Source organism: Paracoccus sp. MC1862 (genome assembly GCF_016617715.1).
Lineage (GTDB): Bacteria > Pseudomonadota > Alphaproteobacteria > Rhodobacterales > Rhodobacteraceae > Paracoccus.
Genome location: NZ_CP067225.1, coordinates 1 through 56,365, shown reverse-complemented (window position 1 = coordinate 56,365; position 56,365 = coordinate 1). Strand labels below are relative to the sequence as shown.

At 68.3% G+C, this 56,365-nt stretch carries 53 protein-coding genes and 1 tRNA gene (1 of these 54 cut by a window edge); 22 read left to right on the top strand and 32 right to left on the bottom strand.

What is annotated here, in order from left to right; all coding sequences use genetic code 11:
- The 4 genes from JGR78_RS00270 to JGR78_RS00255 form a co-directional block, all read left to right on the top strand.
- Positions 1–1,646: the 3' end of a chromosome segregation SMC family protein gene (locus JGR78_RS00270; protein WP_182804449.1), read on the top strand. It extends 1,807 nt beyond the left edge of the window; the window shows 1,646 of its 3,453 coding nt (coding positions 1,808–3,453); its start codon lies off the left edge, out of view; it ends in the stop codon at positions 1,644–1,646.
- A gap of 123 nt (positions 1,647–1,769) precedes the next feature.
- The gene (locus JGR78_RS00265; protein WP_182792223.1) at positions 1,770–2,225 is read left to right on the top strand and encodes a RidA family protein; all 456 of its coding nucleotides are present in this window, start codon (positions 1,770–1,772) and stop codon (positions 2,223–2,225) included.
- A 95-nt stretch (positions 2,226–2,320) separates the two neighbouring features.
- On the top strand, positions 2,321–3,073 hold the full coding sequence (locus tag JGR78_RS00260; RefSeq protein WP_182792224.1) for a glycerophosphodiester phosphodiesterase family protein: 753 nt from the start codon (positions 2,321–2,323) through the stop codon (positions 3,071–3,073).
- A complete protein-coding gene (locus JGR78_RS00255) occupies positions 3,070–3,795 on the top strand; it encodes an SDR family oxidoreductase (RefSeq protein ID WP_182804451.1) in 726 nt (241 codons plus the stop codon). The genes JGR78_RS00260 and JGR78_RS00255 overlap by 4 nt, the downstream gene beginning before the upstream one ends.
- Here the strand turns inward: JGR78_RS00255 and JGR78_RS00250 are convergent.
- The 9 genes from JGR78_RS00250 to JGR78_RS00210 form a co-directional block, all read right to left on the bottom strand.
- A complete protein-coding gene (locus JGR78_RS00250; protein WP_182792225.1) occupies positions 3,792–4,256 on the bottom strand; it encodes a PTS sugar transporter subunit IIA in 465 nt (154 codons plus the stop codon). The two genes, JGR78_RS00255 and JGR78_RS00250, sit on opposite strands and share 4 nt — an antisense overlap.
- Before the next feature lie 86 nt (positions 4,257–4,342).
- Entirely contained in the window at positions 4,343–4,924 is a 582-nt protein-coding gene (hpf, locus tag JGR78_RS00245; protein WP_182792226.1) for a ribosome hibernation-promoting factor, HPF/YfiA family, read from the bottom strand.
- A 178-nt stretch (positions 4,925–5,102) separates the two neighbouring features.
- On the bottom strand, positions 5,103–5,846 hold the full coding sequence (gene lptB / locus JGR78_RS00240; protein ID WP_182792227.1) for an LPS export ABC transporter ATP-binding protein: 744 nt from the start codon (positions 5,844–5,846) through the stop codon (positions 5,103–5,105).
- Complete coding sequence (gene lptA, locus JGR78_RS00235; protein ID WP_182792228.1) at positions 5,846–6,331, bottom strand: lipopolysaccharide transport periplasmic protein LptA; 486 nt, start codon at positions 6,329–6,331, stop codon at positions 5,846–5,848. Before lptA ends, lptB begins: the two co-directional genes overlap by 1 nt.
- A gap of 25 nt (positions 6,332–6,356) precedes the next feature.
- A complete protein-coding gene (locus JGR78_RS00230; protein ID WP_182792229.1) occupies positions 6,357–6,926 on the bottom strand; it encodes a hypothetical protein in 570 nt (189 codons plus the stop codon).
- Between the two features lies 1 nt (position 6,927).
- Positions 6,928–7,884, bottom strand: coding sequence for an SIS domain-containing protein (locus tag JGR78_RS00225; RefSeq protein WP_182792230.1), 957 nt, complete (start codon positions 7,882–7,884; stop codon positions 6,928–6,930).
- A 9-nt stretch (positions 7,885–7,893) separates the two neighbouring features.
- Entirely contained in the window at positions 7,894–8,508 is a 615-nt protein-coding gene (locus JGR78_RS00220; RefSeq protein WP_182792231.1) for a ribonuclease D, read from the bottom strand.
- Between the two features lie 93 nt (positions 8,509–8,601).
- Positions 8,602–9,333 (bottom strand): aquaporin Z, encoded by a 732-nt coding sequence (gene aqpZ / locus JGR78_RS00215; protein ID WP_182804454.1) that lies wholly within the window; start codon positions 9,331–9,333, stop codon positions 8,602–8,604.
- Between the two features lie 87 nt (positions 9,334–9,420).
- Positions 9,421–10,344 (bottom strand): SDR family oxidoreductase, encoded by a 924-nt coding sequence (locus JGR78_RS00210; protein ID WP_182804456.1) that lies wholly within the window; start codon positions 10,342–10,344, stop codon positions 9,421–9,423.
- Positions 10,345–10,482: 138 nt separating this feature from the next.
- On the opposite strand from JGR78_RS00210, the gene JGR78_RS00205 reads away from it, so the two are divergent.
- The 6 genes from JGR78_RS00205 (at position 10,483) to ggt (ending at position 16,664) form a co-directional block, all read left to right on the top strand.
- Positions 10,483–11,382 (top strand): LysR family transcriptional regulator, encoded by a 900-nt coding sequence (locus tag JGR78_RS00205; RefSeq protein ID WP_182804458.1) that lies wholly within the window; start codon positions 10,483–10,485, stop codon positions 11,380–11,382.
- Between the two features lie 103 nt (positions 11,383–11,485).
- On the top strand, positions 11,486–12,280 hold the full coding sequence (locus tag JGR78_RS00200) for an SDR family NAD(P)-dependent oxidoreductase (RefSeq protein ID WP_182804460.1): 795 nt from the start codon (positions 11,486–11,488) through the stop codon (positions 12,278–12,280).
- Positions 12,281–12,302: 22 nt separating this feature from the next.
- Entirely contained in the window at positions 12,303–12,824 is a 522-nt protein-coding gene (locus JGR78_RS00195) for a cytochrome b (protein WP_182804462.1), read from the top strand.
- Between the two features lie 45 nt (positions 12,825–12,869).
- Positions 12,870–13,811: an aldo/keto reductase gene (locus JGR78_RS00190; protein WP_182804464.1), complete on the top strand. Its 942-nt coding sequence runs from the start codon at positions 12,870–12,872 to the stop codon at positions 13,809–13,811.
- Between the two features lie 52 nt (positions 13,812–13,863).
- Positions 13,864–14,814 (top strand): glutathione S-transferase family protein, encoded by a 951-nt coding sequence (locus JGR78_RS00185; RefSeq protein WP_182792238.1) that lies wholly within the window; start codon positions 13,864–13,866, stop codon positions 14,812–14,814.
- Between the two features lie 116 nt (positions 14,815–14,930).
- Positions 14,931–16,664, top strand: coding sequence for a gamma-glutamyltransferase (ggt, locus tag JGR78_RS00180; protein ID WP_182804466.1), 1,734 nt, complete (start codon positions 14,931–14,933; stop codon positions 16,662–16,664).
- Between the two features lie 204 nt (positions 16,665–16,868).
- Here the strand turns inward: ggt and JGR78_RS00175 are convergent, their stop codons facing one another.
- Both JGR78_RS00175 and JGR78_RS00170 read right to left on the bottom strand, forming a co-directional pair.
- The gene (locus JGR78_RS00175; RefSeq protein WP_200559375.1) at positions 16,869–17,351 is read right to left on the bottom strand and encodes a pyridoxamine 5'-phosphate oxidase family protein; all 483 of its coding nucleotides are present in this window, start codon (positions 17,349–17,351) and stop codon (positions 16,869–16,871) included.
- The gene (locus JGR78_RS00170) at positions 17,348–17,710 is read right to left on the bottom strand and encodes a DUF4440 domain-containing protein (RefSeq protein WP_182804468.1); all 363 of its coding nucleotides are present in this window, start codon (positions 17,708–17,710) and stop codon (positions 17,348–17,350) included. The genes JGR78_RS00175 and JGR78_RS00170 overlap by 4 nt, the downstream gene beginning before the upstream one ends.
- A gap of 114 nt (positions 17,711–17,824) precedes the next feature.
- Between JGR78_RS00170 and otsB the strand changes: the two genes are divergently transcribed.
- The 3 genes from otsB to otsA are packed head-to-tail and all read left to right on the top strand — an operon-like array spanning position 17,825 to position 21,821.
- Positions 17,825–18,601, top strand: a complete 777-nt coding sequence (otsB, locus tag JGR78_RS00165; protein WP_200559374.1) for a trehalose-phosphatase — start codon at positions 17,825–17,827, stop codon at positions 18,599–18,601.
- Positions 18,598–20,430: a glycoside hydrolase family 15 protein gene (locus tag JGR78_RS00160; protein WP_182804473.1), complete on the top strand. Its 1,833-nt coding sequence runs from the start codon at positions 18,598–18,600 to the stop codon at positions 20,428–20,430. Before otsB ends, JGR78_RS00160 begins: the two co-directional genes overlap by 4 nt.
- Positions 20,427–21,821, top strand: coding sequence for an alpha,alpha-trehalose-phosphate synthase (UDP-forming) (gene otsA / locus JGR78_RS00155; protein ID WP_182792243.1), 1,395 nt, complete (start codon positions 20,427–20,429; stop codon positions 21,819–21,821). The genes JGR78_RS00160 and otsA overlap by 4 nt, the downstream gene beginning before the upstream one ends.
- Here otsA and JGR78_RS00150 read toward each other — a convergent pair.
- From JGR78_RS00150 to JGR78_RS00135, 4 genes are all read right to left on the bottom strand, one after another.
- Entirely contained in the window at positions 21,818–23,044 is a 1,227-nt protein-coding gene (locus tag JGR78_RS00150; RefSeq protein WP_182804475.1) for a hypothetical protein, read from the bottom strand. The two genes, otsA and JGR78_RS00150, sit on opposite strands and share 4 nt — an antisense overlap.
- A 22-nt stretch (positions 23,045–23,066) precedes the next feature.
- Positions 23,067–23,936 (bottom strand): SMP-30/gluconolactonase/LRE family protein, encoded by an 870-nt coding sequence (locus JGR78_RS00145; RefSeq protein ID WP_182804477.1) that lies wholly within the window; start codon positions 23,934–23,936, stop codon positions 23,067–23,069.
- An 8-nt stretch (positions 23,937–23,944) separates the two neighbouring features.
- Complete coding sequence (locus JGR78_RS00140) at positions 23,945–24,715, bottom strand: SDR family NAD(P)-dependent oxidoreductase (RefSeq protein WP_182804480.1); 771 nt, start codon at positions 24,713–24,715, stop codon at positions 23,945–23,947.
- 138 nt (positions 24,716–24,853) lie between these two features.
- Positions 24,854–27,400: a glycosyltransferase family 2 protein gene (locus JGR78_RS00135; protein ID WP_182804482.1), complete on the bottom strand. Its 2,547-nt coding sequence runs from the start codon at positions 27,398–27,400 to the stop codon at positions 24,854–24,856.
- Between the two features lie 169 nt (positions 27,401–27,569).
- Here JGR78_RS00135 and JGR78_RS00130 point away from each other — a divergent pair, with 169 nt between their 5' ends.
- Together JGR78_RS00130 and JGR78_RS00125 are read left to right on the top strand one after the other, a co-directional pair.
- Positions 27,570–29,036 carry a hypothetical protein gene (locus JGR78_RS00130; protein ID WP_200559369.1) on the top strand — a complete coding sequence of 489 codons (1,467 nt, stop codon included), beginning with the start codon at positions 27,570–27,572 and terminating at the stop codon, positions 29,034–29,036.
- 102 nt (positions 29,037–29,138) lie between these two features.
- Complete coding sequence (locus JGR78_RS00125; RefSeq protein WP_182804487.1) at positions 29,139–29,729, top strand: hypothetical protein; 591 nt, start codon at positions 29,139–29,141, stop codon at positions 29,727–29,729.
- 50 nt (positions 29,730–29,779) lie between these two features.
- Here the strand turns inward: JGR78_RS00125 and istB are convergent, their stop codons facing one another.
- On the bottom strand, positions 29,780–30,574 hold the full coding sequence (gene istB / locus JGR78_RS00120; RefSeq protein ID WP_200559304.1) for an IS21-like element helper ATPase IstB: 795 nt from the start codon (positions 30,572–30,574) through the stop codon (positions 29,780–29,782).
- Positions 30,564–32,093, bottom strand: coding sequence for an IS21 family transposase (istA, locus tag JGR78_RS00115; RefSeq protein ID WP_200559303.1), 1,530 nt, complete (start codon positions 32,091–32,093; stop codon positions 30,564–30,566). The genes istB and istA overlap by 11 nt, the downstream gene beginning before the upstream one ends.
- Before the next feature lie 119 nt (positions 32,094–32,212).
- On the opposite strand from istA, the gene JGR78_RS00110 reads away from it, so the two are divergent.
- Entirely contained in the window at positions 32,213–32,833 is a 621-nt protein-coding gene (locus JGR78_RS00110; protein WP_234450793.1) for an aldehyde dehydrogenase family protein, read from the top strand.
- A gap of 253 nt (positions 32,834–33,086) precedes the next feature.
- On the opposite strand, the gene JGR78_RS00105 is transcribed toward JGR78_RS00110, so the two are convergent.
- The gene (locus JGR78_RS00105; RefSeq protein WP_182805563.1) at positions 33,087–33,554 is read right to left on the bottom strand and encodes an Lrp/AsnC family transcriptional regulator; all 468 of its coding nucleotides are present in this window, start codon (positions 33,552–33,554) and stop codon (positions 33,087–33,089) included.
- 113 nt (positions 33,555–33,667) lie between these two features.
- Here JGR78_RS00105 and JGR78_RS00100 point away from each other — a divergent pair, with 113 nt between their 5' ends.
- Positions 33,668–36,040: a transketolase gene (locus JGR78_RS00100; protein ID WP_182805560.1), complete on the top strand. Its 2,373-nt coding sequence runs from the start codon at positions 33,668–33,670 to the stop codon at positions 36,038–36,040.
- Between the two features lie 336 nt (positions 36,041–36,376).
- Entirely contained in the window at positions 36,377–38,374 is a 1,998-nt protein-coding gene (locus JGR78_RS18485) for a calcium-binding protein (protein ID WP_182792257.1), read from the top strand.
- Positions 38,375–39,222: 848 nt separating this feature from the next.
- Here the strand turns inward: JGR78_RS18485 and JGR78_RS00090 are convergent.
- The 5 genes from JGR78_RS00090 to infA form a co-directional block, all read right to left on the bottom strand.
- Positions 39,223–39,298, bottom strand: a tRNA-Phe gene (locus JGR78_RS00090).
- 70 nt (positions 39,299–39,368) lie between these two features.
- Positions 39,369–39,527 carry a DNA gyrase inhibitor YacG gene (locus JGR78_RS00085; RefSeq protein ID WP_182792258.1) on the bottom strand — a complete coding sequence of 53 codons (159 nt, stop codon included), beginning with the start codon at positions 39,525–39,527 and terminating at the stop codon, positions 39,369–39,371.
- Positions 39,524–40,585 carry a ribonuclease E/G gene (locus JGR78_RS00080; RefSeq protein WP_182792259.1) on the bottom strand — a complete coding sequence of 354 codons (1,062 nt, stop codon included), beginning with the start codon at positions 40,583–40,585 and terminating at the stop codon, positions 39,524–39,526. Before JGR78_RS00080 ends, JGR78_RS00085 begins: the two co-directional genes overlap by 4 nt.
- Positions 40,582–41,196, bottom strand: coding sequence for a nucleoside triphosphate pyrophosphatase (locus JGR78_RS00075; RefSeq protein ID WP_182792299.1), 615 nt, complete (start codon positions 41,194–41,196; stop codon positions 40,582–40,584). Before JGR78_RS00075 ends, JGR78_RS00080 begins: the two co-directional genes overlap by 4 nt.
- Positions 41,180–41,398, bottom strand: coding sequence for a translation initiation factor IF-1 (gene infA, locus JGR78_RS00070; RefSeq protein ID WP_036716789.1), 219 nt, complete (start codon positions 41,396–41,398; stop codon positions 41,180–41,182). Before infA ends, JGR78_RS00075 begins: the two co-directional genes overlap by 17 nt.
- 264 nt (positions 41,399–41,662) lie before the next feature.
- Between infA and JGR78_RS00065 the strand changes: the two genes are divergently transcribed.
- Complete coding sequence (locus JGR78_RS00065) at positions 41,663–43,774, top strand: OmpA family protein (RefSeq protein WP_182805558.1); 2,112 nt, start codon at positions 41,663–41,665, stop codon at positions 43,772–43,774.
- A gap of 71 nt (positions 43,775–43,845) precedes the next feature.
- On the opposite strand, the gene JGR78_RS00060 is transcribed toward JGR78_RS00065, so the two are convergent.
- From JGR78_RS00060 to JGR78_RS00045, 4 genes are read right to left on the bottom strand one after another with little or no spacing between them, the layout of a single operon-like run.
- Positions 43,846–44,340: a hypothetical protein gene (locus tag JGR78_RS00060; protein WP_182805555.1), complete on the bottom strand. Its 495-nt coding sequence runs from the start codon at positions 44,338–44,340 to the stop codon at positions 43,846–43,848.
- Positions 44,337–44,750 carry a GNAT family N-acetyltransferase gene (locus JGR78_RS00055; protein ID WP_182792262.1) on the bottom strand — a complete coding sequence of 138 codons (414 nt, stop codon included), beginning with the start codon at positions 44,748–44,750 and terminating at the stop codon, positions 44,337–44,339. Before JGR78_RS00055 ends, JGR78_RS00060 begins: the two co-directional genes overlap by 4 nt.
- Complete coding sequence (gene dapE / locus JGR78_RS00050) at positions 44,747–45,883, bottom strand: succinyl-diaminopimelate desuccinylase (RefSeq protein WP_182805553.1); 1,137 nt, start codon at positions 45,881–45,883, stop codon at positions 44,747–44,749. The genes JGR78_RS00055 and dapE overlap by 4 nt, the downstream gene beginning before the upstream one ends.
- On the bottom strand, positions 45,880–46,710 hold the full coding sequence (locus tag JGR78_RS00045; RefSeq protein ID WP_370576420.1) for a sulfite exporter TauE/SafE family protein: 831 nt from the start codon (positions 46,708–46,710) through the stop codon (positions 45,880–45,882). The genes dapE and JGR78_RS00045 overlap by 4 nt, the downstream gene beginning before the upstream one ends.
- A gap of 123 nt (positions 46,711–46,833) precedes the next feature.
- On the opposite strand from JGR78_RS00045, the gene JGR78_RS00040 reads away from it, so the two are divergent.
- The gene (locus tag JGR78_RS00040) at positions 46,834–48,462 is read left to right on the top strand and encodes an acyl-CoA dehydrogenase family protein (protein WP_182792264.1); all 1,629 of its coding nucleotides are present in this window, start codon (positions 46,834–46,836) and stop codon (positions 48,460–48,462) included.
- A 129-nt stretch (positions 48,463–48,591) separates the two neighbouring features.
- Positions 48,592–49,011, top strand: a complete 420-nt coding sequence (locus tag JGR78_RS00035; RefSeq protein ID WP_182792265.1) for an META domain-containing protein — start codon at positions 48,592–48,594, stop codon at positions 49,009–49,011.
- Between the two features lie 121 nt (positions 49,012–49,132).
- On the opposite strand, the gene JGR78_RS00030 is transcribed toward JGR78_RS00035, so the two are convergent.
- A complete protein-coding gene (locus JGR78_RS00030) occupies positions 49,133–49,963 on the bottom strand; it encodes a DNA repair protein RecO (RefSeq protein ID WP_182792266.1) in 831 nt (276 codons plus the stop codon).
- A 65-nt stretch (positions 49,964–50,028) separates the two neighbouring features.
- Here JGR78_RS00030 and JGR78_RS00025 point away from each other — a divergent pair, with 65 nt between their 5' ends.
- Positions 50,029–51,810: an adenine deaminase gene (locus JGR78_RS00025; protein ID WP_182805550.1), complete on the top strand. Its 1,782-nt coding sequence runs from the start codon at positions 50,029–50,031 to the stop codon at positions 51,808–51,810.
- 27 nt (positions 51,811–51,837) lie between these two features.
- On the opposite strand, the gene JGR78_RS00020 is transcribed toward JGR78_RS00025, so the two are convergent.
- The 4 genes from JGR78_RS00020 to dnaA form a co-directional block, all read right to left on the bottom strand.
- The gene (locus tag JGR78_RS00020; RefSeq protein WP_182792301.1) at positions 51,838–52,263 is read right to left on the bottom strand and encodes a VOC family protein; all 426 of its coding nucleotides are present in this window, start codon (positions 52,261–52,263) and stop codon (positions 51,838–51,840) included.
- Between the two features lie 170 nt (positions 52,264–52,433).
- Positions 52,434–53,513, bottom strand: a complete 1,080-nt coding sequence (recF, locus tag JGR78_RS00015; RefSeq protein ID WP_182792268.1) for a DNA replication/repair protein RecF — start codon at positions 53,511–53,513, stop codon at positions 52,434–52,436.
- Complete coding sequence (dnaN, locus tag JGR78_RS00010) at positions 53,510–54,628, bottom strand: DNA polymerase III subunit beta (protein WP_182792269.1); 1,119 nt, start codon at positions 54,626–54,628, stop codon at positions 53,510–53,512. Before dnaN ends, recF begins: the two co-directional genes overlap by 4 nt.
- Positions 54,629–54,722: 94 nt before the next feature.
- The gene (dnaA, locus tag JGR78_RS00005; RefSeq protein WP_182792270.1) at positions 54,723–56,111 is read right to left on the bottom strand and encodes a chromosomal replication initiator protein DnaA; all 1,389 of its coding nucleotides are present in this window, start codon (positions 56,109–56,111) and stop codon (positions 54,723–54,725) included.
- Positions 56,112–56,365 lie beyond the last annotated feature (254 nt).

Below are 56,365 nucleotides of genomic sequence, written 5' to 3'. Positions count from 1 at the left end.
GGCTTGTCACACGCGCGGGCGACCTCTTCCGCTGGGACGGGCTGGCGCTGCCGGCAGGAGAGGCGACATCCGCCGCCGCCCTGCATCTGCAGCAGGTGAACCGGCTGAAGGACACCATCGCGCAGGCTGAATCCGCGCGCACCCGCGCCGATGCCGCCATCGCCATCCATGAAACCGCCCGCGCCGCGTTGAAGGACGCAACGGGTGCCGAAACCTCGGCCCGCGAGGCCAGCCGGGCCGCCGAGCGGGCGCTTTCGGACAGCCTTCGCGCCGCCACCCGCGCCGATTCGGACCTGTCGCTTGCCCAGGGCCGCGCCGAGGCCGCGCGGGCCGAGCGCGCCCGTCATGCAGGCGATGCCGCCGACGCCGCCCGCAGGCTGGCCGAGGCGCGGGCCGCCCTGTCGGCCCTGCCCGACCGCAGCGCAGCGGCGACAGCTGTCGATCAGGCAAAAACCGCCGTCGAGGCCGCGCGCATCGCCACCCTTTCCCGGCACGGCGCGCTGGACGAGTTGCGGCGCGAGGGCGAGGGGCGGCTGAAGCGGCTGGAGGCGATCGCCAAGGACGCCTCCGGCTGGCGCCAGCGGCTCGATCAGGCCGGAACCCGCGCGGCCGAACTGCAGGCGCGGCGGGATGTCACGGCGGCGGAACTGGCGGGAGCCGAGGTCCAGCCCGCCATTCTTGCCCAGCGCCGCGCCGCGCTGTCGCAGCGCGTGGCGGAGGCCGAAGTCCGCCTGGCCCGTGCCCGCGCGGCCCTTGCGGCGGGGGATGCCGCCCTGCTGGCCGCCGCCGGTGCCGAGCGGGACGCCGAGCGCGCTGCGAGCGCCGGGCGCGAGGCCCGCGCGACCCGCGAAGCACGCGCGGATGCCGCCCGCGAGGCCGAAGCTCAGGCCCGCGCCCGCATCGCCGAGGACACGGACGGCACCCCCCCCGAGGCGCTGGCGCAAACCCTGGGCGATACCGACGCGCCCCCGCCCTCCGCCCAGCTTGAATCCGACATTTCGCGGCTGCGGACCCAGCGGGACGTCCTCGGCCCCGTGAACCTCCGCGCCGAGGAGGACAAGCGCGTGCTGGAGGAGGAGCGTGCCCGGCTTGCCGCCGAGAAGGACGACCTGACCGCGGCCATCGCCCGGCTGCGCGCCGGCATCGGCAGCCTGAACCGCGAAGGGCGCGAGCGGCTGCTGGCCGCCTTCGACACGGTGAACGCCAGCTTCGGGGCGCTGTTCACCCATCTCTTCGGCGGCGGCGAGGCCCGGCTGGTGCTGGTCGAATCCGACGACCCGCTGGAGGCCGGGCTGGAGATCCTCGCCCAGCCACCGGGCAAGAAGCTTGCGACCCTCAGCCTGCTGTCGGGGGGCGAGCAGACGTTGACGGCGCTGGCGCTGATCTTCGCGGTCTTCCTGGCCACCCCCGCCCCGATCTGCGTGCTGGACGAGGTGGACGCGCCGCTGGACGATGCCAATGTCACCCGCTTCTGCGACCTGCTGGACGAGATGACGCGGCGCACCGACACGCGCTTCCTGATCATCACCCATCATGCGGTGACGATGGCCCGCATGGACCGGCTGTTCGGCGTCACGATGGTGGAACCGGGGGTGAGCCAGCTTGTCAGCGTGGACCTGCGGCTGGCCGAGGCGCTGGTGGCATGAAGATGGGGGGCTGCCCCCGCTTTCGGCTCCCCCGGGATATTTGGGTCCGGCCCGACGGGCGCGGGGTGGCGCAGCCGAGCGGGGACGGATAGCCTCGGCGCGACCACATGACCGGAGGTTTCCATGTCCCACGACGCTCGCCTGCGCCAGTTGAACATCATCCTGCCCGACGCGCCGATGCCGGCGGCGAACTACGTGCCCTTCGTGCAAAGCGGCAAGCTGCTGTTCGTCTCGGGCCAGATCGCCGCCGGCTCCGAGGGGTTGATCCGCGGCAGGCTGGGCGAGGACATGGATGTCGCGCAGGGTGCCGCCGCCGCGCGGGCCTGCGGCCTTGCACTGATCGCGCAGGCGCGGGCGGCGCTGGGCTCGCTCGACGGGATCGCGCGGGTGGTGAAGCTGACGGGCTTCGTCAACTCGACGCCCGAGTTCACCGACCAGCCCGAGGTCATCAACGGCTGCTCGGACCTGATGGTCGAGGTCTTCGGCGAGGCCGGCCGCCACGCCCGGGCCGCCGTCAGCGCCGCGGCCCTGCCTCGTGGCGTCGCGGTGGAAATCGAGGCCATCTTCGAACTCGCCTGAAGCCGTTCTTCTTCGTGGAAATATCCCGGGATCGCGTTGTATACGACGATGGGGGCTGGCCCCCGGTCCTGCGCCATCCGCCAGAGCATCCCTCCATGCTGCATCCCGATTTCCTGTCTCGCCCCCTTGCCCATCGCGGGTTGCACGGGCCGGGTGTCCCCGAGAACTCGATGGCCGCCTTCCGCGCGGCGATGGAGCGCGGCTATGGCATCGAGCTTGACGTGCAGCCCGCAGCGGACGGAACGCCGCTGGTGTTCCATGACGAGGAGTTGTTCCGGTTGACCGGAACAGACGGGCGAGTGGCCGCGCTGTCCGTGGCCGAGGCGGCGGCACGGCGACTTCTGGGGACGGATCAGACGATCTCGACGCTCGCGCAGGTGCTGGAGATCGTCGCGGGCCGGGTGCCGGTGCTGATCGAGATCAAGGATCAGGACGGCGCCCTCGGTCCGGGAATGGGCGACCTGCCGGCGCGGGTGGCGGAGGCCGTTTGCCCCCATGCCGCCAAGGGGCATCCGGTCGCGGTCATGTCCTTCAATCCCTGCGCCGTCCGTGCGCTGCGCGAGGGCGACCCGGCCCTGACCGTCGGGCTGACCAGTTGCGCCTTTCCCAAGCGCTCTTGGCCAGGCGTCCCGCAGAAGCGCCGGGCCGCCCTGGCGCGGCTGGAGGACTTCGAGGAGATCGGCGCAACCTTCGTCTCGCACGATCACCGGGATCTCGGGAATCCGGCCGTTGGGCGGTTGGCGGCGCGGGGCGTGCCGGTGCTCTGCTGGACGATCCGCTCGCCGCTGGAAGAAGCCGCCGCCCGACGCGTCGCCCGCAACATCACATTCGAGGGATACCTGCCATGAGAACGCTCATTACCGGCGGCACCCGCGGCATCGGTCGGGCGACGGCGACTGGCTGCGCCGAGCGCGGCTGGCCCACCATGATGGGCTACAGCCGCAACGAGGCCGCCGCGCGGGAAACGCTGGCCGCCATCCGCGCCGCCGGAGGGACGGCGAGCGCCCATGCCGCCGACGTGGGCGATCCTGCGCAGGTAGCAGGGCTGTTCGACGCGGCAGAGGCGGCGATGGGCGGGCTGGACGCGGTGGTGATCAACGCAGGCATCGTGGCGCCGGTGATGCCGCTGGCTGAGATGACGCCCGAAAGGCTTGACCGCATGGTGCGGATCAACCTGACCGGGACGCTTTACTGCGCGCGCGAGGTGGCGCGGCGGCTGGGGGACGGCGGCGCGATCGTGCTGGTCTCCTCGGTCGCCGCCAGGCTGGGCTCGCCCGGCAAATACGTCGATTACGCGGCGACCAAGGGCGGGATCGACACGCTGGTGATCGGGCTTGCGGCGGAACTCGCCCCGCGCCGGGTCCGCGTCAACGGCGTGCGCCCGGGAATCATCGCGACCGACATCCACGCGGACGGGGGAGAGCCGGATCGCATCGCGACCGTCGGCCCGCAGCTTCCCTGGGGGCGCGTTGGCCGCCCCGAGGAAGTCGCGGCGGCGATCCTGTGGCTGATCTCGGACGCCGCGAGCTATACCTCGGGCGCCATCATCGACGTGGCAGGCGCACGCTAGACCGTCGAGAGGTCCTGCGCCGCAGCCAGCACCGCGTGCAGCGCCACCGGGTCGTCGTTGGCGCGCAGCTTCGTGCGCATGTCGCCGTCGCGCAGGGTGCGGCTGACCAGCGCCAGCGCCTTCAGATGCTCGACGCCCGGCGTGTCGGGCGCCAGCAGGGCGAAGACCAGGTCCACCGGCTGGCGATCCACGGCGTCGAAGTCCATCGGCTTTTCCAGCCGCAGGAACAGCCCCGCCACGCGGTCGAGGCCGGGAATGCGGGCGTGGGGCAGCGCGACCCCGTGGCCCACGCCGGTCGCGCCCAGGCTTTCGCGTTCCTGCAGCGCGTCCAGCGTCGCCGCGGGGTCCAGCTTGTAGGCCTGCGCGGCCATTTCCGCGATGTCGTGGAAAAGCCGCTTCTTGGAACTGACCTGCGCCTGCGAGCGGACCGCCGCAGGGGAAAGAATGTCGCTGATGCGCATGTGCTGCTGTCCTGCCCGTCCTTGGTCCGCGGCGTAAGAGCCGGACAGGCGCGAACCTGCCCGGCTTTCATGCTAACGCTGCGGCGTCAGCTCAGGTTGCGGGGGTCGATCCAGCCCACGTTGCCGTCCTCGCGGCGGTGGACCACATTGACCCCTCCGTGTTTCTCGTTGCGGAAGACCAGCATCGGCGCGCCCGCAAGCTCCATCTGCATGACCGCGTCGCCGACCGACAGGGTCGGCACCCGGGTCTCCATCTCTGCGACGATGATGGGCTGCAGGCCCGTATCGTCCTGCGATTCCCATTCATCCTCGTTGGCGGCCAGCACATAGCTTGCGGCGGTGCCGTATACAACCGGCTCGCTACGGTCCTTGTGATGGTCCTTCAGGCGACGCTTGTAGCGGCGCACCTGCTTGTCCATCTTCTCGCGGCACTTCTCGAAGGCGGCGTAGATGTTGTCGGGGTCCTGCCCCTTGGCCTGAACCGTCAGGCCGGTGGACAGATGGACCACCGCGTCGCAGGTCAGGTTGTGGGCATCGCGCGAAAAGATCACCGTGGAGTCGGTCGGACGCTGGGCGTATTTGCCGAAGGTCGCGTCCAGTTCGGTCTCGACATGGGTGGACAGCGCCTCGCCGATATCGATCTGTCGTCCACTGATCTGATAGCGCATGATTTTTTCCTTTCCGTGAGCCGAGCCGGTGGTTGCGCCGCTGCCGGCGCAAACCGACCGGTGACAAGAGCCCGCGACCGGGCTCCTTTCTTTATTTGGGAACAGCGTGCCCCCGGTGTCAATCGGCGCAGGCCCGCAGCGACGCCGCGCCTGCATTTATGGTAAAGATCGCCGGTGCTCAGCCCAGGGTAAAGCCTTCGCCCAGGTAGACCTCGCGCACGCGCGGGTCCTCGACGATGGCGGCGGTGGTGCCCGACATCAGCACCCGGCCGTCGTGCAGGATATAGGCGCGATCCACGATCCCCAGCGTCTCGCGCACGTTGTGGTCGGTGATGAGGACGCCGATGCCCCGCGTCTTCAGATCATGGACGAGGCCCCGGATCTCGCCCACGGCGATGGGGTCGACGCCCGCGAAGGGTTCGTCCAGCAAAAGGAAGGCGGGGTCCGAGGCGAGGCAGCGGGCGATTTCCACCCGCCGCCGCTCGCCCCCCGACAGCGCCAGCGCGGGGGCGTGGCGCAGGTGGCCAATGGAAAAATCGCCCAGCAGCTCCTCCAGCCGCTCGCGGCTCTGGCGGCGCTCGCGGCCGGCGACTTCGAGGACAGCCATGATGTTCTGCTCGACCGAAAGGCCGCGGAAGATCGACATCTCCTGCGGCAGGTAGCCGATGCCCATGCGGGCGCGGCGGAACATCGGCAAGGCGCTGACATCGCGCCCGTCGATGACGATGCGGCCCGCGTCTGGCATGACCAGCCCCGCGATGCAGTAGAAGCAGGTGGTCTTGCCCGAGCCGTTCGGCCCCAGAAGCGCCACGACCTCGCCCCGGTTCAGCCGTATCGAGACGTCGCGGATCACCGGGCGGTTGCGATAGGATTTCCGCAGTCCATCGACCTGCAGGCCCGATGAGGCAGAGGCAGGCGGCATCAGTTCTGGCCCGGCTGCAGCACCGTCCGCACCCGGCCGGAAACCGAGGCGGTGCCGTCGTTCAGATCGACCTCGATCCGGTCGCCGGCCAGCACGCTTTCCCCGCGGGTGACGATGGCATCGCCGGTCAGGACCACGGTCCCGGCCTCGACGTCATAGACGGCCCCGGCGGCCTCGGCCGCGTCGGGGCCGCTGACCAGCGTGACGCCGCCTGTGGCATTGAGGGACCGGATGCGATTCTGCCCGCCCTCGGCATAAACCACGGTCACGGACTGGGCCGAGAGCCGCATCTGCCCCTGCCCGATCAGCACGTTGCCGGTGAAGACGGCCTCGCCCGTGTCCTGGTTCACCCGCAGGGCATCGGAGGTCACCTCGACCGGGGCATCGGCATCGGCCCGCATGGCGCCGAAGCCCACGGTCTGGGCGGCGGCGGCAAGCGGCAGGGCCAGCGCAAGGAGGCCGGGCAGGATCAGGGAACGCAGCATGGTCGGCTCCTTCCAGCGGCGGGGGTCAGGGGCGGTATAGCAGCCGCACGTTCCCGTTCAATTCAAGAACCGTGGTCCCGGCCGCATCGGGACCGAGCCGCATGGCGTCCCCCTGAAGTTCGCCGAAGGGCGCGGTCACGTCCACCGTCTGCGCGGCGCTGACCACGCCCGCGTCAAGCTGCGCCTGCATCTGCGGGGCGGTCAGTTCCCAGCCGGTGGACAAGGCCATGCGGGTACCCCCGTCCAGCGTCAGCAATTCGCCCTCCTTGGCGGCCTGCGGGGCGGTGACCACCATCAGCAACCCGCTGCGGGACCGCCAGTCCAGCGTCAGGTCGCGCGCCGTCCCGTCCTCGGCCTCGCCCGGCACGGCGCGGGTGGCGCGCAGGGTGACGGTGGCGCCGTCATCGGTGACGGTGGTGAATTCGGGCGCGCCGATGCCTTCGGCGCGGGACAGTTCCTCGAAGCGGCCTTGGGCATAGGGGATCGCCGCCTGGGGGTCAGGCTTGCGCGCGAGCAGGAACAGCACCGACAGCAGCGCCAGCGCCGCCAGCGGCAGGACCACCTGCAGAAGCCGGACGATGCGGGTCCGCAGCACCCTAGACCATCCCGGCCCGCAGGCAGTCGTGGATATGGAGGATGCCTTCCGGCCGGTCGTTCGTGACGGCGAAAAGGCTGGTGATCTTGCTGTCCTGCATCTGCGCCAGCGCGGCCTCGGCCAGCGCGTCAGGGGCGATGGTGCGGGGGTTCTTCGTCATCACCTCGCCCGCCGTGTGGTCCAGCAGGCCGTCCATGTGACGGCGAAGGTCGCCGTCGGTGATGATGCCGACCAGCCCGCCTTTGTTGTTCGTCACGCCGGTCACGCCGAAGCCCTTGCGGCTGATGGTCAGCAGCGCCTCGGCCATCGGCGCGTCCTCGGGGACCAGCGGCATATCCGTATGCATCAGGTCGCCCACGCGGGCCAGCCGCGCGCCCAGCTTGCCGCCGGGATGGAAGGTGCGGAAATGCTCGGGGGTGAACTTGCGATGTTCCATCAGCGCCACCGCCAGTGCATCGCCCAGCGCCAGAGTCATCGTGGTCGAGGTCGTGGGCACGATCCCCGTCCCGCAGGCTTCCGCCGCCTGCGGCAGCAGCAGCGCCACGTCGGACTGGCGCAGCAGGGTGGACCGTTCGCGACCCGCCACCCCGATCAGCGGTATGGAAAAACGCCGCGTATGGGCCACGATATCCGCAATCTCGGGCGTCTCGCCGCTGTTCGACAGCACCAGCGCCACGTCGCCTTTCGTCACCATGCCGAGGTCGCCGTGGCTGGCCTCTGCCGGGTGGACGAACTGCGCGGGCGTGCCGGTCGAGGCGAAGGTTGCCGCGATCTTGCGGCCGACATGGCCCGACTTGCCCATGCCGGACACGATCACCCGGCCCGTTGCCTCAAGGATCAGCCGCACGGCGGCATCGAAGGGTTGGGCCAGGGGGCCGTCCAGCGCGGCTTCGATCTCGGACAACCCTTGCGCCTCGCAGCGGATCACGCGACGGGCGGTCTCGACATATTCACTCATCTCCCCGACCTAGTGATGGAAGATGTCGTTGTCATCGCCCCAGCCCATCAGGTCCAGCGTCGCCCGCGCCGGCAGGAAGTCGAAGCAGGCCTGCGCCAGCGCCATCCGCCCCTCGCGTTCCAGCCGCTTTTCCAGTTCGGCCTTCAGCGCATGAAGATGCAGCACGTCTGACGCGGCATAATCCAGTTGCGCCTGCGTCAGTTCCTCGGCGCCCCAGTCGCTGGTCTGCTGCTGCTTGGACACGTCCACGCCGACGAGGTCGCTCAGCAGGTATTTCAGTCCGTGCCGGTCGGTGAAGGTCCGCACCATCTTGGACGCGATCTTGGTGCACCAGACCGGGCGCGTGACCACGCCGAAGGCGTTTTCCAGCATCGCGATGTCGAAGCGGCCGAAGTGGAACAGCTTCAGCGTGCCCTCGTCGGCCAGCATCCGGGTCAGGTTAGGCGCCTCGTGCTGGCCGCGGGCGATCTGCACCAGATGCGCGTCGCCGTCGCCCGCGCTCATCTGCACCAGGCACAGCCGGTCGCGGCGGGGGTCGAGCCCCATGGTCTCGGTGTCGATGGCCACGACCGGCCCGAGGTCCAGCCCGTCCGGCAGGTCGTGGCGGTGAAGATGGATGGTCATGCGCGGGTCCCTTCGGCTTTGGGGGCGGATGTGCCCGCCCCGCAGGATCGCGTCAATGAAAAGGCACCGTGCTTTCCGGCAAAGGCCCGCCACCTAGCCGGGGCTGCGGACGCCGCCGACGACAGGTTCCTCGGGCTGCGGGCTGAGCCAGCGATAGAGGACGCCGCCCAGTGCGCCCCCGATCAGCGGCGCCACCCAGAACAGCCATAACTGGCTCAGCGCCCAGCCGCCCACGAACAATGCGGGTCCGGTGGATCGCGCGGGATTGACCGAGGTGTTGGTGACGGGGATCGAGATCAAGTGGACCAGCGTCAGCCCCAGCCCGATGGCGATGGGGGCAAAGCCCACCGGCGCCCGCCCATGCGTGGCCCCCATGATGATGAACAGGAACATGGCCGTCAGCACCACCTCGGCCAGAAAGCCCGCGCCCATCGAATAGCCGCCCGGCGAATGTTCGCCATAGCCGTTCGCCGCAAAGCCCGAGGCCGAGGCGTCGAAGCCCGGCGCGCCATTGGCGATCAGGTAAAGCACCAGCGCGCCCAGGATCGCACCCAGGACCTGCGCCACCACATAGGGCAGGATCTGCGAGGACGGGAAACGCCCGCCCGCCGCAAGCCCGACTGTCACCGCAGGGTTCAGGTGGCAGCCCGACACATGCCCGATGGCATAGGCCATGGTCAGCACGGTCAGCCCGAAGGCCAGCGACACGCCCAGAAGGCCGATGCCCACCTCGGGGAAGGCGGCCGCCAGCACGGCCGACCCGCAGCCGCCGAAGGTCAGCCAGAATGTTCCTATAAATTCCGCCGCGTATTTCTGAGAACTCATCACCAACACCCTTGAAGGAGGCGGCCGTATGCCAACTCGTTCAAGGTCTCACATAAGCGTGAGTGCACAAAGCGGAATAAGAAGCGGTCAGCCCGTCCCGCTGCCGCCGGTCGCGCCGTAAACCTCGCCGGTGATGTAGCTGGCCTCGTCGCTGGCAAGCAGGACGTAGATCGGCGCGATCTCTACCGGCTGGCCGGCGCGGCCGAGCGGGCTGTCAGCGCCGAACTCGGGCAGGTCTTCCCTGGGCTGGCCGCCCGAGACCTGCAGCGCGGTCCAGAACGGCCCCGGCGCCACCGCATTCACGCGGATGCCCTTGGGCGCAAGCTGCTTGGCCAGCCCCTGGGCAAAGACCTTCCCGGCGCCCTTGGTCATCGCATAGTCCAGCATGTCGGGCGAGGGCGAGAAGGCGTTGATCGACGAGGTCACGATGATCGAGGCCCCCTTCTTCAGATACGGCAGCGCCTGCTGCGCCATCCAGAAGGGCGCGTAGATGTTGGTCTTGATCGTCGCGTCGAAGGCGTCCGAGGTGATGTCGGCGATGGACTTCTGCGCCTGCTGGCGGCCCGCGTTCAGCACCAGCACCTCAAGCCCGCCCAAGCCCTTCACGGCATCGTCGATGACCTTGCGGGCGGCCTGCTCGTCGCGGATGTCGGCGGGCAGCGCGACCGCGCGGCGACCCTCGGCCTCGATCAACTTCACGACAGTCTGCGCGTCGCTTTCCTCGTCCGGGTGATAGTTGATCGCGACATCCGCGCCCTCGCGCGCATAGGCGATGGCGGCGGCGCGGCCGATGCCGCTGTCGCCCCCGGTGATCAGCGCGCGCTTGCCCTTCAGCCGGTCATGGCCCTTGTAGCTTTCCTCGCCATGGTCGGGCTGCGGGTCCATCTTCTCGGCCAGCCCCGGCCAGGGCTGCTGGTCGTCGGAATAGGGATTGAGCGGCAGGCGCGGGTCCTCGATCGCGCCCGAGCGGTAGGGAGGGAGAACGGGGTCGGAGCCTTCCTTGCCGGACATGGATCATCCTTTCACAGCACGAGTTGCGAGGAGCAACGCCCCCGCGCCGCGGCCGTTCCCCTGCCCTGACGCGGACCGCTGGCGCCCGGCAGGTCCGCCGTGGTGGAATGCGGCAAGCCGCGGATAAAGAGGAAAGCGATGAACCGACTGGAATGCGACCGGATGTTCATGGCGGTGATGGAGGCGGGCAGCTTCATAGGCGGCGCCAGGCAGCTTGGCACCAGTTCGGGGCAGGCCTCGAAGCTGGTCTCGCGGCTGGAATCGGAACTGGGGGTGCGGCTGCTGAACCGCACCACCCGCTCGGTATCCCCGACCGAGGCGGGCCAAGCCTATCACGACCGTCTGCGGGTGCTGATCGAGGAACTGGACAGGCTGGACAGCGAGATCCGCAACATCTCGCAGACCCCGCGCGGGCGGCTGCGGGTGGCCGCGCCCCTGACCTTCGGCATCCGCGAGCTTGCCCCGGCGCTGAACGACTTCGCCGCCCGCTACCCCGAGATCGAGCTGGACGTGAGCTTTTCGGACCGGGCCGTGAACCTCGTGGACGACGGCTTCGACCTTGCCGTGCGGGTCGGGCAGCCGGACGATTCCAGCCTCATCATCCGCAAGCTCTGCGCGGTCCGCATCGTCGTGGTGGGGGCGCAGGCCTACCTGGACCGCAACCCCGCGCCCGAAACTCCCGCTGACCTGACGCGGCACGACTGCATCATCGACACGAACTTCCGCGATCCCAGCCGCTGGCCCTCCGGCGATCCGCCGGGGGTGGCGGTCAGCGGGCGGCTGCGCTTTTCCAATGCCGAGGCCTGCCTGCAGGCCGCCGAGGCCGGGCTGGGCCTTGCCTGCGTCCCCGCCTTTGTCGCGGGCGATGCGATCCGCGGGGGCCGGGTGGTGCCGCTGCTGCAGGAGTTCGAATCCGCGCCCTATGACATCTTCCTGCTTTATCCCCATAGCCGCCATCTTGCGGCCAAGGTGCGGCTGCTGGTGGACGCGCTGGTGGAACGCTATCGCGACACCCCGCACTGGGAACGAGGCTGGTAACGATAATTTCCTTATAGGAAGCAATCATCTTCCCTGCAAGCTGATTATTTCCTTCGCAGATCGGCACTATCTTGGTGTCAACGCAAACGAGGAGAGACCGCCCATGCATATCGACCTGACCGACAAGACCGCCATCGTCACCGGCTCGACCGGCGGCATCGGCATGGCCATTGCTAAGGGGCTGGCCCAGGCCGGTGCCCGCGTCGTGGTCGTCGGCCGCCGCGAGGACAGCACGAATGCCGCGCGCGACGCCGTGAACAAGGCTTCGGGGCGGGATGACGCCCGCGCGGTGGTGGCCGATGCCGGCACGGCCGAGGGTTGCGCCACGCTGATCGCGGCCGAGCCGCAGGCCGACATCCTGGTCAACAACCTCGGCATCTACGGCGCCCGCCCGTTCTTCGACATCACCGACGCCGATTGGGACGAAAGCCTGCGCGTCAACGTGATGAGCGGCGTGCGGCTGGCCCGCCATTACGCGCAGGGAATGCGCGACCGGGGCTGGGGCCGCATCCAGTTCATTTCCAGCGAATCGGCGCTGAACATCCCGGCCGAGATGGTCCATTACGGCGCCAGCAAGGCCGCCGTGCAGGGCGTGGCCCGCGGGCTGGCCAAGGTGCTGGCAGGCAGCGGCGTCACCGTCAACTCGATCCTGCCGGGACCGACGCGCACCGAAGGCTCGGTCGAGATGATGCACGACCTCGCCCGCGAGCGAGGCGTTTCCCCCGAGGAAATGGAGGCGCTGTTCCTGCGCGAAAACCGCCCCTCGAACCTGCTCGGCCGCTTCGCCACCCCCGGGGAGGTCGCGGCGATGAGCGTCTACGTCGCTTCGCCCCAAGCCAGCGCCACGACCGGGGCCGCGCTGCGGGTGGACGGCGGCACCGTCGAAAGCATCGCCTGAGATCAGAGGAGGAGAGACCGACATGGCTACCGACACGCAAGACGGCTACGGCCTTGTCAGCAAGACCTTTCACTGGGTGATGGCGCTGCTGGTGGGCTGGCAGTTCCTGAAGTTCTTCGACCGCATCGACGAGGGCGAGCATTGGGTCGGCCAGACGCTGGTCTCGTGGCACATCTCGATCGGCGTGCTGCTGCTGGTGATGGCCGTCACCCGCTTCGGCTGGGCGCTCAATCAGCGGGGGCAGCGTCCCCTGAACGATCCGGCAATGGATTTCTACATCAAGGCCGGGCATGGCCTCATCTACGCCACGCTGATCCTGTTGCCGCTGACCGGCATCATGCTGATGGTCGGCGCAGGCTTCGGCGTGACCGCCTTCGGCGTCGAACTGATCGCCAAGGGCGAGAAGATCGGCTGGGCGCAAAGTCTCGGCAGCCTGCACTCGCCTCTGGCCTGGATTCTGGCGGCACTGGTCATCGGCCATATCGCGATGGCGCTGTTCCACCAGTTCGTCAGGCGCGACGGGACGCTGGACCGGATGCTGTGACGCACCGGCCGTCCCCTTCCCTTTCACAAGACAGGAGATTTCTTCATGGAAAAGCGTGAACTCGGCAAATCGGGCATCGCCATTGCCCCCCTTGTTTTCGGCGGCAACGTCTTCGGCTGGACCACCGACCGGCAGCAGTCCTTCACCCTGCTGGATCGCTTCACCGGGCAAGGCTTCAACGCCATCGACACCGCGGATGTCTATTCCAGCTGGGCGCCCGGCCTGTCGGGCGGGGAATCGGAAACCGTCATCGGCGAATGGCTGGCCCAGGGGGGCCGCCGCGACGACGTGGTGCTGATGACCAAGGTCGGCATGTGGGAGAGCCGCAAGGGCCTCTCTGCCGCCAATATCGAGGCCGCGCTGGACGATTCGCTGCGTCGCCTGCAGACCGACCATGTGGACGTCTATTTCGCCCATGTGGACGACGAGAGCGTGCCTTTCGAGGAAACGCTGGGCGCCTTTTCCCGGCTGATCGAGGCCGGCAAGGTCCGCGCCATCGGCGCCTCGAACCACTCGGCCGACCGCCTGCAGGCCGCGCTGGATGCGGCAAAAGCCGCCGGGCTGCCGCGCTACGAGATGGTCCAGCCCGCCTACAACCTTCATGACCGCAAGGACTTCGAGCAGTCGCTGCTGCCGGTCATCCAGTCCGAAAGGCTTGGCGCGGTCAGCTATTTCTCGCTGGCGAGCGGCTTCCTGTCCGGGAAATACCGCACGAAGGCCGATCTTGAGGGCAGCAGCCGCAAGGGCTTCCTCGAAGGCTATTTCGACGACCGCGGCGCGCGTATCCTGACCGCGCTGCGCGAGGTGGCCGAAGGTGTAGGCGCCCCGCAGGCGCAGGTCGCGCTGGCCTGGCTGATGTCGCGCCCCGGCCTGACCGCGCCCATCGCCAGCGCCACCAGCGTTCAGCAACTGGACGAGATCATGGGCGCCGTGGCCCTCGACCTGCCCACTGAGGCCCGCGAGCGGCTGGACGCGGCGAGCCGCTGAACGAACGCCCGGCGCGGGTCGCGCGCCGGGACCAGCCCGAAAGGAGACACCGATGCTTGTGCAAGGAAAATGGGTGGCCGACTGGCAGCCGGTGCAGGCCAAGGACGAAAAGGGCGGCTTCGTCCGCCAGACATCGGGCTTCCGCAACTGGATCACCCCCGACGGCAGCCCCGGCCCGAGTGGCGAGGGCGGCTTTGCCGCCGAACCCGGCCGCTATCATCTTTACGTCGCGCTGATCTGCCCCTGGGCCTCGCGCACGCTGATCGGGCGCAGGCTGAAGAAGCTGGAGGACGTGATCTCGGTTTCGGTAGTCGAGCCGGAACTGGGCGACCAGGGCTGGCGCTTTGCCGTGCCCGACCCGCTGACCGGCGCCGACCACCTGCACCAGATCTACAGCGGGGCCGATCCGCAGGTCTCGGGCCGGGCCACGGTGCCGGTCCTCTGGGACAAGCGGCAGCGCACCATCGTCAACAACGAATCCGCCGAGATCCTGCGGATGATGACCACCGGCTTCGGCGATCTGGCCGACCCGACCTTCGACCTCTACCCCGCCGATCTGCAGGACGAGATCGAGGCGCTGAACGCCCGCATCTATCCACGCCTGAACAACGGAGTCTATCGCGCAGGCTTCGCCACCACGCAGGAAGCCTATGACGAGGCCTTCCACGATGTCTTCGCCATGCTGGACGAACTGGAAGGGCGCTTCTCGGATGGACGCGCCTTCCTGTCGGGCGATCGGGTGACGGAAGCCGACATCCGCCTGTTCGTGACGCTGGTGCGCTTCGACGCGGCCTATCACGGACTGTTCAAGTGCAACCTGCGCCGGCTGGCCGACTATCCGGCGCTCAGCGCCTATCTAGAACGCTTCCTCGCCCTGCCAGGCGTGCGCGACACGGTCAGCATCGACCACATCAAGCGCGGCTATTATTCCATAAAGGCGCTGAACCCGACCGGCATCGTGCCGCTGGGTCCCAGGCTGGAATGGGACCGCCAGCCGCTCTGACCCGCGGCGCGGGGAAGACGGCGGCAGGTCTGGACGCAAGCCCCGGATCGCCTCATCCTCAACTCCGGGCGCCGGGGGTATCCAGTGCGCGGCAATCGACTGCGAGGGAGGGGATCATGGGGCAACTGGGATCAAGGCGGCTTTGTTTCGTGGGGGCACTATGGCTTGGGACAGGCGCGGCCTTTGCCGCATCCCCTGTCCCGGTCGAAGGGCAAAACGGCATGGTGGTGACGGCGCAGCATCTTGCCTCGCAGGTCGGCGTCGATATGCTGAAGGCCGGCGGCAATGCGGTCGATGCCGCCGTGGCGGTCGGCTATGCGCTGGCGGTGGTTTATCCGACCGCGGGCAACCTCGGCGGCGGCGGCTTCATGACGATCCGGCTTGCTGATGGGACCACGACATTCCTCGACTTCCGCGAGCGCGCGCCCTTGGCCGCGACCAGCACCATGTATCTGGACCCCGAGGGCAACCCGATCCCCGGCGCCAGCACCGACGGCTATCTGGCCGTGGGCACGCCGGGGTCCGTCGCGGGCTTCGAGATGGCGCGTGAGACATACGGCACCCGGCCGCGCGAGGAGCTGCTGGCCCCTGCGATCCGGCTGGCAACGGAAGGCTTTGTGCTGGAACAGGGCGACATCGCCTCGTTCGCGGATGGCAATGACCGGCTGGCCCAGGACCCTGCGGCCGCAAGGATCTTCCTGAAGGACGGCCAGCCCTATCGGATCGGGGACCGGCTGGTGCAGGCGGACCTTGCCGGGTCGCTGCGGCAGATTTCCGACGGCGGGGCGGAGGCCTTCTACAACGGCGGCATCGCCGACCTGATCGTGCAGGCGAGCGAGGCCAATGGCGGCATCCTCGCGAAAGAGGATTTCCAGCAATACCGGGTCCGCGAGATGGCGCCCGTGACCTGCAGCTATCGCGGCTACGACATCGCCTCGGCGCCGCCGCCCTCGTCCGGCGGGCTGATCATCTGCGAGATCCTGAACGTGCTGGAAGGCTATCCGATTTCCTATCTGGGCCATGGCTCGGCGGAAACCACGCGGCTGATGGTCGAGGCGATGCGCCACGCCTATGTGGACCGCAACACCGCGCTGGGCGATCCCGATTTCGTGCAGAACCCGGTCGAAAGGCTGACCAGCAAGGCCTATGCCGACGAGATCCGGTCGCGCATCGACGCCTTCCGCGCCGGCGTCAGCGCCGAGTTGAAGATCGATGTCGCGCCCGAGTCCCCGGAAACGACGCATTATTCGATCATCGACAAGGACGGGAACGCCGTCGCCGTCACCTATACGCTGAACGGCTCGTTCGGGACGGCCAAGGTGGCCGAGGGCACCGGTATCCTTCTGAACAACGAGATGGACGACTTCACCGTCAAGCCGGGGGTGCCCAACCTTTACGGGCTGGTGCAGGGCGAGGCCAACGCCATCGAACCGCGCAAGTCGCCCCTGTCCTCGATGAGCCCGACCATCGTTTCCAGGGACGGCGAGCCCTTCATGGTGATCGGCAGCCCCGGCGGGGCGCGCATCATCACCATCACCCTGCAGGCGATCATGAACGTGATCGACCACGGCATGGACCTGCAGGAAGCCATCGACGCCCCGCGCATCCATCACCAGTGGCTGCCCGACCGGGTCTTCGTCGAGCCGCGCGGCCTGTCCCCGGACACCATGCGCCTGCTGGTCGGGATGGGATACGACATCGGCACCGATCCGAACTGGCCGGTCTGGGGCGAGGCGGCGGGCATCCTTGTCGGCGGCAAGAGCCTGCGGGACATCGAGGACGGCGACGGCGGGGGCTATCACGGCGCGATCGACAGCCGCGCGAGTGCCGGGGCCGCGATCGGTTACTAGCCCTCGGCCCTGAGCAGATCATGAATCAACCCGCGCAGCAGAGCTGCGCGGGTCTTTTTGAGCATCATGAACCAATAACAGAAACAACTCGTAACAAGCGATGCCTTGCAAGACGGCCGTCTTGAGACCTGTTGACCACATGGAACGCCCGCGTTCAATTTGTCCAAATGGACATGTTCCGACGCAGGCGGAAAGCGGCTGTTCCTACAAGCGCACCGAGGCCTGGTCGTCCTTGTAATCCATCTTGGGATCAACCCCGAGCAGCGACTTGACCCCCGCCAGCAGGCTGGAGCCGTCCAGCCAGATCTCGGCCTGATCTGCGTCAAGGCGCAGCAGCCGCAGCTTGGGGTCGTCCTTGCCCTTCTCGTACCAGGCGGCGACCTGCGGGTTCCACAACTTGTCGATCATGGCGCGGTCCTGCGACAGGCTGAGGCTGCCCTGGATCGAGGCGTAAAGCTCTCCCTTGGCGGAAAAGGTGGCGATGGCGCGGCGGCCTTCGGTCAGCTTGCCCACGATGTGGTTGTCGCTTGAGGTGAAGAACCACAGGGGCGAGCGTTCCGCGTCGATCTGGACGTACATCGGGCGGGCGAAGCCGTCCTCGACCCCGTCCACCCCCAGCATCATCACGCGTTCCGCGGCAAGCGCCTTCCAGAAGCGGGCCTCGATCTTGGCGTCGTCGGTCATCATGCGTTCTCCTGTGAATCAAGGGCAATCTGCGTATGCTGGACCACGGTCCAGTCGTCATGGCCGCGGCGGCGGTAGACCGAGGTGCAGGCGGCGGCGAAGCGCGTCCCCTCCCGGCTGGCGACCACGCAATAGGCAATGGCGATCAGCCCTTCCTGCGGCCGGCGCACGTCCTGCTGCGAAAAGGCGACCTCCTCCCATGCGGGCGTGTGGCTGACCGCCTCAATCGCGGCATCGCCCGTGAACAGCCAGGGCGCCCGGCTCAGGGCCATCACGCAGTCGGGGTCCACCCGCTCGTGATAGCGTTCCTCGCTTGCCCGCCACAGGCTTTCCTCGAATTCCCAGACCCGCTTGTCGTCCATAGGCTCCTCCCCGGATGCATGTTGAACAACACCGGAACGGCGCAGGCGTTCCGCAGGGGCAGAGCCTTCCCGCCGGGGTTGTCCTCTGCGGTCCCGCCCTCTAGATTCTGCCGGATGGACCAGAACTCCTCGTGCGAGATGTCCGGGGCTGCGCCCGTGCCTGCCGGGCTGCCCGACAGGGTGGATGGGCTTGCCCTGTTCCTGGACATCGACGGCACGCTTCTGGACATCGCGGACACCCCGGACGGAATCGTGGTGCCGCCGGGGCTGGCCGGGGCGCTGGAACGGCTGACCGCAAGGCTGGGCGGCGCGATGGCGCTGGTCACGGGTCGGTCGCTTGCCACCGTGGACCGGCTGTTTCCCGGCCTTTCCGCCACGGTCAACGGGCTGCACGGGGCGGAATGGCGCGACGGGTCCGGGCGGGTCTTCGCCCCCGACACCACCGACGCCTTTTCGGGCGCCAAGCAGCGGCTGCGCGAACAGGCCGCCCGCTGGCCCGGCGTCGTGTTCGAGGACAAGGGCCCGGCATTCGCCGCCCATTACCGCCTTGCCCCGGCCAGCGAATCGCAGGTGCGGCGGCTGATGCAGGCGCTTGCGGAAACCGTTGGCGACAGGTGGAAACTGCAGGAAGGAAAGGCGGTTGTGGAGTTGCGGCCGCACGGCCGGGACAAGGGAGACGCATTGATGCAGACGATGGGGCAAAAGGCTTTCGCAGGGCGCCGGCCGTTGGCGATCGGGGACGACGTGACGGACGAGGCGATGTTCGCGGCCGCGAACCGACTTGGCGGCCTGTCGGTCCGGGTCGGAACCGATGGGCGCGAAACCCTCGCGCGGGGCCGCCTCGCCTCGCCGGCCGAACTGCGCGGCTGGATCGAGCGGGTGTCGCGATGAACGCGCCCCTCGAGGCCCTTGCCCCCGCCGGAACGGCCAGCCTTCCAAGCCATTCGCTCGACCTCGGCGTCATCGGCAATGCCGCGGCGGCCGCGCTGGTGGACCGCAACGGCTCGATTGTCTGGATGTGCGCGCCGCGCATGGACGGCGACCCGGTCTTCTGCCGCCTCTTGGCCGGCACGCAGGCCGAGGGCGGCGACTGGTCGATCACCATCGAGGATTTCGCCCACAGCGAACAGCGCTACCTGCGCAACACGGCGATCCTGGAAACGATCCTGACCGACGGCGCGGGCAACCGGCTCCGCATCCTTGATTTCGCACCGCGCTTCAAGGAGTTGGGCAGGATCTTCCGCCCCCTGGGCATCGTGCGGATGATCGAACCGCTGGAGGGCACGCCGCGCGCCCGCGTTCTGATGCGCCCGCGCCACGGCTACGGCGCCCATGTCCCCGAGACCACGCGCGGCACCAACCACATCCGCTTCCTGTTGGGCGAGCAGGTGCTGCGCCTGACCACCAACGCGCCCATAGACTACATCGAGCATGGCAGGGCCTTCCTGATCGACCGCCCCTATGCCTTCGTCTTCGGCGCCGACGAACGTCTGTCCGAGGCCCCGCTGCAGATGGCGCGCGGCTTCCTCGACAAGACCGCCGATTACTGGCGGAACTGGGTCCGCTACCTGTCGGTGCCGCTGGACTATCAGGACGTGGTGATCCGCTCGGCCATCACGCTGAAGCTTTGCGCGCATGAGGAAACCGGGGGCATCGTCGCGGCGCTGACGACCTCGATCCCCGAATACGGGGAAAGCGGGCGGACCTGGGATTATCGCTTCTGCTGGCTCAGGGATTCCTATTTCACCGTCAGCGCGCTGAACCTGCTGGGCGCGACCCGGACGATGGAGGAATACCTGTCCTATGTCTCGAACATCGCGGCAGGCTCGCCCGACGGCTACCTGCAGCCGCTGTTCGGGCTGGGGCTGGAACGGCAGGTGGACGAAGAGATGGTGCCCACCCTGCCCGGCTATCGCAGCCTCGGCCCCGTGCGGCGCGGCAACGCCGCCTATACGCAGGTGCAGAACGACGGCTACGGCTCGGTGATCCTGTCGATCACGCAGGCCTTCTTCGACGAACGCCTGCCCACCATGGGCGGCGAGGCGCTGTTCACCCGGCTGGAACGACTGGGCCGGCAGGCGGCCATGCGCTGGAACCAACCCGACGCGGGGTTGTGGGAATTCCGCACCCGCGGCGCGGTCCACACCCATTCCGCCGTGATGTGCTGGGCCGCCTGCGACCGGCTGGCCAAGATCGCCGCCCGGCTGGCCCTGTCCGAACGCGAGGCGCAGTGGCGGGCCGAGGCCGACCTGATCCGCGAGGGCATTCTCGAACAAGGCTGGAACAAGGAACTGCAGAGCTTCGTGTCCAGCTTCGGCGGCCGCGACCTCGACGCGAGCCTGCTGCTGATGCCGCAGGTCGGCATCATCCCGGCGCATGACCCCCGCTTCCTGTCCACGCTGGAGGCCTGCGAGAAGCACCTGCGCTTTGGCAACCACCTTTACCGCTATCGCGCCCCTGACGATTTCGGAGAGCCGGAGACCGCCTTCACCGCCTGCACCTTCTGGCTGATCGACGCGCTTGTCCGTGTTGGCCGCCGCGAGGACGCGCGCCAGATCTTCGCCGAGATCCTGCGCACCCGGAACCACCTTGGCCTGCTCTCCGAAGGGGTCCATGTCGAGACGGGCGAGCTTTGGGGCAACTTCCCGCAGACCTATTCGATGGTCGGGCTTGTCCATGCCGCCATGCACCTGTCCCGACGATGGGAGGACGTGCTGTGAGCCGGCTGATCGTCGTCTCGAACCGCGTGCCCGACCCGACCAAGGGGGCGCCCGCCGGCGGTCTGGCCGTCGCATTGCATTCCGCGCTGGAAAAGGCGGGCGGCGTCTGGATGGGTTGGTCCGGCAAGTCCAGCGGCGTGAAGGAACCGGGGCCGCTGCAGTTCGTGGAACGCGGCAACATCACCTATGCCCTGACCGACCTGTCGCGGCGCGACCTGTCCGAATATTACGCGGGCTTTGCCAACAGCGTGCTGTGGCCCTTGTGCCATTACCGGCTGGACCTGACGGAATACGCCCGCAAGGACATGGCGGGCTATTTCCGGGTGAACCGCTTTTTCGCGGAACGGCTGCGGCCCCTGATCCAGCCCGACGACCTGATCTGGATTCACGACTATCACCTGATCCCGATGGCCGCCGAGCTGCGCCAGATGGGGGTGGAAAACCGCATCGGCTTCTTCATGCACATCCCCTGGCCCTCGCCGGATGTGTTCTTCACCCTGCCGGTGCATGAGGCGATCATCGGCGGCCTGACGGCCTATGACGTGGTGGGCTTCCAGACCGAATACGACGTCGAGAACTTCGCCCTCGGCCTCAGGCGCGAGGGGATCGGGCGCGACCTCGGCCAAGGCTGGATGACCGCCCATGGCCGCCGCTTCCGCGCCTGCGCCTTTCCCATCGGCATCAACGTTGCCGAATTCGCCATGATGGCGAAACGGGCGGTGCGGAACACGGCGGTCAAGCGCACCGCCGTCAGCTTCAACGGCCGCGACCTGATCATCGGGGTGGACCGGCTGGATTACTCCAAGGGCCTGACCCACCGCATCGACGGGTTCGAGCGGTTCCTGATCGCCAACCCCGACTGGCGCGGGCGCACGACGCTGCTGCAGGTCACGCCGAAATCCCGCAGCGACGTGCCGGGCTATTCCGACATGCAGCGGCAGGTGGCCGAGCACGCGGGCCGCGTGAACGGCGCGATGGGCACGATGGACTGGACGCCCATCCGCTATATCAACCAGTCCGTCGGGCGCAGCACGCTTGCGGGCCTTTACCGCGTCGCCCGCGTTGGACTGGTGACGCCCCTGCGCGACGGCATGAACTTGGTGGCCAAGGAATTCGTCGCCGCCCAGAACCCCGCCGATCCCGGCGTCCTGGTCCTGTCCCGCTTTGCCGGCGCGGCGCGGGAACTGGACGCCGCGGTGCTGGTCAACCCTTACGACATCGAGGCCGTCGGCAACGCCATCGCCCGCGCCCTGTCCATGCCGCTCGAGGAACGGATCGAGCGGTTCACCGCGATGATGGCCCGGCTGGAACAGAACGACATCTCGAAATGGTGCGCGGATTTCCTGGCCGCGCTGGGGCCCGAGGGGGCCGCGCCGCAGGCTGCGGCCTAAAGGCGCTGCGCCTCGAACCGGGCGACCATCCGGCGCAGCCGCCGTTCGCTTGCGCCGATGGTGGCCTCGTAGCGGCGGTTCGAGAAGCCGAAAAGCGTCGATTGCGCCGAGGCGTCATGGCCGACGAGGAAGGGCAGCGTCGTGACGACCCGCAGCCCCTCCATCCGGCCCAGCCAGCGGTCGATCGTGTTGTCCTGCACGTCCTCGTCGCGGTCGTTCCATTGCGTGATCCGCTCCAGCGCGCGGCGGTTGTAGAGGTTCAGCACCATCCCCACCGTCCGGTCCAGATGCACAAAGGTCATGCCGTCCCGCCGTTCGACCTGCCGGATCGTGCAGTCGTCGGGCAGGTCGCTGAGCAGGCCGGAAAAGACGTCCCATTCGACGCCTTCCAGGTATCGCCGGATGCCGTTCAGCCGCGCCTCGAAATCCGCGGGGAAGATCGCGTCATCCTCGCAGACCAGCAGGGGCGCGGCATTTTGCGCCAGCGCCGCGCGGGCAATGGCGACATAGCTGAGGCCGCAACCGCGCCAGGCGGGATGAAAGCGCAGGCCGTCGAAGACGCGCAGGCCTCTTATTTTCTGCGCTGCAAGAAGCTGGCGGCGCTGCGGCGTCTCGGGCAGGCTGAGGCAGAGCCGGTCGTCTGCGGCCAAGCCGCGCAGGGCGGGAAAGATCCGCGGATCGACCTGCCGCGCTTCCAGCGCCCCGGCGGCGATCAGCCAGCGCGCAAGCTCGGCCGCGATGTCGCCGGTGGGCGGCGCGCCGGTTGCGATCCCGGCCGCCAGCCGCGAAAGGTCGGGCGCGACAAAGACGCGGCCGTGCGGAATCCCGGCGCCGGTCAGCGCCGTCACGCCCGCGCCGTCAGGAACCAGATGGACGGCGGCCCCCGCGCTGCCCTCCGGCGCATGACGTTCCAGAAACCGGGCAACCGCAGCGGCATCGGGCAGGATCAGCCCGGTCCCCGGCAGCGGGGCATCGTCCTCCGTTTGCAGCAGCAGGCCCGGTCCTTGCGGATCGGTGGCGATGCCTGCCTCATCCTTTCGCCCCAGCAGGGTCATCGCGGCACGCAGCGGGGCTTCCAGATGTCGCAGGTCGCTGCCCAGCCGCAGCGGCAGGACGGCGCGCGGCGTCGCGCTGTCGCTGCGCTTGGGATGGCGGATGCGCGTCAGAAGGCCGGGGAGCCCTTCGCGGCGCAACACGCGGCCGACGTTGCCGAACTGCGTCATGAAGCGACGGGCCTCGTTCCGGTCACAGGACAACCCGATGCTCGGCCTGCCCGCGCAGTCCGGTGGCGACGGTGAAGGTCATTCCGGCCTGCGGATGGGCCTCCAGCGCTGCGGCGCCCAGCCCTTCGCAGGCGGTGGTGGCGTAAAGCGTGCCGAACCCCTCGCCGCCGAAGGCGGGGCAGGAGACATGGGGCGAGGGCAGCGCCAGCCGCTCGCGCCGCTGGCCGTCCGGGCAGAAGCCCGTGACCGAGCCGTCGCCCCACAGCGCCACCCACAGCGTGCCCTCGGCATCCATGACAGCGCCATCGGGGTTAAGTCCCGCGGGGCCGAGATCGACGAAGGGCTGCGGGTCGCCCGCGGGCCAGCCATCGGCCCCGGTCAGCGCCACGCGCCAGATCATCCGCCTGCGGGTGTCGGCGAAACAGGCATGGCTGCCGTCGGGGGCAAAGCTGATGGCGTTGCTGATGGTGATGCCGCTGAACATCCGCCGCAGCTCGCCCCGGTGATAGCGCCAGATCGCGCCAAGGCCCGGTTCCGCCTGCCGGCCCATGGTGCCGATCCAGAACCCGCCCCAGGGGTCCGCCCGCCCGTCGTTCGAACGCGTGCGCGGATCGTCCGCCTCAAGCGCCACGACTGGCTCGGTGCTGCCGTCCTTGATCGAGAAACGCAGCAGCGCCCTGTCCGAGGCGACCAGCAGATGCCCTTCGTCCAGCCAGCCTGCGGCCGAGACGGGACCCCCGAAGTCCCAGGACAGCGGCCCCTCGTCATTGCGCGACAGAAGCTGGCCGCGGTTGATGTCGAACCAGAATAGCTGCCCGCGGGCCGGGTGCCACAGCGGCCCCTCGCCCAGATCGCAGCGGCGGTCGTCCAGAACGCTGGCTTGTGCGGTCATGGCAGCCCCTACCCCGTCGTCACCACGCCGCCGTCGATGACCAGCGCCTGCCCGGTCATCATCCGGCTTGCTTCCGATGCAAGAAACAGCGTCCCCCCGACGATGTCCTGGGGTTCGAGCGGGGTCTTGAGGCATTGCCGTTCCAGATGCCCCTCCAGCGCCTCGGGCGTGACCCACAGCTCGCGCTGGCGCTCGGTCATGACCCAGCCGGGCATCAGCGCGTTGCAGCGGATGCGGTCGGGGCCGAACTCGCGCGCGAGCGCCCGGGTCAGTCCGGTGATCCCCGCATTCGCCGCCGCATAGCCGGGATAGCCCGCGTTCCCCATCATGTAGGAGATGGAGGAGAAGTTGACGACCGACCCGCCGCCCAGTTCCCGCATCCCCTCGATCACCGCCTGCATGGCGAAGAACACGGCGTCGAGGTTCACGGCCATGATCCGGCTCCACGCCTCGGGCGTGATCTCCAGCGTGTCATGGCGGGCGTCACTGGCGGCGTTGTTGACCAGCACGCCCGCCGGGCCATGGGCAGCGGCGGCTTCTGCCACTGCGGCGCGCAGGGCGGCGGTGTCGGTGATGTCGCAGCGGATGAACAGGGGACGGCGGCCGGTCAGCCGCTCCATCTCGTCGCAGAAGGGGGTGGCGTCCGATCGCTGGACAAAGGCCACGCGGCTGCCCTGGCGCAGGAAGCCCTCGGTCAGCGCGGCTCCGATCCCGGCGCCGCCGCCGGTGATGAAGACCGCCCGGTCCGCAAGGTCAGGATGGATGGCGTGGTCGGGCATCGGGCGGAACCTCCTGGACGCCCGAACGGCGTCATGGCTGCAAAGCGCCGCCTGCATACGGCAGCGGCAAGGCAGTTTCCAGCGGCCCCGGCACGGTTGTTGCGCCGCTGCCTTCCCCCGCGAAAGTGTCTGTCCCGCCTAAAGGGGCGAGAAGTTCCGCTGGTAGTATTCGCCCGCCCTCCGGGCCAGCCGGTGCAGACGCGGCCAGCGCGCCGAGGCGCGATAAGCCTGTTCAAGCCGCTCGTGCAGCGCCATCCGCCCCCGCCAGGCCAGTCTGGCCCGCGACCTGCGGCCCCTGCGACCAATGCCGGCTTCCGCCTTGCCCCCCACAGCGGCCTGTGCCCCGGACTGTACATCTGCATCGGCCAGTGCCGCGACCAGCCTTTCAGGCGGCATGTCGGCCTCAGCCAGCGCGGCCATGCGGGCCACGGCGGTTGCGGGATCGTCGAAGATCATCTCGCGTCGCGTCAGCGCCTCGGTCTGCTGGTCGATGATCCGCAGGTTGCGGCGAAAGCGGGCAAGCGTTTCGGCGTCAGGGGGCGGACCCATGGCCGCGCACAGCCCCTCGGCGATGGCCGCGCCGCTGTCGATGTCACGGTGGCCGGCATGATGGTCAAGGAATGCATCCGCCCGCGCCAGCGCGGCTTCGCGCCAGTCGCCAAGCGTCGTCAGGTGGCCCGCGAGCGCCTCGCCGGTCACGGCGACGGGATAGGCGCCCATCGGGTCGCTGGAGAACTTGTCCACCCGTTCCCCGTGGGGGTTGAAGTAGATCACCGGCACACCGCCCGCCAGCGACTCGAGAATGCCCGATGCAAAGCGCTGGATCGAGGCGCAGCAGGATTCGAGCGTCTCGTAGAAGCTGGCTTGCGTGACCAATTCGGGAAACAGCGTGCCCTTGTCCTCGGGATGGCGGCTGATCACCGGCTCGAGTCCCGCGTGGCGCACGGCGGCGACCGCCTGGGTCAGCCATGCGTCGCGCCGCTCGGTCAGGACATTGTGCGAGAAGTTCGAGTTGATCAGCACCCGGCGCGACCCCGCCTGCCGCGCCCTTTCGGCAGGCGGGCGATCCGCGGCCTGCCCCCGCAGCAACTGGATGCGCGGGATGCCGGCGACGGCCAGCGACTGCCCGCCCCCTGCCGGGAAGTAGCGCCGGTCGAAGTCGCCCGGCAGCAGCACCGTCCGGGCGGTCCGGTAAGCGTGGCGCGTCCGTCCGGTGTCAACGTCCCCGTAGTCCTGGATGCCCTCGACGATGGCGGCGGTCGGGATGCCCGCCTGCTCGGCAGCGACAAGGATCGGCCGGGTCACGAAATCCCAGTCGTTGAAGGCCACCACCAGCCGCGGCGCAAAGGCGCCCAGCGCCAGCTCGCCATAGCGGATCAGCGGCAGGGCCATCTCGGCGGCCTTGGCCGCGACCCCGCCTTCGCGCCACTGGGCCGAGATGTCGATGATGGCAAAGCGCATTCCGGCCGCACGCAGCGCCGGGGCGGCGAGGCCGATGGTCCAGGTGTGGTAATCCTTGTGCGGCAGGAACAGGAGGTCGATTTCCGCCTGCCGCTCCGGCTGCCACAGCCGGTCGCGATCCGCATCGCCAAAGGGACCGGACAGAAGGGGCGGCCCGTTGCCGTCAGCCGGGGCCTTGGCGTCATGACGCCGCCCGGCCACGGATTTCAGCAGCGCGGCGACGCGCTTCTCGTCCTCCCCGGACAGAGGTCGGGTCGTCTGCCGCGTGATCCCGGCGCCCAGCAGCCTGGCGGCCGGTGTCGTGGGTGGCAGCACGTCCGGCAGGTCCGGCAGGTGCCGCACGATCACCGTCGCGATGTCGTCAAGCGGGCGGGCATCGTCCGAGCCCAGTTCCATCCCGCAGAACTGCAGGATGCGCCCGGCCTTTGTCGCCTGATGGACATAATGGCCATGCGGCCGCACCAGCCGGCCGGGCGAGCGCGACAGGACCCCCGGCCCCAGCGCCCGCTCACCCCCATCATGCAGCGCAAGCGAGGCCTCCAGATGCCGCGAGGGGGCCTTGCGGACGGCGCTGCCCGCGCGGGCGCGATAGGTCACGGCGACCTGCGGCGAGGGCGCGAACCAGTAGCCCGCGCGCAGGATGCGCGACCACAGGTCGTAATCCTCAGCCTGCGACATGGTCTCGTTGAAGCCGCCCATTTCCAGCAGGACGTCGCGCCGGATCATCGGCTGGTTGGCGTTGAAGGGGCAGCGCCCGCCCGTTGTCGCGAATCCGACCGGAAGGAGGTCGATCGGGCGGGACCGGGGCGGCTGCATCAGGCTTTCGGGAATCGTCTCACTGCCGCAGTAGCTTCCGGCGATGCGCTCGGCGGTCTGGGGTCCTGCCGCGCGGCTCGCCCGCTGCCAGGCCAGCAGCCGCAGGCGCAGGCTGTCGCGCATCAGCAGGTCGTCGGCATCCAGAAAGGCGCAAAGCGCCCCCCGCGCCGCCCGAAGCCCGGCGTTACGCGCCGCCGACACGCCCGAACGGGCGCGCTGGGTCACGATGCGGATACGCTGGTCGCGGGCGCGCCAGCGCTTGGCGATGGACAGCGTGCCGTCGCTGGAAAAATCGTCAACGACGAGGCACTCGAAATCCGCCAGATCCTGCTGGCTGACCGATCGGAGAGTCGCGTCAAGGAAATCGGCCGCGTCGAATGCCGGGATGATGAGACTTACGGCGGTCATGGCATCCCGCTCCGCTATCGAAACCGGACGGGTATCCCTTGCCGCATCGCGGATGTCAATGTCGCGGACCAAACCGCAGCATATGCGCAAGGTTGAAAAAAAAGGATGCAGCACAAGGGAAAATGGCATAGGAGCGCACCGGAGGGATCAGTTTCAGGACACGCGCATCATGGCCGAGACGAACATGCAGCAGGAGACCGGCGGGCGCTTTGCTTCCCCCCTCCACGGTGTCGAGCACCCGGCCCATCGCGCCGCGCCGCCGAACGTGACGCTTGCGCCTATCGCCGGCGACAGGCCGCCCGCAAGCACCGCCGGGATCGCCCTGACGCTTGCTCTGCCGCCGGGAAACGGCCCGGTTTTCGCACAAGATTTCGCCGCGTTCCTCGCCCAGGCGCTGCCGGCCGCCCGGCTGAACGTCCGCTCCGGTCCCGATTGGGCACAGATGTTACCGGGGCCGGTCGTCGTCCTGACCGCCGATCCGGTCCGGTCGCTTGCTTGGCGCATCCAGCAGGGCATGGCCCCGGACCGCGCCCTTGCCGAATGGAAGGAAGCGGCAGAAGCGCTGCTGGGCCTGCACCGCCGGGACCGGCGGCGGATCATTCCTGTCGATCCGGCCATCCTTGACCCTGACATGGCGCCGGCCCGGGAATTGTTGACCGCGCGGCTGTTGAAGCTTCCGACGGCACCGGCCCTCGTGCCCCCTTCCGGGACCGGACTACCGGACGAGGCCGGGACGCCTGCCACGACCGCCATCGACCCGGAAGCCACCACCCTCGCACTCGTGATGCTCGACGACCCCGCAGTCGCTGAGCTTGCGGAAGAACTGAGGGCGGTGACCCTTGGCATCGGCAAAGGATGCGACCGGCAGGGACTTGCCCTTGCCGCCTGGAAACGCGCCACCGTCACCCGCACCCGGGCCGGCCTGCTGGGCGACCAGCTCAGGCTGCAGATCGAGAGAGGCGAAGGCGAGTTGCAGAAGCTTCAGGAGCGGGCAGAACTGCTGGCAACCCGTCTTGAAGAACAGGTCACGACAAACCAGAGCCTCGGCAAGGCGCACAAGGCTGACCAACAGAAATTCGCCCAGGCGCTCGCCGACAGGGATCATCAGATCGCTGCTGCGCACCAAGCCAATACCGAGACAGTCGGCAGGTTGCAGAAGCTTCAAGAGCAGGCAGAGCTGCTGGCAGCCCGGCTTGAAGAACAGGTCAAGGCAAACCAGAGCCTCGGCAAGACGCACAAGGCTGACCAACAGAAATTTGCCCAAGCGCTTGCCGACAGGGAGCGTCAGATTGCCGATGCGCACCAGACCAATGCCCAGACAGCCGCCAGGTTGGAGCGTCTTCAGCAAAAATCCGAACTTCAGAGCGACACCCTCGCCCTTCAAGGCAGCCTGCGGAAAGACCTGTCCGACAGGAACGCGACGCTTGAAAAGCGCGTGACGGAGCTTGAGGCCGCCCTTGCGGCGGAACAGGCGCGCGGCAGGCGCGAGCGTGAGCAACTGACGGCCCAAAAGGCGGCGCTGGAACTGCGGCGGACCCATGCACAGCGGCGCATCGAGGCAATGCTGGCGTCGCGGTCCTGGCGCCTGACAAAGCCGGTCCGTGCCATTGCCCGGCTTGTGCCGGGCCGCGGGTGATCCCGCTGATCCCCGGGGACCTGCCACGCCCGGAGAGGTCGCCTCGATCCCTCGGCTGATGACCCTGCCCTGCAAACCCGGCACACCGATGAAATCGCATCCATGACCATCCATTCCATCACCCCTGCTCCGAAAGCCGTCCAACCCGTATCGGTGGCCGTGGTCGCTGCCGGTCCCCAGCGCCTTGCGTCCCTGCTGGAACCGCATCTTCCCGTACCTGTGGGCCGTCTGGTGATATTCGACGCAGCCGGCTTGGCCGGAACCATGCCCACGATGCTCGGAGCCGAGGTCGAACTGATTGCCGCGGCTATTGGAGATGCCGAAGGCGAGACGGAACTGATCCGCCACTCGCTGCCCGGATTTTTCAGCCTGCACCGGGCGGCAGAGACGCTGCACGAAATCTTTCCCGGGCTGCATGAAACGGCCCGGCGCAGCATTCCCGTGGTGCCTGTCACCGCGATGGCCGGGCGCTTGGGCGCAGCAGCCTTCACGCTGATCCTCGACCTGCCGGGCGAGGAACTGGCGTTGCTTTCGCGACTGGAAAGGCACGGATTGCTGGAGCGGGTTCAGAAGCTGACGCTGCGCTGCGGCGCAGAGCGCTTCTTCGAAGAAGCCATGACGGCTGACGAGCTGCAGGAATGGCTTGCAGAACGCGGCTTCAACCTGACGCTGTTGATTTCCACTCGGAACTGACCCGGGTTTTCCATCGAGAACTGACCCACCCTCAGGTTATGTTTCGTGGGTTAGGCTTGGGTCAAGGCATGGCCGGCCTCCTTGGTTTTCCTGGCTGCTGCGGCTGAGCTTGCCTTGAAGCGGAAGCTGTCGTTTCCGGTCTCCAGGATGTGGCAGCGGTGGGTGAGGCGATCGAGCAGCGCGGTGGTCATTTTGGCATCGCCGAAGACGGTGGCCCATTCGCTGAAGCTCAGGTTGGTGGTGATGACAACGCTGGTGCGCTCATAGAGCTTGCTCAGAAGGTGGAAGAGCAGCGCACCGCCTGAAGCGCTGAACGGCAAGTAGCCCAGTTCGTCCAGGATCACGAGATCGAGCCGGGTCAATCCCTCCGCGATCTGGCCCGCCTTGCCCTTGGTTTTCTCCTGCTCGAGGGCATTGACGAGTTCGATGGTGGAGAAGAAGCGGACCTTCCGGCGGTGGTGTTCGATGGCCTGGATGCCCAGGGCGGTTGCGACATGGGTCTTGCCGGTGCCCGGCCCGCCGATCAGCACGACATTCTGCGCGCCGTCGATGAACTCGCAGCGGTGGAGCTGGCGCACCGTGACCTCGTTGATCTCGCTGGCAGCGAAGTCGAAGCCCGAGAGATCCTTGTAGGCCGGGAAGCGCGCGGCCTTCATGTGATAGGCAATGGAGCGCACTTCGCGTTCCGCCAGTTCGGCCTTCAGCAGCTGGGACAGGATCGGCACGGCTGTCTCGAATGCCGGCGCCCCCTGTTCGATCAGGTCGGTGACGGCCTGGGCCATGCCGTGCATCTTCAGGCTGCGGAGCATGATGACGATGGCGCCGCTGGCGGGATCATGACGCATGGCGGTCTCCGATCTGCGCCCGCAGGTCGTCATAGCGTTCGACATTGGCCTTCGGCTCATGGCGCAGGATCAGCGCCTCCGGTGTGTCGATGTTCGGGCCGCCGGTCGTCTTGCCATCGATCAGCCTGTGCAGGAGATTCAACACATGGGTCTTGGTCGCGACGCCTTCGGCCAGGGCCATTTCCACAGCAACCAGCACAGCCTGTTCATCATGCTGCAGGACCAGCGCCAGGATATCGACCATCTCGCGATCGCCACCGGGTCGTCGCAGCATCTGGTCCTGCAACTGTCGGAAGGCCGCGGGCAGTTCCGCGAAGGGCGCACCGTTCCTGAGGGCACCCGGCTTGCGCTGGATGACGGCCAGATAATGCCGCCAGTCATAGATCGTGCGAGGCGGCAGGTGATGGGACCGCTGGATCACCCGCCCATGTTCGCACAGGATCTGTCCCTCGGCGGCAACCACCAGCCGATCCGGGTAGACCCTGAGGCTGACAGGACGGTTGGCAAAGGACGCCGGCACGCTGTAGCGGTTGCGCTCGAAGCTGATCAGGCAGGTGGGTGAGACACGCTTGCTCCGCTCGACGAAGCCGTCGAAGGCAGGCGGCAGCGGCATCAGCGCGGCCTGTTCTTCGGCCCAGGCGTCGGCGACGGTTCCGGGCAGAACCCCGTGCGGGATCTCGCGCCACAACTCCAGGCAGCGCCGTTCCAGCCAGGCGTTCAGCGCCGCCAGGTCAGGAAAGTTCGGCATCGGCTGCCACAAACGAGGCCGGGCATCCTGAACGTTCTTCTCGACCTGTCCCTTCTCCCATCCCGCGGCAGGATTGCAGAACTCCGGCTCGAAGACATAGTGGTTGGTCATGGCGAGGAAGCGGATGTTGACCTGCCGTTCCTTGCCGCGGCCAACGCGGTCAACCGCTGTCTTCATGTTATCGTAGATGCCGCGACCCGGCACGCCGCCAAAGACGCGGAACCCGTGCCAATGGGCATCGAACAGCATCTCGTGGGTTTGCAGCAGATAGGCCCGAACCAGGAAGGCCCGGCTGTGTGCCAGCTTGATGTGGGCGACCTGAAGCTTCGTGCGCTCCCCGCCCAGAACCGCGTAGTCCTCGCTCCAATCGAACTGGAACGCCTCGCCCGGACGAAAGACCAAGGGGACGAAGGTGCCGCGGCCCGTCGTCTGCTGCTCGCGCTGCCGGTCCATCCGCCATTGCCGGGCGAAGGCCGCGACCCGGCCGTAGGAGCCGGTGAAGCCGAGCGCCACGAGGTCGGCATGGAGTTGCTTCAGCGTCCGGCGCTGCTTGCGTGACTTGCCGGCTTCCGTCTTCAGCCACGCCGCCAGCTTCTCGGAAAACGGATCGAGCTTGCTCGGCCGATCAGGCGTCGCGAACCTCGGCTCGATGGTCCCAGCGCTCAGATACTTCCTGATGGTGTTGCGCGACAGGCCGGTCCGCCGTGCGATCTCCCGGATCGGCAGCTTCTCCCGCAACGCCATGCGTCGGATGATGTTCAAAAGTCCCATGTGGATCACTCCATTACCCCCGCCGCGCTCCGCTTTGGGGAAGGTTCACATGGGTCAGTTCTCAGTGGAAATTACGCCCCTACCCGGGTCAGTTCCGGGTGGAAATCAACAGCTTGGTCTTGCAGATCACGCCCTGGAACGCGGCACTGAACACAGCCGGCTGGCAGGTCGCGCCGGCGATCTGCGCGGGCAACGCGGTGCTGCTGAAGCTGTCCGAACTGACCCCGCACAGCTCGCTGGTGATCGGCGTCCTCTGCGAGCGGGCGGGCGCGCCGCGCGGGCTGGTGAACGTGCTCGCAGGCGCAGGCCCGACGGCGGGACAGCAGGCGATCAGCCATCCCGAAACGCGGCTGGTTGTCTTCGTCGGATCGGCGCAGGCCATGGTCCGCCGCGCCGTGGACGAGGGCGGGCGGGTCGCGACCGGCGGCAACCGGCCCAAGGCCTTCCCGCGCGGCTATTTCTACGCCCCCACCGTCATCGACAACATGCGCCATGAAATGGAGATCGCCAACGAGGAGGTCTTTGGTGCCGTCGTGGGCATCACCCCGTTCAGCGACGAGAACGAGGCGGTCGCGCTGGCCAACGCCACCCCCTATGGCCTCGCGGGCGCAGTCTGGACGCGGGATGTCGGGCGCGCCCACCGGGTGGCGGCGAAGGTGCGGGCCGGGACGTTCTGGATCAATTCCTACCAGACCATCAACGTCATGTCGCCCTTCGGAGGCTTTCGCAAAAGCGGCTAAGGCCGGTCCTCGGGGCGCGAGGCGCTGGCGGCCTATTCGCTGACCAAAAACGTCTGGGTCGGAACATCCGCCACCCCGGCAATGACCTTCAGCTATTCGCCGGACTGACGAAACCCGGTTCCATGCCGACTGGGCGCTGATGCGGGTTGAAATGCGGGCCTCGGGGGTGTTGTCCCGATGGCGCCTGTATCGAGGTGCGGCAGGTGCAATGGCGAGGCTTCCTCGCACCGCCTCTGCCGCAGGCCCGGCGAGATCAGGGCGTGCGGGCAATCCCCGATTTCACCCGCCGGATCGGGATCGAGCTTTCGATGTTCGACACGCCCGGCACCTTGGTCAGCCGCGCGGTCAGGAAGGTTTCGTAGCTGGCGAGGCTTTCGGTCACGATCCGCAGCAGATAGTCGCGGGTGCCGGTCATCAGCCAGCAGTCCACGACCTCGGGGAAGCTGCGGATGGCGGCCTCGAACTGTTCCAGCGCCCGGTCGATCTGCCGGTCGAGCTGCACCGACACGAAGACCGTGACGCCATAGCCAAGTGCCGCCTCGTCGATCAGCGCGGTGTAGCCGGTGATGACGCCGCGGCTTTCCAGCGCCCGCAGCCGCCGCGCGACCGGCGTGGGGCTGAGGCCCACGCGTTCGCTGATGTCCTGCACCGGCATGCGCCCGTTTTCCCGCACCAAGCGGAGGATTCTGATCTCGAATGAATCAAGTTGAGCGGATGCCACTCGCAGAATGTCCCTTGCCGCGCGTTTCCCCTCGCATCTGACCGCATGGCGCTTGAAATCGCAAGGTTCCTCTCGCCCGCCTGCGCTATGCTGCCCCAAAGCGGAGGCGAACCATGACCAACCCCCATCTGAAGACCGTCGAGCAGCGCCTGTTGTGGCTGTCCCACTGGATGATCCACAACGCCAACCACATCCGGCCCAAGGCGGACGGGATCAAGGTGGGCGGGCACCAGGCGTCCTCGGCGTCCATGGTGTCGATCCTGACGGCGCTGTATTTCACCGCGCTACGGCCGCAGGACCGGGTGGCGGTCAAGCCCCATGCCTCGCCCATCTTCCATGCGATGCAATACCTGATGGGCAACCTCGACCGCGAGCGGATGGAGAACTTCCGGGGCTATGGCGGGGTGCAGTCCTATCCGTCGCGGACCAAGGACGTGGACGACGTGGATTTCTCGACCGGCTCGGTGGGGCTGGGGGTGGCGGTGACGGCCTTCGCCTCGCTGATCCAGGATTACGTCGCCGCCAAGCCCTGGGCGGGCGACCAGCCCATGGGCCGGATGATCGCGCTGATGGGCGACGCGGAACTGGATGAGGGCAACATCTACGAATGCCTGCAGGAAGGCTGGAAGCATGACCTGCGCAACTGCTGGTGGGTGATCGACTACAACCGCCAGTCGCTGGACGGGGTCGTGCGCGAAGGGCTGTGGAGCCGGATCGAGGCGATCTTCGGCGCCTTCGGCTGGGACGTGGTGCGGGTGAAATACGGCGCCCTGCAGCGCGCGGCATTCGCCGAGCCGGGCGGCGAGGCTTTGCGCCACTGGATCGACGCCTGCCCGAACCAGCTTTATTCGGCCCTGACCTATCAGGGCGGCGCGGTCTGGCGGGCGCGGCTGATGGACGACCTGGGCGACCAGGGCGACGTGTCGGCGTTGATCGGACGACGGGACGACGCCGAACTCGCCGCGCTGATGGAGAACCTGGGCGGCAACTGCGTGGACAGCATGGCCGAGGTCTTCGCCTCGATCGACCATGACCGGCCGACCTGTTTCCTCGCCTATACGGTCAAGGGCTGGGGCACGCCGATCGCGGGCCACAAGGACAACCACGGCGGGCTGATGACCAAGGCGCAGATGGCCGGATGGCAGGCGCAGATGGGCGTGGCGCAGGGGCAGGAATGGGACCGCTTCGCCACCGTCCAGGACGTGGAGGGCCTTCAGGCCTACCTCGACCGCGTGCCCTTCTTCGCCAAGGGGACGCGGCGGCTTCATGACGACACCATCGCCGTGCCGGGGATCGAGCTTGCGGTGGACCGCGAGATCTCGACCCAGACCGCCTTCGGCAAGATCCTCGACCAGTTGGCGCGCGGCGACAGCACACTGGCCGAGCGGCTGGTGACGACCTCGCCCGACGTGACCGGCACCACGGGCCTGGGGCCTTTCGTCAACCGGCGCAAGCTGTTCGCCCGCAACCCGCTGGCCGACACCTTCCAGGCCGAGAAGATCCCGTCCACCGCGAAATGGGATTTCACCCCCGAGGGCCAGCATATCGAACTCGGCATTGCCGAGATGAACCTGTTCCTGCTGCTGGCCGCCGCGGGGCTCTCGCATTCGCTGTTCGGGCGGCGGCTGATCCCGGTGGGGACGCTTTATGATCCCTTCGTCAACCGGGGGTTGGATGCGCTGAACTATGCCTGCTACCAGGACGCCCGCTTCATCGTGGCGGGAACGCCCTCGGGGGTGACGCTGGCGCCGGAAGGGGGGGCGCACCAGTCGGTCGGCACGCCCCTGATCGGGATGAGCCAGGACGGGCTGGCGGCCTTCGAGCCCGCCTTTGCCGACGAACTGGCCGTCATCATGGAATGGGCCTTCGACTATCTGCAGCGCGACGGGGAAGGTGATCCGGACGAACGAACCTGGCTGCGCGACCAGACCGGCGGCTCGGTCTACCTGCGGCTTTCGACAAACCCCATCGAGCAGCCCGGCCGCCGCTATGACGAGGCGTTTCGTCAGGGCGCCATCGACGGCGCCTACTGGCTGCGCCCGCCGGGGCCGAACTGCGACGTGGTGATCGCCTATCAGGGTGCCGTCGCGCCCGAGGCTATCCGCGCCGCCGGCATGATCGGCGAGGGGCGGCGCGACGTGGGCGTGCTGGCCGTGACCTCGGCCGACCGGCTGAACGCGGGCTGGACCGCCGCCCAGCGGGCGCGGGCGCGCGGCAATGCCGCCGCGCTGTCCCATGCCGAGGCGCTGCTGCAGCCCCTGCCCCGCGACTGCACGCTGGTCACGGTGATCGACGGGCATCCGGCGACGCTATCCTGGCTGGGGGCGGTCGCGGGCCACCGGACGGTCCCCTTGGGGGTGGAACATTTCGGCCAGACCGGCAGCATCGGCGACCTCTACCGCCATTTCGGCATCGACGCCGAGACCATCGCCCGCCGGATCGCCGGCCTGACCGCCGGCCGGCCCATCCCCGGCCGCGCGGCCTGAGCGCCCTGCCCGTCAGCAACCACGCGATTGCGCCTCATCAGCGGATCGCGTGGTTCTTTCCTGTCCGTGGCCCCGTCTTCCACCGCAAAGAACCCGCCAACCGGGACCGCGAGGGTCATGCCGCGCGAAAGCCTTGTCGCGGAAGTGCGGGCAAAGGACCGCTCCGATGAACTCCTGACCGAAGCGTGCGAAGACCACGAACGACGCCAAGGTGAGCGCGGGCCAATGCGCGGCCTTTGCGCATCTTCATGCCGTGCATGGAACTGGTGACTTGGCAGGCTTCGGGATCGCTGGCACGATGCCTTTGCCCCTTCCCTTCTCTCAGGATCATCCGGGATGCCAACCTACTTCCTGTCCAACGACCGGCGGAGCGTGCAGGAAGATCCCTATCTGCTGCAGTTGAAGAACGGCGTCCTTGTGACGCTCTGGACCGATCTGAATCTGGAATCCTCATTCGGCGTCTACATGCGGTTTCAGAACGGGGACCTGAGCGCGGGAAGCCCGGCCCCCGCCCGCGTCAACAACCTGACCGCCGACATCCAGCGCGGACCGGCCGCCACTGCCTTCAACGACGGCAGCTTCGCGGTCATCTTTGAAAGCCGGGGGGCTTCGGCGGTCAACGGGCACGAGGACGCCTTCTATGACAGCTATATCCGCTTCTATGACGCCGACGGATCGCCCAGGGGGGCGGCGCGGCAACTGACGCCGAATGTCAGCAAGGACCATTACGCTTCGGACATCACCACCCTGTCCAACGGCCAGTCGGTCACGCTGGTCGTAAGGGACGAAGGCGGCGGCCGCTATGATCTTCTTGCCTATCGCCACGGACCCACAGGCGCGCAGGTGGGCAACCCGACGCTGCTGGTGGACAATGCCCCCGTTTATGTGAACTCGTGGCGGGGCGCGGATTATCTTGCCCCGTCCATCGCCGCCGGCGCCAACGGGACCTATGCGGTCAGTTGGCACCAGCGCACGGCGCAGGATGGGCAGAACGGCTATGCGATCTGGACCCAGGTTTATCGCCCCGATGGCTCGGCCCTTGGTCCCGCGCGCGTCGTGGCGCCCGTCGTCCCCCACAGCCAAGAGCAGTTCGGCCTGGACCAGAGCTATTCGGAACTCGCGGGCCTGAGCACCGGGCGCTGGGCCGCCGCCTGGCATCGCGACGAGCCGAACAACGTCCATGCCGATGACGTCTATTTCCGGCTGCTGAACGCCAACGGCACCGGGGCCACGAATCCGGTGATGGTGAACTCGGACCGCCAAGCCGGCAACCAGAGCCTGCAGGATGTCGTGGACCTCGGGGCCGGGCGGGTGCTCGTGACCTATTTCCACTATATCAGGGACGCGATCGGCGGGCTGTTCGACGGCGGTCTGCTGATGGGAAGGGTATTCGGGACCGGAGGGCAGGCGATCACGGGGTCCTTCCAGCTCAGCGAAGGGAACCCTTATTTCGAGATGACCGGCGGCAATGCCCTCGTCAACGGAGCCGGCCAGATCGTCGCCTCCTTCAGCGCCGAGCTTTCCCAGGCGAACAGCACCGATGTTCTGGGCGTGGTCCGCCCGCTGACCCTGCCCGCGGTGAACGGGGGCGCGGGCAACGACCGTATCGCGGGCACTTATGTCAATGACGTGATCCGCGGCAACGCTGGCAACGATGTCCTGCAGGGGAACCGCGGCAACGATTCGCTTTACGGCGGGGCAGGCAACGACACGCTTCATGGCGGCGATGGCAATGACCGGCTGGAAGGCGGGGCCGGCCAGGACCTGCTGTGGGGTGACGCAGGAAACGATCTGCTCGACGGCGGGGACGGCCATAACATCATCAACGCCGGCACCGGGAATGACACGGTACGAAGCGGTGCGGGATCGGACACGGTCAACGCGGGCGCCGGCAACGACAGCGTGGGCTCGGGTGCCGGGGGCGACCGGGTCTATGGCTTGGAGGGCAACGACACCATCGATTCCGGCGCCGGGCATGACATCATCATCGGCGGCGCCGGCAACGACCTGCTGCGCGGCGGCACGGGCAACGACGACCTCGCGGCCGAGGCGGGCAGCGACACGCTTGACGGCGGCGCCGGCAATGACATGCTGCGGGGTGGTCCGGGCGCCGACCTGTTCATCTTCAACGACGGTCTGGACACCATCCGCAACTTCGATCCCACGCAGGACCGGATCGACCTGCGCAGCTTTGCGGGGCTGGACAACTGGGCCGATGTGCGCGGCCATCTGCGGCAGGAAGGCGGCCATGTCACCTTCCGCCACGGCGATGACGCGCTCAGGATCGACTGGACCCGGCTTGTGGCCCTGGGGTCGGACGATTTCATCTGGTGATCTGCCGCTGCTGACCGATCAGGCGCCGAAATGCCCATTCCAGAGGCGTAGCGCTGCAAGGGCACGATCTTCGCCGGGACAAACCTGATTCAGAGGCGGATCCCGGAAACCTCCTGCAGAACTCGGGACAGATGCAATCCGAACTTCTTGCCTTGGCTGTCGGGCTTGAACGAGACCATCAGCACCAGCGTGTGCCGCAGTCATGCGGGCCTTGCGGCCATTGCGCGCGCTACCGACCCCGGCATGATTTTCCCTTCGCACCAGGTTGCGGATCAGCCACTCACATCCTCATACCCGCGCCACCATCGTGCCGGGTCGGATCGGCTTGTTGGTGACTTGCGCCAGCCAGCTTACCGCGTGCAGCCTGATGCTTCTAGCCGTGATGATGGGGCTCACAGCCCCATGACCAAGGCAGAATTGCGGCATCAGTCACCAGAGACAGCCCGCCCGACCAAGTGAACGCAACCACAACTTGGGGGACAAGGCCACAATGCAATTCCTGCGCACAGGCAGTCGCATCAGTGGCAGTGAACCTCGCCCGCCTTCTTGTCCATATGGCAGCACTGGCCCGGCGGGGACGACTTTTGGCACCCGCCACCGTGGGCCGTCGCGGCCGAAGCAGTGAAGGCCATAGCAGCGTCCAGCGCCGCGCAGAGAATCAGTAATCGAGACATGGAAACCGGCATCTGGATAGCCTGCTCTGGATAGGCCGACAGGGGCGAACCCTGAACCTGTCCAAGCGGACAAGAGCCCACAATATTTCCGTGCCGCCTGTGTGCATGTCACGTGAATACGCAAGACACGCGAAAGTAGCCGCTTGGCCAAACCAGTAGATTTTAAAGATGAAATGGTGCCCGGAGACGGATTTGAACCGCCGACACGCGGATTTTCAATCCGCTGCTCTACCAACTGAGCTATCCGGGCCCTTGCCGGGCGTCCTGCCCGCGGGTGCAGCGTTCCTAGACAAGCCGGGATCGGCTGTCCAGAGCGAAAATCAATCCTCGTTCCCCGGGCGTGGGATGTCGCCCGCAGGCTCGCCGGGGATGGCATAGTCGCCGCGCAGCCAGCGTGCGAGATCCACATCCGCGCAGCGCTTGGAACAGAAGGGGCGATAGTCCGGCACCGCGGGCTTGCCGCAGATGGGGCAGGTCATTCGTCTTCTCCCGCAAGGGCGACGGCGACCAGGGGAACACGGTCGCGCTTGCGGTTCAACTCGTAAAGACCCATCGCGGTCCATCCGACCAGCGTGGTTTCCGTGCCCTCGGCCTTGAAGGCGGCGCGCAGCACCTGTTCCAGCGTGCCGCGGTCGCGTTTCGGCATGGGGGCGAAGTCGATCACCACTTGCCCGCCCAGGCCCCGCAGCCGCAACTGCCGCGGCAGGTCGCGGGCCAGCGCGATATTGGCCTTGAGCGCCGCGGCCGGCGAGGTGTCGCGGCCGGTGTTCACGTCCACGGCGACCAGCGCCCGGGTCGCCTCGATCACCGCGAAGCCGCCGCCGGGCAGGTCAAGCTCCGGGTCCAGCAGGGCGTCGATCGCGGCAGTGACGCCATGACTGTCAAAGGCGTCGTCGCTGTCGTCCACATCGTCGGGCGGGGGATCGGCCCAGTCGATCCAGGCGGCGCGCCAGGGCAGTTCGGCATCGACCAGCAGTTCGGGACGGCCCTGGGTGTCGCTCATCACCGCGGTCGCCAGCGTGACAATCTGGGACAGCTCGTCGGCGATTTCCTCGTCCTCGGCACCGGCAGCAGCGCTTCGCATCACGAGGCCCAGGCTTTCCGCTCCCCCCTCCAGCGCCGCAGAGCCAAGCGCCACCAGCCGGGCCCGTCGTTCCTCGTCACGGATGCGGCGCGAGACATTCACGCCCGGCGCACCCGGAGTCGCGATGGCCGTCTGGCCGCGGAACAGGACGCGCTGGCTGACCGGGATGGCCTTGCCGTCGTCGGGCGCCCCCGTCACCTGCACGATCAGCACCTGCCCTTCGGACAGGCCGCGCGCATCGCGCAGAAAGCCGCGCTCGCCTTCCGGCAGGCGGACGAAGACGCCGCCCTGCCCCTTGACCAGCCGGTCCACCACAGCGCGGCAGATCGCGCCCGGCGGCAGGGTGGTCAGGGCGGAAAGGTCGAACAGCAGATCCTCGACCCGGCCATCGACCATCAGGGCGGCGGCCTCGCGGCCCCATTGCTGGCCCAGAACGACCTGGCGTCCCTTCATCTGGCAACTCCATCGGGGGCGTGGCCCGGAACGATCCCGCAGGCCGCAAGCAGCATGGCGGTTTCCGACAGCGGCAGGCCGACGACAGCAGTGAACGAGCCCTGCATCCACGGCACGAAGGCGCCGGCAGGCCCCTGGATGCCGTAGCCCCCGGCCTTGCCGCGCCAGTCGCCGCCGGCGACGTAATCCGCGATCTCGGCGGCGGAAAGCTGGCGCATCCGCAGGGTGGCTTCCACCAGCCGGTGCCGGGCGCGGCCCCCGGCCTCTACGGTGACGGCGGTCAGCACCCGGTGGCGGCGGCCGGACAGCAGCCGCAGGAAGGCCGTGGCCTCGTCCTCGTCGGCGGGCTTGCCGAGGATGCGGCGGCCGGCGACCACGGTGGTGTCGGCGGCCAGCACCACGCCATCCTCGACCGCCGAAACGGCGGCGGCCTTCTCGGCGGCCATGCGGGCCACATAGGCGCGCGGCGTCTCGTCCTTCCGGGGCGTCTCGTCGATGTCGGCGGGGATGATGGCATCGGGCGCGATGCCGATCTGCGCCAGCAGTTCCAGCCGGCGCGGGCTGGCCGAGGCCAGAACGAATCGCGGAACGGCCTTACTTGAAGCGGTAATTGATCCGCCCCTTGGTCAGGTCATAGGTGTTCATTTCCACCTGCACCTTGTCGCCGGCCAGAACCCGGATGCGGTTCTTCCGCATCTTGCCTGCCATATGCGCGATGATCTCATGGCCGTTTTCGAGCTCGACCTTGAACGTCGCATTGGGCAGGAGTTCCTTCACGACGCCGGGGAATTCGAGCATCTCTTCCTTGGCCATGTTCTCTCCTGTAGGAAGACCGCGCAAAGCGGACCCCGGCGATATGCCGTCAAGTCCCGCTGTTTTCAAGAGGAAAGCCGTGTGAATCGGGCCGCATGCGGCTTGATGCCGCCTTGCCGCCGTTCACGCGGCATTCACGTCCCTTTGGCCGGTGTCACGCAGACGTGGGGGGAACGCAACCCGGGTTTTGCGGTTCACTGCAGGACGACCCGCGCAAGGCGGGCAGCATTGCGCGGCGATGCCGCGCCCGATGAAGGACCTGACATGCCGCGTAGAACCCTCCGCAACACGACCGCACTGGCGCTGGGGCTGAGCGTCGCCCTGCCCCATTTCACCGTCGCGCAGACGGCGCTGATCGAGGAGAAGCCGGCTTCGCTGGTCATGGCGCAAGTCGAAACCGGGAACCCGCCGGAGGTGCCGCCAGAGGCCGTGGAGGGCGCGGACGTATCCGGGGAGGCCGTTGAAGCGGCAGAGGAAACCGCCCAGCCGGAAGCCGAGGCAGCCTCTGCGGAAGCGCCTGCCGGGGAGGCCGAGGAGACTGCGGCAGAGGCCGAAGCCGCGGCTGAGCCCGCAACCGAGGAGGCAGCCGATGCGATGACGGCACCCCAGGCCGTTGTGCCGGAAGCCCAGCCGGAACCGGAGGCCCGGCCAGAGCCGGTCGAGGCCGCCGAGCCGGAGACCGAACCTGCGCCGGAACCTGCCGCTGACGCCCAACCCGACGCAGCCTCGGCCGAGCCCGAGGCTGAACCAGCCGCACCGCAAGCCGAACCCGCGGCAGAGCCTCAGGCCGAAGCGGCACCGGAACCCGTCCCCGAGGCGCCTGCGCCGGTCGCAGTGGAAACGACAACCGAGCCGGAAGCGCAGACGACCGATGAACCCGAGGCCTCGGCCAATGATGCTGCAGAGGCCACCGTTGACACGGAAGCCGCGGAGGCCACGACAGACGGCGGGACGCCGGGCGAAGCGGACCTTGCGCGTGCGCTGGCCGAGGAAGGCGAGTCCGAAGCCGACGCAGCCGGGACCGCATCCGACGCCAGCGCCCCCGCAACCGGCGACAACGCAGCGGATGCGACAACCGCCATCGCTGCGCCGGGTGACAGCGAGGCGGATTCCAATACGGGCGAGCCTTCCCCGGAAGGTGAGCTTGTCGAAGCGCGCGAGGTGCCCGAGGCCGAGGCCCCCACGACCGACATCTCGCGTGAGGCCGCGGCTGGCGGCACGCCCCCCGCGGCGGCGGCCCTTGCCGGATCGGCGGCACCGGTCACGACCAGCGAGACGCGCGAGGTGACGGACGAAACCTCCCGCAGCGCGACCGAGGACTTCCAGACGGACCTGCGCGGCGAGTTGCGGGCAAGCGGGGCTCCAGTTGTCGGCGGCGCGGCGCAGCAGGACGCCGCGCAGCAAGGCACCTCGGCAGAGGCTGGGGCTGATCAGGACACCCGGTCCGCCGCCGCTGCACGGGAAGGGGATGACGATGACGACCGCAGCAACTTGGAACAGGTGCTGCGGCAGGCGGTTCTTCCGGCGCTCGCCGGGCTTGCCGTGGGCCAGCTTCTGTCGAACGACCGGCAGGTGGAACTGAACACCGGCGACCGCGTGGTGGTGACTCGCCCCGATGGCAGCCAGGAGATCATCAAGGACGACAACGCCCTGCTGCTGCGCCCCGGCTCGACCGTGCAGACCGAGGAATATGCCGACGGCTCGACCCGGACCATCGTCGCCCGAGAGGACGGCAGTCAGGTCGTGACGATCCGCGATGCCGACCTGCGCGTGCTGCGCCGGACGCTGGTGCAGCCCGATGGCACCACCACCGCGCTGATCGACGAAACCGCCGCCGTGGCCCCGGTGGACGTGGCCAACCTGCCGCCGCCCGCCCGCCCGATCACGGTCGCGCCCGGCGAGCGGCTGTCCGAGGACGCGCTGCGCGAGGCGCTGCGGCGCGAAACGCAGGTGGGCCGGACCTTTTCCTTGGGCCAGATCCGCAACATTCCCGAAGTGCGGGCGCTGGTCGCGCCCGTCGAGGTGCAGGCGATCACCTTCGACACCGGCTCGGCCGCGATCAAGCCGGACCAGGCGCAGGCGCTTTCCACCCTGGGGCGCGTCATCGCCGAAAGCATCCGCCGCAACCCGGCCGAGATCTACATGATCGAAGGGCACACCGACACCGTCGGCGCCGACGCGATGAACCTTGCCCTGTCCGACCGCCGGGCGGAATCCGTCGCGCTGGCCCTGACCGAGTTCTTTGGCGTCCCGCCGGAGAACATGGTCGTGCAGGGCTATGGCGAGCAGTTCCTGAAGGTGCCGCAGGAAGGCGATATCCGCGCCAACCGCCGCGCCGCCGTCCGCCGGATCACCGACTTGCTGGCGCGGAACTGAGGGGGGCGTTGCCTCCTCGCCACAAGCCTGAAACCAGAGGCCGGGGAAGTTCCCCGGCCTCTTTCCATGCGTCAGTCGGGCCGCTGCCATACAGTGCGAAAGGCATCCTTTGCCGCCAGCGCCGCCGCAGCAGCGCCGAGATCGAACCCCGGCAGCGCGGCGAAGGCATCCGCAAGTGCTGCCGCACCTGCCGCTTCGACGGGGATCAACACCGCCTCTCCGTTCCGGGTCCGCAGCCGCCAATGCGCGTGGCCGTCCAGCCGGATCAGGCGGATCTGGCTCAGATCGCGCAGCGCAACCTCTCCGCCCAGCGCCCTTGCGCCATAGTAGCGGATCGCGCCTTCCTCAATCTCGACCAGACCGGGCGCGGCGATCTCGACCGCGAAGCGGCGGCGGCGCCAGGCGCCCCAACCCCAGAGAATCGCGAAAGCCAGGATCGCGCCCCCGAGCGGCTGCAGCAGCAGCCCGCCCAGCGAAAAGATCCAGATCCCGGCAAGGCCGGTCAGCACCGCTGCTGCCACCTCGCGCCATGGCTTGAAGCGGGCGACCAGTTCGGGGCGGATCACAGCGTCAGGCTCATGTCCCGGTGGGGGATGCCGGCGTCGTCGTATTCGGGGCCGTAAGCCGCGAAGCCCAGCTTTTCGTAGAAGCCAATGGCGTAGGTCTGCGCCCCCAGCTTCGCCGTCCTGACGCCCCGCGCGCGGAGTTCATCCAGCGCCGCGCGCATCAGCGCCGCCCCTGCGCCGGTTCCACGCGCCTCGGGCAGCAGCGCCACCCGGCCGATCTTGGCCGTCCCGCCGTCGATCAGCAGGCGGGCAGTTCCCACAGGCCGCTCGTCCTGCGTCGCCAGCAGATGCACGGCAGTGGCGTCATGTTCGTCCAGTTCGATCTCTTCGGGGACGTTCTGCTCCTCGATGAAGACGCGGCGCCGGATGGCGAAGCAGGCGGGGATATCGTCGGTGACACAGATCTTCATTCGAAATACCGCTGCAGGATGGACTGGTAGATGGCCTTGAGCTGGTGGACCTGCTCCACCGGGACGCGCTCGTCCACCTGATGCATGAAGGCGCCGACAAGGCCGAACTCGACCACGGGACAGTGGTCCTTGATGAAGCGCGCGTCCGAGGTGCCGCCCGAGGTGGACAGCACCGGGACGCGCCCCGTATGCTCGGTGACGACGCCCGCCACCAGATCGACGAAGGGGCCGGGCTTGGTCACGAAGGACTCGCCGCTGACCGTGACCTCGATGCCGATGCGAACGCCGGTTTCGGTTTCGACCACCGCCGCGCGCTCGCGCAGCATGGCAGTCAGGCTGTCGCCGGAATGCGCGTCGTTGAAGCGGATGTTGACGGTCGCAGTGGCCCGTTCGGGGATGACGTTCGAGGCCGGGTTGCCGCAGTCGATGGTTGTGACCTGCAGCCCCGAGGGGTCGAAATGCGCGGTCCCCCGATCCAGCGGATGCGCCGTCAGTTCCCCCAGCAGCCGCACCAGCGCATGCAGCGGGTTCAGCGCACGATGCGGATAGGCCGCGTGGCCCTGCCGCCCCACAGCGGTGAGATGCGCGGTCAGGCTGCCGCGGCGGCCGATCTTGATCATCTCGCCCATCGCCTCGGGATTCGAGGGCTCGCCCACGATGCAGACATCCATGCGCTCGCCGGCATCGCGCATCCAGTCCAGGATCGCGCGGGTGCCGTCGCGGGACGGACCTTCCTCGTCGCCGGTGACGGTCAGGATCACCGCGCCGTCGGGGGGCGTCCCGGTCACGAAATCCATCGCCGCCGCGACAAAGGCCGCGACCCCCGACTTCATGTCGGTCGCGCCCCGGCCCCAGATCATGCCGTCCACCAGCGCGCCGGAAAACGGCGGATGCGTCCAGCTTGCCGGATCGCCCGGCGGCACCACGTCCACATGGCCGTTGAAGCCGAAGCTGCGGGCGTCCTTCGCCCCCCAGCGGGAAAACAGGTTCGGGACGCCGTTCCGGTCGATCCGGTGGCACTCGAAGCCCGCAGTCTCCAGCACCGATTGCAGCAGGTCCAGCGCCGGTCCCGCGTCGGGCGTGACCGAGGGGCGGCGGATCAGGCGGGCGGTCAGCAGGGCGGCGTCGGTCATCCCATCACCTCAATGCCGCGGCGGATCAGGTTCAGCGAGGTCAGCGCCAGCAGCAGCAGCGTCCAGCGGCGGAACTGCGCCAGATCCAGCCGGTCCTGCAGCCAGAAGCCCATCTGCATCCCGATCACCGCCGGCACCACCATCAGCGCCGACAGCGGCAGCGTCTGCGCGTTCAGCACGCCCGAACCCAGATGCGCCAGCGCCAGCGCGACCGCGCCGACCAGGAAGACCACCCCCTGCACCCGGATCTGGTCCAGCTTGGACACCCCGATGGACAGCAGATAGACGATCAGCGGCGGCCCCCAGATGCCCGAGATTCCGCCGTAAAGTCCGCCGACGACCCCGCTGAGGATCTCGGCCCGGCGGTGGTGATGGACGGGCAGCGCCATGGGGCGACCGGAAAGCTGCCACAGCGCGAAGCCCAGGATCGGGACTCCCAGCGCCAGATACATGACGGGCTGCGGCAGGATGCGGGCGAAGGGCGCCGAGACGAAGATGAACAGCACCAGCGCCCCGATATGCCAGCGGAAGGCGCGGACGGATGTCATCGCCGCGCCGATGCCCTGCCGCGTCGCTTGCTGCACGTTCGTCACCAGCATCGGCAGGATCGACAGCGCCAGCGCCACGGGCGCAGGCAGGAACGATCCCAGCGCCGACATCAGGATCATCGGCATGGCGAATCCGATCGCCCCCTTGACAAGGCCCGCCACCAGCGTGGCCGTTGCCGCAAGAAGGACGAGATGGGGATCGAGGCCGAACATGGCGGCGAAACTGCCCGCATGGCCGGACGGCGGCAAGGGGGCACGGGCTGGACCTGCCGTCGCCATGGTCAAGGCCGTTAAACGGGGGAAACTATGCTGCGCCAAGCCATGCTTCTGCGCAGCATAGTTGCGCTGCAACTGCGAAAGGGTTAGCAGCAAGGCAAGCTCCATTCTTGCAGGAACAGCCCCATGCTCGACGCCCGCGCCGCCCTGACCCCTGCCGACGCGCAGGCCATCCTTCCCGAACTGGACGCGCTTCTTTCCCGTGCGACCGAGTCGCTGCGGGCGCGCGTTGGAGGCGGCAAGATCGACGCGGCCGCCTTGGAAACCGAACAGCACGCGGCGCACGCGCTGTCATGGCTCGCGACCTATGTGGAATCGCTGAGGCAGCTTTCCGCCTGGGCCGAGCGGCTGGGCGAAAGCTTCGGAGAGATCGAGGCCCTGATCCTGCAGGTCGGCTTCGGCGAATACCTGACGCAGATCACCGGCGGCATTCCGATGAGCCAGACAGAGTTCGCCCGGCTTTCGGACCTCGGCGTCGAATGGCAGCCCTCGGACGCGGCCCGCGCGGCGATGGGCGGCAACAGCCCTCAGGCCCGCGCCCGGCTGGTCGCCCTGATGCGGGACAACGCCGGCCGCGCGACGGTCGGGGCCACCGGCCTTGACGAGGATCTGGAAATGATCCGCGACCAGTTCCGCCGCTATGCCGAGGACCGGGTGATCCCCAACGCCCACGGCTGGCACCTGCGCGACGAACTGATCCCCATGGAGATCATCGAGGAACTGGCCGAACTCGGCGTCTTCGGCCTGACCATCCCCGAGGAGTTCGGCGGCCTCGGCCTCTCGAAAGCCTCGATGGTCGTCGTCTCGGAAGAACTCTCGCGCGGCTATATCGGCGTGGGTTCGCTGGGCACGCGTTCAGAGATTGCGGCCGAACTGATCCTCGTCGGCGGCACGCCCGAGCAGAAGGAACAATGGCTGCCCAAGATCGCCAGCGGGGAAATCCTGCCCACCGCCGTCTTCACCGAGCCCAACACCGGCTCGGACCTTGGGTCTTTGCGCACCCGCGCCACCCGCACCGGGGACGGCTGGGAGATCACCGGCAACAAGACCTGGATCACCCATGCCGCCCGCACCCATGTGATGACGCTGCTGGCGCGGACCGAGCCCGACACCACCGACTGGCGCGGCCTCTCGATGTTCTTGGCCGAGAAGACCCCCGGCACCGACGAGAACCCCTTCCCCACCCCCGGCATGACCGGCGGCGAGATCGAGGTGCTGGGCTACCGCGGAATGAAGGAATACGAACTCGGCTTCGACGGCTTCAAGGTCAAGGCCGACAACCTGCTGGGCGGCCAGCCGGGCCAGGGCTTCAAGCAGCTCATGCAGACCTTCGAATCCGCCCGGATCCAGACAGCGGCCCGCGCCATCGGCGTGGCGCAGTCGGCGCTGGAACTTGGGATGCAATATGCCATCGACCGCAAGCAGTTCGGCAAGGCCCTGATCGAGTTCCCCCGTGTCGCCGACAAGCTGGCCCTGACCGCCGTGGAAATCATGATCGCGCGGCAACTCACCTATCATTCCGCCTGGCAGAAGGACCACGACAAGCGCTGCGACCTTGAGGCCGGGATGGCCAAGCTGCTGGGCGCCCGCGTCGCCTGGGCCGCCGCCGACAATGCGCTGCAGATCCACGGCGGCAACGGCTTTGCGCTGGAATACACGATCAGCCGGGTTCTCTGCGACGCCCGCATCCTCAACATCTTCGAGGGCGCAGCCGAGATCCAGGCGCAGGTCATCGCCCGGCGCCTGCTGGGGTAAGCCGCCGTTGCGCGAATGGCACGGGCGCGGGTGCTCGCGCGCCCGTGCATGGACTTTGCGGCAACCCGGTGGCAGGGCCGTGCGGTATTCTCGTGAACTCAAATGCCTGATCCCCGGGGGAAGCCTGCCATGATCTCCGCCCTTCGCCTTGCCGCCGTCTCCGCGGCCCTCGCCACGCTGGCCGCCTGCGGCCCCGCCCCCCTGCCGTCCGACGGCACCGGGTTCGAAGGCGGCATCCCCTATGGCACCTACACCATGGTCGGCTTCGGGCAGGAGGCCGTGCCCACGCGCGATTCCCGCATCCGCCTGACGCCGGGCCAGATCACCGGCAACGGTCCGTGCAACAACTTTGCCGCGACCAACGCCGCAAACCTGCCGCAGATCAACGTCACCGTGATGAACTGGACGGACAACCCCTGCGGCCACAAGGGCTTCGAGGGCCGCTTCCTCGAAGCGGTCACCCAAGCCTCCGAGGCCGAATGGACCGGCGGCGTTCTCAAGATCAAGAGTCCGCTCGGCTGGATGACGCTGGAACGCTCGGGGAACTGATCGCGCGAAGGCAGCCCGTCGGGGGGTCCTTTTCCCGGCACCGCACCAGACTGCGGGCAAGGTTGGTCCCTTTCATGTCACATGCGCGACCTGAAGGGACTGGCGCTGGTTCCCGCCGTCATCAGGGGTCCTGTGGAATGCGGCCTTTCTCGCCAGCCGTCAGCCGCGCCACAAGCCTTGCGCGGGCGGCAGGCAAGGGCCGCCCCACCTGCGCCTCGGCCAGCCTCGCGTTCAGAAAATGCCCGGTCAGCGCGAAACCTGCAGCAAGGTCGTCCGGCCGTTCCGGCCCGCCCAGAATGCCCGGCAGCGGCAGCAGACGCAGCGCCCATTCGCTTGCCGCCTCGACCGTGACGGCATGGCCCGTCTTGGGCGAGACGTAAGCCAGCGCCTCCCGCGCGCCACTCACGGCACAGCGGTCCAGCGACAGGCCGAAGCCCAACTCGTCCAGAAGAAGCAACTCCCAGCGCAAGTAGAGTTCGGCCCAACCCGGCTTTCGTTCTTCATCGCCCAAATATCCTCGGGGGGCGCGGGGGGCAGACAGCCCCCCGGCTCCGGCAATTCCGTCAGAGCCGCCTGAACTGCCCGCCTCCATCGCGTCCAGCAATCCTTCGGTCGCATCCGTCAATCGCGGATGCGGGTCTCTCTCCGGCAATGCCCAGCCGATCAGCGCCGTCACCGCATTCAGCCCCGCCAGCGCATCCGCATCCGCCATCAACCCCGCGCGCGTCCGCCCCGGCTCGACGGTGAAGCTGCCAAGCTGGTCATGCAGCCGCGCCCGCCAGCGCAGGGCCAGCCGGTTGCCGGGCTGCAGCATGGCCGCGCGCTTGACGCTCGCGCCCCCCGGCACGACGCCCGAGACAAGCCCAAGCTCGCGGGTCAGCGCGGTCAGGATCACCGCGTTCTCGCCATGCTTGCGCCGCGCGATCGCGGTCGCCTCGCCCTGCCATTCCATCCGGCTTCCTTTCCCGCGCAGGCTGCCGCAAGCTGGCGCGATTGAACAGACAAGGCGAGGGAAAGATGCTGAAACCGTGGATCGAGGCTCAGGCGCGGCTGGTCGAGGTCGCAGCAGGGCGCGCGCCCGCCGACACCGTGATCCGCGGCGGTCAATGGGTCAACGTCCACACGCGCGAGGTGCTTCCCGGCCACGACATCGCCATCGCCGACGGCCGCGTGGCCTGCGTCCTGCCCGACGCATCCGCCAACATCGGCCCCGAGACGCAGGTGATCGAGGCCGAGGGCCGCTACATGGTCCCCGGCCTGATCGACGCCCACATGCATGTGGAATCGGGGATGCTGACTCCGGCCGGCTTCGCTGCCGCGGTGATCCCCCACGGCACGACCACGATCCTGCACGACCCGCACGAGATCGCCAATGTCATGGGACTCGAGGGCGTGCGGCTCATGCGCGATGAAAGCCTGATCCAGCCGATCACGATGCTGACGCAGATGCCCTCCTGCGCCCCTTCCGCGCCGGGGCTGGAAACTACCGGTTGTCCGATTACCGCCGGAGAGGTCGCGCAGGCCATGGGCTGGGACGGCGTCGTGGGCCTGGGCGAGATGATGAACTTCCCTGCCGTTTCCGCAGGCGACCCGGCGATGCTGTCCGAGATCGCCGCGACCCGCGCCGCCGGCAAGACGGTCGGCGGACATTACGCCAGTCCCGACCTCGGCCGCGCCTTCTCGGCCTATGTCGCAGGCGGTGCGGCAGATGACCACGAGACGGTGGCCGAGGCGCAGGCCGTGGCCCGCGTCCGGCAGGGGATGGGCGCGATGCTGCGGCTGGGGTCCGCCTGGCATGACGTGCAGGCGCAGATCACGGCGATCACGCAGCGGGGGCTGGACCCCTCGGGCTTCATGCTCTGCACCGACGATTCCCACGCGGGGACGCTGGTGCATGACGGGCACATGGACCGCGTGGTGCGCCATGCCGTGGACTGTGGCTGCGATCCACTGGTAGCGATCCAGATGGCGACGATCAACACCGCCCGGCATTTCGGGCTGGAACGGGAGTTGGGGTCCATCACCCCGGGACGCAGGGCCGACGTGATGCTGACTTCGGACCTGCGGGCGCTGCCGGTCGAGATGGTGGTGGCCCAAGGCCGCCTGGTGGCGGAAGACGGGCGGCTTCTGGTGGACTGCCCGCTGATCGACTGGCCGGATGCGGCGCGCAACTCTGTCCACCTCGGCCGGGCGCTGACAGCCGCCGACTTCCGCGTTCCTGCCGAGGGCACCGAGGCGGACGTCCGCGTGATCGGCGTCATCGAGAACCAGGCCCCCACCCGGGCGCTGACCGCCACCCTGCCCGTCCGCGACGGCGAGGTGATCCCCGAAGGCGTCGAGCGCATCGCGCTGGTGGAACGCCACAAGGGCACCGGCGGCGTGGTCAACGGCTTCGTGCAGGGCTTCGGCTATCGGGGGCGCATGGCCGTCGCCTCGACCATCGCGCATGACAGCCATCACATGATCGTCGTCGGCACCTGCGGAGCGAACATGGCTGCCGCCTCGGCCCGGCTGGCGGAACTTGGCGGGGGCGTTACCGTCTTCCGGGACGGAGCCGAGCTGGCCCATGTCGCCCTGCCCATCGCCGGGCTGATGTCGGAGCGCCCCGCCGCCGAGGTCGCCGAGGCCGTCGAGGCCATCAATCACGCCATCCGCGACTGCGGCTGCACGCTGAACAACGCGATCATGCAGCATGTCCTGCTGGCGCTGGTGGTGATTCCCGAGTTGCGGATCTCGGATCTGGGACTGGTGGCCGTGACCCGGTTCCAGATCGGCGACGTGGTGACCGCGTCGCGGTAGCAATGGGTATTTGGGTCAGAAAGAAGCTCAGGGGAGTGTCAGTGACCCATCTTCGGCCAGCGGCCAGAACGGGTTGTGGGCAATCTCCCACACATGGCCGTCAGGGTCAGCGAGGTAGCCCGAAGTGCCGCCCCAAGCCGCCTTTTCGGGGCGCTTGAGGCAGGTGGCGCGGGCATCGAGGGCGGACTGGAAGATGGCATCGACCTCATCCGCATCGCCGCAGTTCTGGGCGAGGGTCACCGCCCCGGTGCCGAGTTCGGCCACAGGGCGGCGCTGGTCCTCGGCCAGTTCATCCAGCGCGAAGAGCGCCAGGGCGAGGCCGGGCATCTGGAACAGCGCGAGGCCCTCGGGCGCGTTCGGATGCGGGGTCCAGCCCCAGTCGAGATAGAAGCGCCGGGCACGCTCAAGGTCGGCTACGCCAAGCGTCACCAGGCTGATGCGGTTGCGTGGCAGCGTCATGTCAGCCCTCGTCAATCCAGGTGGAGGCGCTGGCTTTGCATCCCCGCCTCGCAAGGTTTGTGCGGTTGCGGGGCCGGATATGAGATCCTCGGCCATCGAGGCCAGCGGTCGGCCCTTGGCCTTCCGGGGTCGCAAGACTGGCGTTGTTGCGGGATAGCGTCACATCATCCCTCGTCGGTCAGAGTCGAGGCATCTTCGTCCCGCGCAACGTGGAGGAAGCGGGCGCGGTCGTCCAGAGCGGCGAAAAGTTCGCGCCCCGTGCCGGTCAGGAAACTTTGCGCGGGCAGCGCGGCGATCTCGTCATAAAGCGCCCTGCGGCGGGGTTCGTCCAGATGCGCGGCGACCTCGTCCAGCAGCACGACGGGACGTTCCGGCGCAAGCGCGCGGGCGTTGGCGAGGATCAGCGACAGCAGCAGGGCCTTCTGCTCTCCGGTGGAACTCAGCGCGGCGGGCATGTCCTGCGGTCCCCAGCTTGCGCCAAGGTCGGCGCGGTGCGGGCCGGTCAGGGTGCGGCCCGCCGCCATGTCACGGCGGCGCATTGTGGCCAGACGGGCGGCAATGCTGGCCGGGTCCGCATCATCGGCTTCGCCGTCACCCGCCAGCAGCACCAGCCGGGCCGAGGGGAAGCTGGTCTCGGCCCCCGCCTGCGCCTGCATGATCCGGGCCACGGCCTCCTGCCGGTTGCGGGTGATCGCGGAACCAGCCTCGGCCATGCGGGTTTCCAGCGCGCGATACCAGCGGTCGTCGCGGATGTCGTCCCGCAGCAGGCGGTTGCGGTCGCGCATGGCCTTCTCGTAGGCCAGCGCGTCATCCGCATGGCCCGGCGCGAAGCTGAGCGTCAGGCGGTCGAGGAATCGCCGCCGCACCTCGGGCGCGTCGGTCCAGAGCCGGTCCATTGCCGGCGTCAGCCAGATCACGCGGGCCAGCGCCCCCAAAGCCACCTGCGGCGCGGTCTTGTCATCGATGGTGACGTGGCGACCCTCGCCGGGGGCCGCACCGGTTTCGACCGGACGATCGTCGATGGTCGCCCGGATGCGCCAGCCCGCCTCGGGGCCACGCCGCGCCTGATCGGCGGGGGCGGCGCTGCGCAAGCCCCGCCCCGGCGACAACATTGAGAGTGCTTCGAGGATATTGGTCTTGCCCGCACCGTTCGGGCCGAAGATGGCGACCGGGCGGGCGTCCAGTTCCAGCGCCAGCCGCGGCCAGGACCGGAACTGCGCCAGACCCAGGCGGGAAAGCGTCACACGCGCATCGGCATGACGACATAAACGGCAGAGTCGTCCCCGCCCTCGCGGATCAGCGCCGCGTCGCCCGAGCCGTTGAACAGGAAGACCGCATTCTCGCGGTCGATCTGGGAGGCGATCTCCTGCAGGTATTTGGCGTTGAAGCCGATTTCCAGCGGCTCGTCGTTATAGGCGACGGCCAGTTCCTCGTCGGCGGCACCCGCATCCGGCGCGTTCACCGACAGGATCAGCCTGTCCTCGTCCAAGGCCAGCTTCACAGCCCGTGAGCGTTCCGAACTGACCGTCGCCACGCGGTCCACGGCGCGGGCGAAATCAGCCGCGTCCACTTCCAGCCGCCGCGTGTTCCCGCGCGGGATCACGCGGGTATAATCCGGGAAAGTGCCGTCGATGACCTTGGAGGTCAGGGTAATCGTGGGCGTGGCGAAACGCACCTTGGTCTCGCCCACAGACACGGCAATGACAGCCTCGTCGTCGTCCAGAAGCTTCTTGAGTTCCGCCACGGTCTTGCGCGGGACGATCACGCCCGGCATCGCCTCGGCCCCTTCCGGCAGCGGCGCATCGACGCGGGCCAGCCGGTGGCCGTCCGTCGCCACGCAGCGCAGGGTCCGGCCGCCCTCGCCATCGGCCACATGCATGTAGACGCCGTTGAGGTAATAGCGGGTTTCTTCCGTCGAAATCGCAAAGCGCGACTTGTCGAAGAGCCGCCGCAGGACCGGCGCGGGGGCGCTGAAGTTCGCCGCGTATTCCGTCGAGGCCATGATCGGGAAGTCCTCGCGCGGCAGGGTCGCCAGCACGAAATTGGCGCGGCCCGCCTGCACCGTCAGCCGGGCGGAATCGCCATCGACCGAGATATTGACCAGCGCCCCGTCAGGCAGCTTGCGGGCGATGTCGTTCAGCAGCGCGGCGCTGACGGTGGTGGCGCCGGGGCGTTCGACCGTGGCCGGCGCGCGGTCCACGACCTCGGTATCAAGGTCGGTGGCGCGGAAGCTGACGCCCTCGGGCGCCGCCTCGATCAGCACGTTCGCAAGGATCGGGATGGTGTTGCGGCGTTCCACGACCGACTGGGCCTGCGACACGGCCTTGTTCAGAACCGCCTTTTCGATCGAGAATTTCATGGCGCCTTGCCCTTTTGGTCGCGAAAGCCGCCCCGAGGGGCGGCGTGCGCTCAGTTTCCTCAATGTTCGCCCGTGGTCAAGCGCCCGTGAAGCCTCAGGCTTCCAGCGAGCGGCGCAGCAGGTCGATGTCTTCGGCAAGGCTGCGGTCTTCGGTCCGCAGTTCCTCGATCTTGCGGACGCCGTGCATGATCGTGGTGTGATCGCGCCCGCCGAAGCGGCGGCCGATTTCCGGCAGGCTGCGGCTGGTCATCTGCTTGGCCAGATACATGGCGATCTGCCGGGGCCGGGCCAGCGTCCGCACCCGCTTGGGGCCGACGAGGTCCGACAGGCGGATGTTGTAATGCTCGGCCACCTTGCGCTGGATCTCCTCGACCGTGACCTTGCGGTCGGATGCCCGCAGGATGTCGGCCAGACATTCCTGGGTCATGTCGAGGTCGATCTCGCGCCCCATCAGGCTGGCGAAGGCAAAGAGCCGCTGCAGCGCGCCTTCCAGCACGCGCACGTTCGAGGTAATGCGGTGGGCGAGGAATTCCAGCACCCCCTGCCCCAGCCGCAGGCCCGGATAGGTCAGGCGGAACTGCTCGGTCTTGGACTGCAGGATCGACAGGCGCAGTTCGTAGTCGGTCGGGTGCAGGTCCACGATCAACCCGCAGGAGAGGCGCGACTTGATCCGCTCCTCCATGTCCTTGATCTCGCCCGGCGCGCGATCGGCCGAGATGACGATCTGCTTGCCCTGATCGACCAGCGCATTGAATGTGTGGAAGAATTCCTCTTGCGTGGAATCCTTGCCGGCGATGAACTGGACGTCGTCCACCATCAGCAGGTCCACGGTGCGGAACAGTTCCTTGAAGTCCATGACGGTGCGCTCGCGCAGCGCCTGAACGAAGCGGTACATGAACTGCTCGGCGGACAGGTAGAGGATGCGGGCCTGCGGGTCGCGGGCCTGACGTTCGCGGGCAATGGCGTGCATCAGGTGCGTCTTGCCGAGGCCCACGCCGCCGTAAAGGAACAGCGGGTTGAAGGTGACATGGCCGCCCTCGGCCACGCGCTTGGCGGCGGCATGGGCCAACTCGTTCGGCTTGCCGACCACGAAATTGTCGAAGGTGAAACGGGCGTCCAAGGGCGCCGTCATCTCCTCGTCGCGCAGGGGGCCGCGAGGGGTGACGCGATGGGCGGGATCGGGGCGCAGCTCCGCCGGGGCAGCGGCCACCGGGGCCTCGGCCAGACGGGCCTCTGCAGGACGGGGCGCGGCGACGGTGAAGTTCACCCGCTCGACCTCGGCCCCCTGATGGACCAGCGCGTCGATGATGGGGCGCGCGTAATGGCGCGACACCCAGTCCGACAGGAAGCGCGTCGGACAGGCGATGTCGGCCGCGCCGCCATCGATGGCGCGCAGGCTCAGCGGCGCAAGCCAGGTGACGTAGTTGTGCGTCCCTACCCGCGCCTCAAGCTCGGATCGCGCACCCGCCCAGAGATCGTTCATCCTGTCGTTCCTTCTGTCCCCGTTCCCCGCCGCGAACGCCGGCGGGACATCAGCCATCACAGGCCACGACGCAGGGACGAACAGGACAGCCACGCCGCGGAAACCCTTGGCGCGCGGGGCCACGAGGCCCTTTCCATCTGTTCCGGGTCGGCCCGTTTCCGGTGGCAGCCGAAGCAAGGCCCACGCGCGCCACGGCCTGACCCGTGGCAGCGGGCTTCAGCCCTGGTCTGCGCCTGCCCGGACCCTGCTGGCAG

Bases quoted from the DNA above. Each gene is read 5' to 3' on its own strand.
- JGR78_RS00265 (WP_182792223.1), top strand. From the start codon at position 1,770: ATGTCCCACGACGCTCGCCTGCGCCAGTTGAACATCATCCTGCCCGAC.
- JGR78_RS00260 (WP_182792224.1), top strand. From the start codon at position 2,321: ATGCTGCATCCCGATTTCCTGTCTCGCCCCCTTGCCCATCGCGGGTTG.
- JGR78_RS00255 (WP_182804451.1), top strand. From the start codon at position 3,070: ATGAGAACGCTCATTACCGGCGGCACCCGCGGCATCGGTCGGGCGACG.
- JGR78_RS00250 (WP_182792225.1), bottom strand. From the start codon at position 4,256: ATGCGCATCAGCGACATTCTTTCCCCTGCGGCGGTCCGCTCGCAGGCG.
- hpf (WP_182792226.1), bottom strand. From the start codon at position 4,924: ATGCGCTATCAGATCAGTGGACGACAGATCGATATCGGCGAGGCGCTG.
- lptB (WP_182792227.1), bottom strand. From the start codon at position 5,846: ATGCCGCCTGCCTCTGCCTCATCGGGCCTGCAGGTCGATGGACTGCGG.
- lptA (WP_182792228.1), bottom strand. From the start codon at position 6,331: ATGCTGCGTTCCCTGATCCTGCCCGGCCTCCTTGCGCTGGCCCTGCCG.
- JGR78_RS00225 (WP_182792230.1), bottom strand. From the start codon at position 7,884: ATGAGTGAATATGTCGAGACCGCCCGTCGCGTGATCCGCTGCGAGGCG.
- JGR78_RS00220 (WP_182792231.1), bottom strand. From the start codon at position 8,508: ATGACCATCCATCTTCACCGCCACGACCTGCCGGACGGGCTGGACCTC.
- aqpZ (WP_182804454.1), bottom strand. From the start codon at position 9,333: ATGAGTTCTCAGAAATACGCGGCGGAATTTATAGGAACATTCTGGCTG.
- JGR78_RS00210 (WP_182804456.1), bottom strand. From the start codon at position 10,344: ATGTCCGGCAAGGAAGGCTCCGACCCCGTTCTCCCTCCCTACCGCTCG.
- JGR78_RS00205 (WP_182804458.1), top strand. From the start codon at position 10,483: ATGAACCGACTGGAATGCGACCGGATGTTCATGGCGGTGATGGAGGCG.
- JGR78_RS00200 (WP_182804460.1), top strand. From the start codon at position 11,486: ATGCATATCGACCTGACCGACAAGACCGCCATCGTCACCGGCTCGACC.
- JGR78_RS00195 (WP_182804462.1), top strand. From the start codon at position 12,303: ATGGCTACCGACACGCAAGACGGCTACGGCCTTGTCAGCAAGACCTTT.
- JGR78_RS00190 (WP_182804464.1), top strand. From the start codon at position 12,870: ATGGAAAAGCGTGAACTCGGCAAATCGGGCATCGCCATTGCCCCCCTT.
- JGR78_RS00185 (WP_182792238.1), top strand. From the start codon at position 13,864: ATGCTTGTGCAAGGAAAATGGGTGGCCGACTGGCAGCCGGTGCAGGCC.
- ggt (WP_182804466.1), top strand. From the start codon at position 14,931: ATGGGGCAACTGGGATCAAGGCGGCTTTGTTTCGTGGGGGCACTATGG.
- JGR78_RS00175 (WP_200559375.1), bottom strand. From the start codon at position 17,351: ATGATGACCGACGACGCCAAGATCGAGGCCCGCTTCTGGAAGGCGCTT.
- JGR78_RS00170 (WP_182804468.1), bottom strand. From the start codon at position 17,710: ATGGACGACAAGCGGGTCTGGGAATTCGAGGAAAGCCTGTGGCGGGCA.
- otsB (WP_200559374.1), top strand. From the start codon at position 17,825: ATGGACCAGAACTCCTCGTGCGAGATGTCCGGGGCTGCGCCCGTGCCT.
- JGR78_RS00160 (WP_182804473.1), top strand. From the start codon at position 18,598: ATGAACGCGCCCCTCGAGGCCCTTGCCCCCGCCGGAACGGCCAGCCTT.
- JGR78_RS00150 (WP_182804475.1), bottom strand. From the start codon at position 23,044: ATGACGCAGTTCGGCAACGTCGGCCGCGTGTTGCGCCGCGAAGGGCTC.
- JGR78_RS00145 (WP_182804477.1), bottom strand. From the start codon at position 23,936: ATGACCGCACAAGCCAGCGTTCTGGACGACCGCCGCTGCGATCTGGGC.
- JGR78_RS00140 (WP_182804480.1), bottom strand. From the start codon at position 24,715: ATGCCCGACCACGCCATCCATCCTGACCTTGCGGACCGGGCGGTCTTC.
- JGR78_RS00135 (WP_182804482.1), bottom strand. From the start codon at position 27,400: ATGACCGCCGTAAGTCTCATCATCCCGGCATTCGACGCGGCCGATTTC.
- JGR78_RS00130 (WP_200559369.1), top strand. From the start codon at position 27,570: ATGGCCGAGACGAACATGCAGCAGGAGACCGGCGGGCGCTTTGCTTCC.
- JGR78_RS00125 (WP_182804487.1), top strand. From the start codon at position 29,139: ATGACCATCCATTCCATCACCCCTGCTCCGAAAGCCGTCCAACCCGTA.
- istB (WP_200559304.1), bottom strand. From the start codon at position 30,574: ATGCGTCATGATCCCGCCAGCGGCGCCATCGTCATCATGCTCCGCAGC.
- istA (WP_200559303.1), bottom strand. From the start codon at position 32,093: ATGGGACTTTTGAACATCATCCGACGCATGGCGTTGCGGGAGAAGCTG.
- JGR78_RS00100 (WP_182805560.1), top strand. From the start codon at position 33,668: ATGACCAACCCCCATCTGAAGACCGTCGAGCAGCGCCTGTTGTGGCTG.
- JGR78_RS18485 (WP_182792257.1), top strand. From the start codon at position 36,377: ATGCCAACCTACTTCCTGTCCAACGACCGGCGGAGCGTGCAGGAAGAT.
- JGR78_RS00085 (WP_182792258.1), bottom strand. From the start codon at position 39,527: ATGACCTGCCCCATCTGCGGCAAGCCCGCGGTGCCGGACTATCGCCCC.
- JGR78_RS00080 (WP_182792259.1), bottom strand. From the start codon at position 40,585: ATGAAGGGACGCCAGGTCGTTCTGGGCCAGCAATGGGGCCGCGAGGCC.
- infA (WP_036716789.1), bottom strand. From the start codon at position 41,398: ATGGCCAAGGAAGAGATGCTCGAATTCCCCGGCGTCGTGAAGGAACTC.
- JGR78_RS00065 (WP_182805558.1), top strand. From the start codon at position 41,663: ATGCCGCGTAGAACCCTCCGCAACACGACCGCACTGGCGCTGGGGCTG.
- JGR78_RS00055 (WP_182792262.1), bottom strand. From the start codon at position 44,750: ATGAAGATCTGTGTCACCGACGATATCCCCGCCTGCTTCGCCATCCGG.
- dapE (WP_182805553.1), bottom strand. From the start codon at position 45,883: ATGACCGACGCCGCCCTGCTGACCGCCCGCCTGATCCGCCGCCCCTCG.
- JGR78_RS00045 (WP_370576420.1), bottom strand. From the start codon at position 46,710: ATGGCGACGGCAGGTCCAGCCCGTGCCCCCTTGCCGCCGTCCGGCCAT.
- JGR78_RS00040 (WP_182792264.1), top strand. From the start codon at position 46,834: ATGCTCGACGCCCGCGCCGCCCTGACCCCTGCCGACGCGCAGGCCATC.
- JGR78_RS00035 (WP_182792265.1), top strand. From the start codon at position 48,592: ATGATCTCCGCCCTTCGCCTTGCCGCCGTCTCCGCGGCCCTCGCCACG.
- JGR78_RS00030 (WP_182792266.1), bottom strand. From the start codon at position 49,963: ATGGAATGGCAGGGCGAGGCGACCGCGATCGCGCGGCGCAAGCATGGC.
- JGR78_RS00025 (WP_182805550.1), top strand. From the start codon at position 50,029: ATGCTGAAACCGTGGATCGAGGCTCAGGCGCGGCTGGTCGAGGTCGCA.
- dnaN (WP_182792269.1), bottom strand. From the start codon at position 54,628: ATGAAATTCTCGATCGAAAAGGCGGTTCTGAACAAGGCCGTGTCGCAG.
- dnaA (WP_182792270.1), bottom strand. From the start codon at position 56,111: ATGAACGATCTCTGGGCGGGTGCGCGATCCGAGCTTGAGGCGCGGGTA.